This window comes from Dactylosporangium sp. NPDC051087 (assembly GCF_055586325.1).
In genome coordinates this window covers 274592-315302 of the sequence record NZ_JBVJIJ010000014.1, presented here as the reverse complement: position 1 = coordinate 315302, position 40711 = coordinate 274592, and the positions used below count along the sequence as shown (strand labels likewise).

Annotated in this window: 41 protein-coding genes; 21 read left to right on the top strand and 20 right to left on the bottom strand. The window is 73.5% G+C overall.

The window, feature by feature from the left end:
- Positions 1-506: 506 nt before the first annotated feature.
- Complete coding sequence (locus ACZ6TV_RS27365) at positions 507-1214, bottom strand: SDR family oxidoreductase (RefSeq protein WP_465300123.1); 708 nt, start codon at positions 1212-1214, stop codon at positions 507-509.
- A 95-nt stretch (positions 1215-1309) separates the two neighbouring features.
- Here ACZ6TV_RS27365 and ACZ6TV_RS27360 point away from each other — a divergent pair, with 95 nt between their 5' ends.
- Complete coding sequence (locus ACZ6TV_RS27360) at positions 1310-2089, top strand: helix-turn-helix transcriptional regulator (protein ID WP_465300122.1); 780 nt, start codon at positions 1310-1312, stop codon at positions 2087-2089.
- On the opposite strand, the gene ACZ6TV_RS27355 is transcribed toward ACZ6TV_RS27360, so the two are convergent.
- The 4 genes from ACZ6TV_RS27355 to ACZ6TV_RS27340 all read right to left on the bottom strand — a co-directional run bounded on the left by ACZ6TV_RS27355 (position 2082) and on the right by ACZ6TV_RS27340 (position 5174).
- On the bottom strand, positions 2082-2642 hold the full coding sequence (locus ACZ6TV_RS27355) for a dihydrofolate reductase family protein (RefSeq protein ID WP_465300121.1): 561 nt from the start codon (positions 2640-2642) through the stop codon (positions 2082-2084). The genes ACZ6TV_RS27360 and ACZ6TV_RS27355 overlap by 8 nt on opposite strands.
- Positions 2643-2719: 77 nt before the next feature.
- Positions 2720-3421 carry an ABC transporter ATP-binding protein gene (locus tag ACZ6TV_RS27350; RefSeq protein ID WP_465300120.1) on the bottom strand — a complete coding sequence of 234 codons (702 nt, stop codon included), beginning with the start codon at positions 3419-3421 and terminating at the stop codon, positions 2720-2722.
- A complete protein-coding gene (locus ACZ6TV_RS27345; RefSeq protein ID WP_465300119.1) occupies positions 3394-4212 on the bottom strand; it encodes an ABC transporter permease in 819 nt (272 codons plus the stop codon). The genes ACZ6TV_RS27350 and ACZ6TV_RS27345 overlap by 28 nt, the downstream gene beginning before the upstream one ends.
- Positions 4209-5174 carry an aliphatic sulfonate ABC transporter substrate-binding protein gene (locus ACZ6TV_RS27340; RefSeq protein WP_465300118.1) on the bottom strand — a complete coding sequence of 322 codons (966 nt, stop codon included), beginning with the start codon at positions 5172-5174 and terminating at the stop codon, positions 4209-4211. Before ACZ6TV_RS27340 ends, ACZ6TV_RS27345 begins: the two co-directional genes overlap by 4 nt.
- Before the next feature lie 119 nt (positions 5175-5293).
- Here ACZ6TV_RS27340 and ACZ6TV_RS27335 point away from each other — a divergent pair, with 119 nt between their 5' ends.
- The 3 genes from ACZ6TV_RS27335 to ACZ6TV_RS27325 all read left to right on the top strand — a co-directional run bounded on the left by ACZ6TV_RS27335 (position 5294) and on the right by ACZ6TV_RS27325 (position 7217).
- Positions 5294-6094 (top strand): hypothetical protein, encoded by an 801-nt coding sequence (locus tag ACZ6TV_RS27335; RefSeq protein WP_465300117.1) that lies wholly within the window; start codon positions 5294-5296, stop codon positions 6092-6094.
- 2 nt (positions 6095-6096) lie between these two features.
- Positions 6097-6846, top strand: coding sequence for a DUF5995 family protein (locus ACZ6TV_RS27330; RefSeq protein WP_465300116.1), 750 nt, complete (start codon positions 6097-6099; stop codon positions 6844-6846).
- 80 nt (positions 6847-6926) lie between these two features.
- Positions 6927-7217, top strand: a complete 291-nt coding sequence (locus ACZ6TV_RS27325; protein ID WP_465300115.1) for a peptidoglycan-binding domain-containing protein — start codon at positions 6927-6929, stop codon at positions 7215-7217.
- A gap of 6 nt (positions 7218-7223) precedes the next feature.
- Here ACZ6TV_RS27325 and corA read toward each other — a convergent pair whose 3' ends face one another.
- Complete coding sequence (gene corA / locus ACZ6TV_RS27320; protein WP_465300114.1) at positions 7224-8240, bottom strand: magnesium/cobalt transporter CorA; 1017 nt, start codon at positions 8238-8240, stop codon at positions 7224-7226.
- A 226-nt stretch (positions 8241-8466) separates the two neighbouring features.
- On the opposite strand from corA, the gene ACZ6TV_RS27315 reads away from it, so the two are divergent.
- On the top strand, positions 8467-8895 hold the full coding sequence (locus tag ACZ6TV_RS27315; RefSeq protein WP_465300113.1) for an STAS domain-containing protein: 429 nt from the start codon (positions 8467-8469) through the stop codon (positions 8893-8895).
- Between the two features lie 33 nt (positions 8896-8928).
- Here ACZ6TV_RS27315 and ACZ6TV_RS27310 read toward each other — a convergent pair whose 3' ends face one another.
- The 5 genes from ACZ6TV_RS27310 to ACZ6TV_RS27290 all read right to left on the bottom strand — a co-directional run bounded on the left by ACZ6TV_RS27310 (position 8929) and on the right by ACZ6TV_RS27290 (position 12142).
- A complete protein-coding gene (locus ACZ6TV_RS27310) occupies positions 8929-9336 on the bottom strand; it encodes a VOC family protein (protein ID WP_465300112.1) in 408 nt (135 codons plus the stop codon).
- Positions 9337-9414: 78 nt separating this feature from the next.
- Positions 9415-10227, bottom strand: a complete 813-nt coding sequence (locus ACZ6TV_RS27305; protein WP_465300111.1) for a helix-turn-helix domain-containing protein — start codon at positions 10225-10227, stop codon at positions 9415-9417.
- Between the two features lie 16 nt (positions 10228-10243).
- Positions 10244-10567 (bottom strand): plasmid stabilization protein, encoded by a 324-nt coding sequence (locus ACZ6TV_RS27300; RefSeq protein WP_465300110.1) that lies wholly within the window; start codon positions 10565-10567, stop codon positions 10244-10246.
- A gap of 11 nt (positions 10568-10578) precedes the next feature.
- Entirely contained in the window at positions 10579-11517 is a 939-nt protein-coding gene (locus ACZ6TV_RS27295; RefSeq protein WP_465300109.1) for a TIGR03557 family F420-dependent LLM class oxidoreductase, read from the bottom strand.
- 4 nt (positions 11518-11521) lie between these two features.
- Positions 11522-12142 carry an alpha/beta hydrolase gene (locus ACZ6TV_RS27290; protein ID WP_465300108.1) on the bottom strand — a complete coding sequence of 207 codons (621 nt, stop codon included), beginning with the start codon at positions 12140-12142 and terminating at the stop codon, positions 11522-11524.
- Between the two features lie 73 nt (positions 12143-12215).
- Between ACZ6TV_RS27290 and ACZ6TV_RS27285 the strand changes: the two genes are divergently transcribed.
- From ACZ6TV_RS27285 to ACZ6TV_RS27265, 5 genes are read left to right on the top strand one after another with little or no spacing between them, the layout of a single operon-like run.
- Positions 12216-13454, top strand: a complete 1239-nt coding sequence (locus ACZ6TV_RS27285) for an NAD(P)/FAD-dependent oxidoreductase (protein ID WP_465300107.1) — start codon at positions 12216-12218, stop codon at positions 13452-13454.
- Positions 13451-14104, top strand: coding sequence for a DUF1365 domain-containing protein (locus tag ACZ6TV_RS27280; RefSeq protein ID WP_465300106.1), 654 nt, complete (start codon positions 13451-13453; stop codon positions 14102-14104). The genes ACZ6TV_RS27285 and ACZ6TV_RS27280 overlap by 4 nt, the downstream gene beginning before the upstream one ends.
- Positions 14101-15375, top strand: coding sequence for a class I SAM-dependent methyltransferase (locus tag ACZ6TV_RS27275; RefSeq protein WP_465300105.1), 1275 nt, complete (start codon positions 14101-14103; stop codon positions 15373-15375). The genes ACZ6TV_RS27280 and ACZ6TV_RS27275 overlap by 4 nt, the downstream gene beginning before the upstream one ends.
- Positions 15372-16646: a class I SAM-dependent methyltransferase gene (locus tag ACZ6TV_RS27270; protein WP_465300104.1), complete on the top strand. Its 1275-nt coding sequence runs from the start codon at positions 15372-15374 to the stop codon at positions 16644-16646. The genes ACZ6TV_RS27275 and ACZ6TV_RS27270 overlap by 4 nt, the downstream gene beginning before the upstream one ends.
- The gene (locus ACZ6TV_RS27265) at positions 16643-17458 is read left to right on the top strand and encodes a DUF1295 domain-containing protein (RefSeq protein ID WP_465300103.1); all 816 of its coding nucleotides are present in this window, start codon (positions 16643-16645) and stop codon (positions 17456-17458) included. The genes ACZ6TV_RS27270 and ACZ6TV_RS27265 overlap by 4 nt, the downstream gene beginning before the upstream one ends.
- Here the strand turns inward: ACZ6TV_RS27265 and ACZ6TV_RS27260 are convergent.
- Positions 17403-18503, bottom strand: a complete 1101-nt coding sequence (locus ACZ6TV_RS27260) for a glycosyltransferase (protein WP_465300102.1) — start codon at positions 18501-18503, stop codon at positions 17403-17405. The two genes, ACZ6TV_RS27265 and ACZ6TV_RS27260, sit on opposite strands and share 56 nt — an antisense overlap.
- Before the next feature lie 79 nt (positions 18504-18582).
- Between ACZ6TV_RS27260 and ACZ6TV_RS27255 the strand changes: the two genes are divergently transcribed.
- Together ACZ6TV_RS27255 and ACZ6TV_RS27250 are read left to right on the top strand one after the other, a co-directional pair.
- Entirely contained in the window at positions 18583-20499 is a 1917-nt protein-coding gene (locus ACZ6TV_RS27255; RefSeq protein WP_465300101.1) for an ABC transporter ATP-binding protein, read from the top strand.
- Positions 20500-20510: 11 nt separating this feature from the next.
- Positions 20511-21731 carry a multidrug effflux MFS transporter gene (locus ACZ6TV_RS27250; protein ID WP_465300100.1) on the top strand — a complete coding sequence of 407 codons (1221 nt, stop codon included), beginning with the start codon at positions 20511-20513 and terminating at the stop codon, positions 21729-21731.
- A gap of 97 nt (positions 21732-21828) precedes the next feature.
- Here ACZ6TV_RS27250 and ACZ6TV_RS27245 read toward each other — a convergent pair whose 3' ends face one another.
- Positions 21829-22182, bottom strand: coding sequence for a histone-like nucleoid-structuring protein Lsr2 (locus ACZ6TV_RS27245; protein WP_465300133.1), 354 nt, complete (start codon positions 22180-22182; stop codon positions 21829-21831).
- Positions 22183-22274: 92 nt separating this feature from the next.
- Here ACZ6TV_RS27245 and ACZ6TV_RS27240 point away from each other — a divergent pair, with 92 nt between their 5' ends.
- Positions 22275-22976 (top strand): DinB family protein, encoded by a 702-nt coding sequence (locus tag ACZ6TV_RS27240; protein WP_465300099.1) that lies wholly within the window; start codon positions 22275-22277, stop codon positions 22974-22976.
- 39 nt (positions 22977-23015) lie between these two features.
- Entirely contained in the window at positions 23016-24314 is a 1299-nt protein-coding gene (locus tag ACZ6TV_RS27235; RefSeq protein WP_465300098.1) for a phenylacetate--CoA ligase family protein, read from the top strand.
- Between the two features lie 193 nt (positions 24315-24507).
- Here the strand turns inward: ACZ6TV_RS27235 and ACZ6TV_RS27230 are convergent, their stop codons facing one another.
- The 6 genes from ACZ6TV_RS27230 to ACZ6TV_RS27205 are packed head-to-tail and all read right to left on the bottom strand — an operon-like array spanning position 24508 to position 30565.
- Positions 24508-25521, bottom strand: coding sequence for a GNAT family N-acetyltransferase (locus ACZ6TV_RS27230; protein ID WP_465300097.1), 1014 nt, complete (start codon positions 25519-25521; stop codon positions 24508-24510).
- Positions 25522-25529: 8 nt separating this feature from the next.
- Positions 25530-26795, bottom strand: a complete 1266-nt coding sequence (locus ACZ6TV_RS27225) for a hypothetical protein (protein ID WP_465300096.1) — start codon at positions 26793-26795, stop codon at positions 25530-25532.
- Positions 26792-27436 carry a hypothetical protein gene (locus ACZ6TV_RS27220; RefSeq protein WP_465300095.1) on the bottom strand — a complete coding sequence of 215 codons (645 nt, stop codon included), beginning with the start codon at positions 27434-27436 and terminating at the stop codon, positions 26792-26794. Before ACZ6TV_RS27220 ends, ACZ6TV_RS27225 begins: the two co-directional genes overlap by 4 nt.
- A complete protein-coding gene (locus ACZ6TV_RS27215) occupies positions 27433-28617 on the bottom strand; it encodes an ATP-grasp domain-containing protein (protein ID WP_465300094.1) in 1185 nt (394 codons plus the stop codon). Before ACZ6TV_RS27215 ends, ACZ6TV_RS27220 begins: the two co-directional genes overlap by 4 nt.
- Positions 28614-29588, bottom strand: coding sequence for a glycosyltransferase family 2 protein (locus ACZ6TV_RS27210; RefSeq protein WP_465300093.1), 975 nt, complete (start codon positions 29586-29588; stop codon positions 28614-28616). Before ACZ6TV_RS27210 ends, ACZ6TV_RS27215 begins: the two co-directional genes overlap by 4 nt.
- A gap of 14 nt (positions 29589-29602) precedes the next feature.
- Positions 29603-30565 (bottom strand): NAD-dependent epimerase/dehydratase family protein, encoded by a 963-nt coding sequence (locus ACZ6TV_RS27205; protein ID WP_465300092.1) that lies wholly within the window; start codon positions 30563-30565, stop codon positions 29603-29605.
- A gap of 490 nt (positions 30566-31055) precedes the next feature.
- On the opposite strand from ACZ6TV_RS27205, the gene ACZ6TV_RS27200 reads away from it, so the two are divergent.
- Positions 31056-31604: a hypothetical protein gene (locus ACZ6TV_RS27200; protein WP_465300091.1), complete on the top strand. Its 549-nt coding sequence runs from the start codon at positions 31056-31058 to the stop codon at positions 31602-31604.
- On the opposite strand, the gene ACZ6TV_RS27195 is transcribed toward ACZ6TV_RS27200, so the two are convergent.
- A complete protein-coding gene (locus ACZ6TV_RS27195) occupies positions 31592-32404 on the bottom strand; it encodes an SDR family NAD(P)-dependent oxidoreductase (protein ID WP_465300090.1) in 813 nt (270 codons plus the stop codon). The two genes, ACZ6TV_RS27200 and ACZ6TV_RS27195, sit on opposite strands and share 13 nt — an antisense overlap.
- Before the next feature lie 78 nt (positions 32405-32482).
- Between ACZ6TV_RS27195 and ACZ6TV_RS27190 the strand changes: the two genes are divergently transcribed.
- From ACZ6TV_RS27190 to ACZ6TV_RS27165, 6 genes are all read left to right on the top strand, one after another.
- Positions 32483-32866 carry a winged helix-turn-helix transcriptional regulator gene (locus tag ACZ6TV_RS27190; RefSeq protein WP_465300089.1) on the top strand — a complete coding sequence of 128 codons (384 nt, stop codon included), beginning with the start codon at positions 32483-32485 and terminating at the stop codon, positions 32864-32866.
- A 41-nt stretch (positions 32867-32907) separates the two neighbouring features.
- A complete protein-coding gene (locus tag ACZ6TV_RS27185) occupies positions 32908-33492 on the top strand; it encodes a TetR/AcrR family transcriptional regulator (protein ID WP_465300088.1) in 585 nt (194 codons plus the stop codon).
- On the top strand, positions 33489-34718 hold the full coding sequence (locus ACZ6TV_RS27180; protein ID WP_465300087.1) for a glycosyltransferase: 1230 nt from the start codon (positions 33489-33491) through the stop codon (positions 34716-34718). Before ACZ6TV_RS27185 ends, ACZ6TV_RS27180 begins: the two co-directional genes overlap by 4 nt.
- 178 nt (positions 34719-34896) lie before the next feature.
- The gene (locus tag ACZ6TV_RS27175) at positions 34897-36201 is read left to right on the top strand and encodes an RICIN domain-containing protein (protein ID WP_465300086.1); all 1305 of its coding nucleotides are present in this window, start codon (positions 34897-34899) and stop codon (positions 36199-36201) included.
- Positions 36202-36352: 151 nt separating this feature from the next.
- A complete protein-coding gene (locus ACZ6TV_RS27170; RefSeq protein ID WP_465300132.1) occupies positions 36353-38542 on the top strand; it encodes a rhamnogalacturonan lyase family protein in 2190 nt (729 codons plus the stop codon).
- Between the two features lie 35 nt (positions 38543-38577).
- Positions 38578-40668 carry a discoidin domain-containing protein gene (locus ACZ6TV_RS27165; protein ID WP_465300085.1) on the top strand — a complete coding sequence of 697 codons (2091 nt, stop codon included), beginning with the start codon at positions 38578-38580 and terminating at the stop codon, positions 40666-40668.
- Positions 40669-40711: the final 43 nt, after the last annotated feature.

Sequence of the window (40711 nt, the reverse complement as noted above, 5' to 3'; positions counted from 1 at the left end):
CCGTACCGCATACCCCCAGCACACCGCCGCCACAGGCCAGAGCGATCACCCACAAAGAAGGAGCAACCCAAACCCTGACCCCGAATGGTCTCTAGCTGCGACCGTCCAGGCACCACACTGGCCATGACGGCCCGAGCGCCACAGTCACCGCGACAGACCGAACGCCACACCGGCTACGACCGTCGGGGCACCACACTGGCCATGACGGCCCGAGCGCCACAGCCATTGCGACAGACCGAACGCCGCACTAGCTGCGACCGTCCGGGCACCACACTCGCCATGACGGCCCGAGCGCCACAGCCACCGCGACAGACCGAACGCCGCACCGGCCGCGACAGGCCGGGTGTTGCACTGGCTGCGACGAATTGACCCTCACCGCCGCGACGGCATGCCGAGGTCGCCGTGGTGGACGCAAGGGCCCGGCCGTCACAGCAGCAGCGGCCGCGGCCGCGGCCGGAGCACCGCCGCGAACGCCCGAGGAGGCCGGGCCGGGGGGTCGGTGGACGTCACACGAGACGGTGACCGCCGTCGGCGTGCAGGACCGTGCCGGTGATGTACGGGTTGTCGAGCAGGGCGAGGAATGCCAGGGCGATGTCGTCCGGAGTGCCCACCCGGCCGGCCGGGAGTCTGGCGGCCATCGTGGCGAAGCGGTCGTGCTTCGTGGTGCCGGCGAGGGTGTCCCAGATCGGGGTGTCGACCCAGCCGGGCGAGACGACGTTGACCCGGATCGGGGCCAGTTCCAGGGCGAGGGTCCGGGCCAGGGCCTCCAGGGCGCCGTTGGCGGTGGCGATCATCGAGGCGCCCGGTCCGGGGCGGTACGCGGCGATGCCCGACGTGAAGGTCAGCGAGCCGCCGGGGCACAGCAGCGGGCCCAGGTGTTTGGCGACCAGCCACGGGCCGAGGACCTTCGTGGCGAGGACCGTCCGGGCCGCGTCGAGCGTGAAGGACGGCAGCGGCGCGTACGCACCGGCGGCGTCCGCGGCCGTCACCACCACGTGGTCGAAGGTGGCCGACGTGAGGGCGGCGACCTCGGACTCGACGCTGACGTCGAGCTGGACCGTGCGGGCCTGCGGGAGGGTGGCGGCCGCCGCGGCGAGGCGGGCGGAGGAGCGGCCGGCGATCGTCACCGCGCGGCCCGTGGACAGGAGGCGGGCGACGAGCGCCAGGCCCATGCCCGAACTGCCGCCGATCACCAGTACGTGCTGCTGTGTCATGGCCGTCAGCATGCCGCGGCGAAGGCGGGAGTGGGAGCACCGGACGAGGCCAGGCCCTCGCAGGGCCCCTCCCGGGCGGACGGGGAAGCGGCAGAATGGGGAGTGTGAGCCTCGGGGAGTTCCTGCGCAGCCGGCGGGCCCGGGTCGGTCCGGTCGAGGCCGGCCTGCCGGCGGGGACCGGGCGCCGGCAGACGCCCGGCCTGCGGCGTGAGGAGCTGGCCGCGCTCGCCGGGGTCAGCGTCGACTACTACACGAGGCTGGAGCGCGGCAAGGACACCAATCCGGGCCGGTCGGTCCTCGACTCCCTCGCCACGGTACTGATGCTCGACGACGACGAGCGGGCGCACCTGCACCAGCTGGCGCACCCCGCGGCGCGGCGGCCGGAGGCGCGGGAGCGGGTCAGACCCGGCCTGGTGCGATTGCTGGAGATGGTGCGGCCGACGCCGGCGTACGTGCTGACGCAGACCAGTGACCTGCTCGCCGCCAACGAGGAGGGCCGCTCGCTTCTGGACGGCCTGACCGTGCCGGGGAATCTGGTCGTGTACGTGTTCACGCACCCCCGGGCACGGGACGTGTTCGTGTCGTGGCGGCGGATGGCGGAGGACTGCGTCGCGCACCTGCGGACGGTCGCCGACGGGCCGGCCCGGGCGGCGCTGGTCGGCGAGCTGTGTGAGCGCAGCGACGAGTTCGCGGACCTGTGGGCGCACTACGACGTCCGGGCGAAGAGCGGCGCCAGGAGGGCGTTCCGCCACGAGCGGGCGGGGTGCCTGGAGCTGACCTCGGAGATCCTGACCGCCGTCGACGGGCAACGGTTCGTCACGTTCCAGGCCGCCCCGGGCAGCCCCGACCAGGCCGCGCTGAGCAGGCTCACCTAGTGGCGGCGTACCGCAGCATGACCACCCCGTCGGCGAACGGGCGCGACTCGAGGAACCGCAGGCGCAGTGACGTGCCGGGGCGGAAGAGCGGATGGCCTTCGCCGAGCACCGCCGGGTGCACGTAGAGGCGGTACTCGTCCACCAGGCCGTGCGCCTGGAACGTCGCCAGCAGGTCCGGGCCGCCGACGAACAGGTCGCCGGAGGCCGCTGACCTGAGGGCCTCCACCTCGGCGGGCACGACCTCGCGGACGATCGTGCTGTTCCACTCCGCCGAGGGCAGCGTGCGGGAGTAGACGACCTTCGGCACGTCGCGCCAGATGCGGGCGTAGTCCGCGACGACCTTCGGCGCCGCCGGGTCCTCGTCGGCGTGCGGCCAGAAGCCGGCCATCAGCTCGTAGGACACGCGGCCGTTGAGCAGCCCGCCGGAGGCGGCGATCTCCTCGTTGAAGTGGGTGTGCAGTTCGTCGGAGATGTTCTGCCATTCGAGGGTCCGCGAGCTGGTCTCGAAGTAGCCGTCCAGCGACACCGACATCATGAAGATGATCTTGGTCACGAGGGAATGTCCTTCCAGCGGTAGGAACTTTCCCGTACTGACGAAGCGCGGGCGCCGAACTCATCGCACCCGAGAGGTCAGGCGAAAAGCAGTGCGAGCAGTTCCCGGCGGGAGGCGCCGAAGCCGGGCGCGTCCACCGCCCGCGGCCGCGGCAGCGTCACCGGCCGGTCCTCGGCGATCCGCCCGCCGTCCAGGACCAGCACCCTGTCGGCGAGCAGCAGCGCCTCGTCGACGTCGTGGGTGACGAACAGTGCCGCGAAGCCGTGCGTGGCGCGCAGCCGGCCGAAGAGGTCCTGCATCCGCAGCCGGGTCAGCGCGTCCAGCGCGCCGAAGGGCTCGTCGAGCAGGAGGAGGTCCGGCTCCCGTACCAGCGCCCGGGCGAACGCGACGCGCTGCGCCTGGCCGCCGGACAGCTCCGCGGGCCAGGCGTCCCGGCGGTCGGCGAGCCCGACCTCGGCCAGGGCCGCGTCGACGCGCTCGCCGACGGAGGCGCCGCGCACGCCGAGCGCGACGTTGGCCGCGACGCGTTTCCACGGCAGCAGCCGGTGCTCCTGGAACACGACCGCCGTCGTGCCGGTGGTCTCGACGTCGCCGGTCGCGTCGCCGTCGAGCCCGGCGAGGATCCGCAGCAGCGTGCTCTTGCCGGAGCCGCTGCCGCCGAGCAGCGCCACGACCTCGCCGGGCGCGATGGTGAGGTCGACGCCGTCGAGGACGACGGCGGCGCCGAACGACCGCCGGACCCCGACCGCGTTCACCGGGCCCGCAGTCCGTGCCGCCATGCCAGGAGCCTCCTCTCGCCGAGTCGCAGCAGCAGGTCGGAGACGAGGCCGAGCAGCGCGTACGTGACGAGGCCGAGCACGACGACGTCGGTCTGGCTGAACTCGCGGGCCTCCATCATCATGAACCCGAGGCCGCCCTGCCCGTTGACCTGCTCGCCGACGACGAGGCTGAGCCAGCCGGCGGCGAAGGCGAGCCGCACGCCGAGGAACAGCGACGGCAGCGACCCGGGCACGACGACGTGCCGGACGCGCTCCAGTGCGGTGAGGCCGCAGGTGCGGGCCGCCTCCACGAGGCGCTCGTCGATGTTGCGGATGCCGGCGTACGTGTTGAGGTAGATCGGGAAGAACGCGCCGAGCGCCACGAGGGTCACCTTCAGGGACTCGCCGATGCCGACCCAGATGATGAGCAGCGGCACCAGGCCCAGGTGCGGCAGCATCCGGGCCATCTGCACCGTCGGGTCGACCAGGTCGTCGCCGAGCCGGGCCAGCCCGGCGAGCGTGCCCAGCGCGAGGCCCAGCAGCCCGCCGATGAGCAGCCCGAGGACGGCCCGCTGGACGGAGTCGAGCAGGTATTCGCCGAGGGTGCCCTCGGCGGCGAGCCGCCAGCCGGTCGCCAGGACCGTGCTCGGCGCGGGCAGCTTGTCGGGGTCGAGCAGGCCGCCCCGGACGCCGCCCTCCCACGCGGCGAGCAGGGCGAGCGGCGTCACCGCCCGGAGCCGGCGCCGGGCGGCGGACCGGCGGCGGGCGGCGACGCCCACCACCGCGGCCCGCCGGTCCAGGAGCGTCGTCATCGCAGGATGTCCGAGAACTGGTCGTCGATGCGGCCCTTGATGTCGACCTTGCCGGGGATCAGCTGCAGCTCGGTGAACCCGTCGGCGATCTGCTGCAGCTCGTCGCCGATCGCGCCGTCGATCGCGGCCAGCGGCTGGGCGCTGCGGTCCAGGGCGCGGCGGGCGACGTCTTCTCCGATGTTCAGCTCCGGTGCGAGGATCTTGACGCGCTCGTCGGGGTTGCCGATGCCCCAGTCGGTGACCTCGCGGTACGTCTTGAGGAACTCGCGGATCTTGCCGGGCTTCGACTTCAGTGCCTGCGGCGACACGAGGATGTACTCGCGGTTGTTGGCCAGGCCGGTCGCGTCGACGAGCACCTTCACGCCGGGGGTCTCGGCGAGCGAGAAGTAGGGGTCCCAGATGATCCACGCGTCGACCTGGTCGTTGTCGAAGGCGGGCCGGGCGTCGGCGGGCTTGAGGTACTGCACGTCGATGTCCTTGATGGTCATGCCGTTCGCCTCCAGCAGGCGCACGAGCAGCCAGTTGACGTTCGAGCCCTTGTTGAGCGCGACCTTCTTGCCCTTGAGGTCCTTGAAGGAGTTGTACCCCTTGGCCGCCTTGACGAGGACGGCCTCGCCCTTCGGCACCGGCTTGGAGGTGCCGATGATCCTGAAGTCGATCTTTCCGGCGGCGGCGAAGATCGGCGGGGCCTCACCCACCTGGCCGATGTCGATGGCGCCGGCCTTGATGCCCTCGGTGAGCGCCGGACCGCTCTCGAACAGCGACCAGGTGGTGCCGGCGGCCTCGGCCTTGCGCGCCTTGACCAGGCTGAGCCCGCCGAAGCGCTGGTATCCGACCTTCAGCGGCTCCTCGGCCGCGCCGGGCGTCGCGGCGGCCGGCTCCTTGTCGGCGGCACACCCCGCGGCCAGGGTGGTGCCCAGCAGAACCATGACACCGGTCAGGACGACCGAGAGCCGACGCATCGATGACGCTCCTCATTGACGGACTTGGTGCCGCGCACTATACCCACTTCTCCTACTGGTTGACTAGGGAAGGGTGGTCGGGGTTGTCGCCGTCATCCGTGGTGCCGCACACTGCGACCGTGACCGCACTCACCGCACCGCCACCCACCCGCCGCCGGCCCTGGCGCGCCGGTGACGGCTACCTGGCGGTGACGTCGGCCCTGGCGCTGGGCTGGTTCGCGGTGGTATGGCGGTGGCACGACGGCTGGGACACGCACCCGGCAGGCACCGACGCACCCTTCCTGGCGCCGCTGCTGCTCACCCTGCCGCCGCTGCTGCTCATGCTGGTGGCGCAGGCCGTCAATCTGCTGCAGCTCCGGCGGCGGCGGCCGGTCGCGTTCGACCTCCGCGACGGCGCCTTCGTCGCACCGCCGGCCGACCGGCTGAGCGCGTCGACCGCGGTGACGGTGCTCGCCGCGTGCACCGTGTCCACCGGGCTGTTCCTGTGGCCGGCGTCCATCCCCGGCGCGTACGTCGTCGCCGGGCGTGTCTCCGCGGCGATGCTGCTGGTCCTGTTCCTGCTGCGGGTCGCCATCCACGGCCGGGGCAGCGGCCGGATCCTGCTGCGTCCCGAAGGCCTGCGGATCACGTACCAGTTCGGCAGCCGCGACGTGCCGTGGGAGGCGGTGTCGGCCGGCCCGTCACGCACCGCCTCGGTCGTCGAACCGCTCATGCGCATCGGCCGGCCGGAGCTGCTGCGCACCACCGGCCCGCTCCGCCGCCGGCCGGTGAAGGTGCGCCTGCCGGCGGGCGAGGCCTGGATCTGGCGCGAGTTCCTCATCGACGCGGTCAACTACTACCTGGCCGTGCCCGCCGCACGGGTGAGCATCGGCACCGCCGACGGATACACGCATCTGCGCCGGGTCCTGCGGGCGGACTGAGCATGGACGACGCCGTCGCCGCGGTCATCCGGCGGATGGAGGACGGACTGGATCGGCTCGCGCCGCATGACGCCCGCCGGCACTTCCACGGCACCTACCTGCGCACCACGCACGCCGTCGCGGAGGAGATCGACCGGGGCGGGTTCCTGGACGCCGCGTGGCTGAACCGGTGGGACGTCGCGTTCGCCGACCTGTACCTGGACGCGTTCGACGCCGCCCTCGCCGGCGAGGGCGAGGCGGTGCCGCGGCCGTGGCGGATCGCGTTCGACACCGCGCGGGACCGGCCGGGGCTGCCGCCGCTGCGGCACGTCCTGCTCGGCATGAACGCGCACATCAACTACGACCTGCCGCAGTCGCTGATCGCGGTGATCGGCGAGGCGGAGTTCGACGACCCCGCCGTGCGCGCCGCCCGGGAACGCGACCACACCCACATCGACACGGTCCTCATGGCGCGGGTCGGCGCGGAGGAGGCCGAAGGGCGCGCCCTGGCCAGGCCGGGCCTGCTGGACCGGGTCCTCGCGCCGGCGAACCGGGCCGCGACCCGGCGGCTGCTCACCGAGGCGAGGGCGAAGGTGTGGCGCAACACGGCGGTGCTCGACGCCGCGCGCAGGCAGGGGCCTCAGCAGTACACCGGCCGCGTCCGCCAGCTGGAGGACGCCTCCGCGGCGAAGCTCGCCACGCTCACCGCGCCGGGACAGGTCCTGCTGCGCCTCGCCCGGACCGGCTTCGGCGTGCTCATCCCCGGAGCGTAGAGACGCGTCAGGGGGAACTCAGGGTCGGCCGACAGGAAAGCCCTGACGCGGCGGGCGGCCGGGCGCACCACACTTGAGCCATGACCGTTCGCCGTACTCTGCAGGCCGTCGGCGCCGCGCTCGCCGGCGCCGTCAGCGCACCCGACACCGCCGCCCCGCCCGCCGACCCGCGCGACGTCCGCGCGCTGCTGGCGGAGATCGGCCTGCTGCGGCCGCGCTCCCCGCTGTCGGACGTGCCGCTCACGCTGTGCCGCTTCCAGTCCCGCGCCGGGCTCGTCATCGACGGCGTCGCCGGGCCGAAGACCGTGCAGGCGCTCACGCGGGCCGCCCGCGAGGCCCGCCACATCCGCAGCCTCGGCATCGCCGCCTGAAACCGGCTACAGCCAGCCGTTGCGCCGCAGCGCCCGGTGCAGCAGCAGGCCGCTGCCCAGCATCAGCGCCAGAGCGTAGAAGTAGCCGTACCGCCAGTGCAGCTCCGGCATGAAGACGAAGTTCATGCCGTAGACGCCCGCGATGGCGGTCTGCAGCGCGGCGAGCGCCGCCCACGACGCGATCTTGCGCATGTCGTCGTTCTGGTCGATGGTGACCTGCGCCAGCCTGGCCTGCAGGATCGAGTTGAGGATGTCGTCGTGGTTGACGACCTGCTCCACGACCCTGGTCTCGTGGTCGTTGACGTCGCGGAAGTACCGCCGGATCTCCTTGGCGAGGGCGAACGTCTGCTTGTCCAGCAGCGTCAGCAGGGGCCGCTGCAACGGCACCGCCGCGGTGCGGAACTCCATCAGCTCCCGCTTCAGCTGGTAGACGTGCTCGATGCTGATGCCGCTGTCCCGGCGGAACACGGCCTTCTCCAGTTCCTGCACGTCGGTGTCGAACGCGGTGACGATGGCCAGGTACTGGTCGACGATGCGGTCCAGGATGGCGTGCAGCACCGCCCACGGCCCGGCCGCGAGCTGCGCCGGGTTGGCCTCCAGGTCCTGCCGGGCGGCGCGCAGCTCACTGGCCTCGCCGTGACGGACCGTGACCACGAAGTGGCCACCGAGGAACACCCTGACGGAGCCGGTGTCGATCACCTCGCTGGTCTCGGTCAGCTCCGCGTGCGGCAGGTACCGGGCGGTCCGCACCACGAAGAACGTCACGTCCTCGTACCGCTCGACCTTCGGCCGCTGCGGCGACGGGTTCAGCGCGTCCTCGACGGCCAGCGGATGCAGCCCGAACACCTTCTCGACGTCGGCGAACCGCTCCGGATCCGGTTCGTGCAGCCCGATCCAGACGAACGCGTCCGGTCGCTCCCGGGCCCGTTCGTACAGCGCGCCGAGCGGCAGGTCGTCCGGTTGGCGGACCCCGCCGACGTACAACGCGCAGTCGACAACCGCGGGCCGAGAGTCCAATTGCACCGCAAATGCACCTTTCGTCGGGCGGAGACGTATCGCGGGGGCTCCTGGTTGCGTACCCACCCGGGTTCCTCTCGGAACACCCGCGAGAACACCCGCGCGACCAGTCACCGCCCGCTTGTCGGATCACCCGCAGCGACGACCGGCTGTCCAGCCACCGGCCGGTCGGGTGGTCCCTCCACCTGGACAGAGGTTCACGGACCGTCACGGCGGACCGTATCGTCGCAGCATGGCAGCTCTCACCTTCGCAGTGGACCGACTCGCTGCCGCGACGGTGCTGACGTGTCACGGCGCGCTGGTCGCGGCCAGCGCGATGCAGCTGGAGACCGCGCTCTCCCAGCTGCTGCTGCGCCCCGAGCCCAGGATCGTCATCGACCTCGCGAGGGTCACCGCCATCGACTGCACCGGCGTCATGATGCTGCGCGTCACCGCGGGTATCGCCCTTGAACAGGGCGGATCCCTGGTCCTGGCGCTGCCCACCGCCGCGGTCGTCCACACGCTGCGTGAAGGCGGGACGCTGTCGACGATCCCGACCTACCGGTCCCTGGAGAGCGCGCTCTCCGGCGACCCGCACGGCCTGGTCACCGACGCGGAGGTCGCCGCGCAGTCCACGACCACCCCGTGGCCGATGAACGCCGACCGCCGCCGCAGCGCATAAGGCCGCGACGGCGGGGACGGACGACGGCGACGGTCAGCGGGGCTCGCCGCGGTACGTGCCGAACGACCACAGGTTGCCCTCGGGGTCGCGGACGATGAAGTCGCGGGAGCCGTAGTCCTGGTCGGTGAGCTCCATGTGCACCTTGGCGCCGGCGGCGACGGCCCGCGCGTAGAGCCCGTCGGGGTCGTCGGTCACCACGTAGGCGCCGAACGTGCCGGGCCGCAGCGGAAACGTGTCGCCGTCGGAGTCGCGGGCGCTGCCGAGCATGATGCCGCCGCCGAGCGGCCAGGCGAGCTGGGCGTGCTCGACCCGGTCGCCCTCGCCGTGCACGACGACCTCCCGGAAGCCGAACGCCTCGACGAGGAAGCTGATCAGGGCGCGGGCGTCGGCGGCCCGCAGCGTCGGCCAGACCTGCGGCTCGGGCGGAGTTGAAGAAGTCATACGGCCAGTCTGCCGAGGCACCCGGCACCGGTCTTGGACGTTTCGGAACCGTACGGAGGAACCCACGGACGAGGACGCTCAGCCGGCGACGTCGCTGAAGGGCGGCAGCTGCTCCGCGGCGAGCCACCGCGCCGGCGGCAGCCCCGCGAGCGCGGTGAACTCGCGGGTCAGGTGCGCCTGGTCGTAGTAGCCGCAGCCGGCCGCGAGCGCGGCGAGGGAGTCGGCGCCCTCCTGCAGCCGGTGCCGGGCGACGTCGAACCGCGCGACCCGCGCCACCGCCTTGGGTGCCAGGCCGATCTCGACGTTGAAGCGGCGGCTGAGGTACCGGCTGCTCCACCCGACCTCCCGCGCCACCTCCGCGGCCGTGACGGTGCCGCCGCGCAGCAGCCGCCACGCGTGCACCACCTCCGGCGCGGGCAGCACGGGATCGCGGAGCCGGGCGGCGAACATCTCGTCGACGATCCGGAAGCGCTCCGCCCACGTGCCGGCCGCGCGGACCCGGTCGCGCAGCACGTCGACGAACGGCCCGAGCACGGCGGAGGCGGTGACGTCGACGTTGGCCAGCTCCCCGGCGGGCAGCCCGAGCAGCGTCCGGGCGCCGAGCGGTGACAGCGCGATCTGGATGCCCGACTGCCGCCCGTCGTGCACGAGCGTCGCCGGCGCCGTGTGCAGCCCGCCGAGCAGCGTGTCGTACGTGCCCGGCGGGATCGCCGGATCGGGGTGCGCGGCGACCCGCAGCGGGTCGTCGAGGGTCACGATCAGCGTCAGGAACGGCGACGGCAGGCCCCGGTGCACGCCGGGCACGACGCCGGTCTCGCGGTAGCCGCTGTACCAGCCGGCGAACGGCCGGACCCGCGGCCCCGCGAGGCGGCGCACGTACTCCGAGAGCATCAGGCCACCGTAGGCCTCAGCCGACCGCCTTCTCCAGCTGCGCCTTCGTCATCTTCGAGCGGCCCTTGATGTTCTTGCGCTTCGCCTCCTCGTAGAGCTGGTCGCGGGTGCGGCCGCCGGGGCCGGTGTGCGAGCGCAGCCCGCCGCGCCGGGCGGAGGAGATGTCCTCGGTCGAGGTGCGGCTCGCGGTCCGCGCCTCGCCCGCGCGGGCCCGCTCCTTGTTGACGACGCGGGCGGCGATCTCCTCCGCGACGTCCTCCGAGCGGCCCTGCGCCTTCTGCTGCCGTTTGATGTGTCCGTACTGCCGTTCCCGCTTCGCGTTCCACGCCTGCTGCGGCATGCCGGCCCTCCTTACAGGAATTCGCGCTTGTACAGGTCGATGAGCTCGGCGTAGTGGGGGCCGACGTTCGCGACGTACACCTCGTCGAAGCCGGCGTCCTCGTACTGCTTCAGCTGGGCCGCCTGCTTGGCCGGGTCGGGGCCGCACGCGATCGCGTCGCGGGTCATGTCGGGCGTGACCAGCTCGGCGGCCTGCTCGAAGTGCTTCGGTGAGGGCAGCACCTGCGACAGCTCGCCGGGGACGCTCGCGTTGGCCCACAGCTCGTGCGCGATCCGCACGCCGGCGTCCTCGGACTCCGCGTAGCAGGCCTTGAAGCCGCCCTGCGCCGGCTTGTCCCCGCCGCCGCCCTTGCGGAAGGCCTCGACGTGCTCGGCGACGGGCGCCACGGACATGAACCCGTCCGCGATCCGGCCGGCGAGCTCCAGCGCCTTCGGCCCGAACGCCGACATGTACACCTTCGGCGGGGTCTCCGGCCGCGTGTACACCTGCGCCTGCTCCACCGTGTAGTGGGCGCCGCGGTGGTTGACGAAGCCGCCGTCCCACAGCTCCCGCATCACGTGCACGGCCTCCTCGAGCATCTCCAGGCGCTCGGCCGCGCCCGGCCAGGCGTCGCCGTGGATGTGCTCGTTGAGCGCCTCGCCGGTGCCGACGCCGAGGACGAACCGCCCGTCGTGCATGACCGCGCTCGTCGCCGCCGCCTGCGCGACGACCGTCGGGTGGATCCGCATGATCGGGCAGGTCACCGCGGTCGTGACCGGGATGCTGACCACCTGGCTCAGGGCGCCGATCACCGACCACACGTGCGGGCTCTGGCCCTGCGCCTCGTTCCACGGATGGTAGTGGTCCGAGATCCACAACCCGGTGAAGCCGGCGTCCTGGGCGAGCTTCGCCTGCTCGACCAGCTGCGCCGGGGTGTATTCCTCGCTGGACAGGAAGTAGCCGATTCGCATGCCGTCACCCATACCCACCCGGGCCGGATCGACGCGCCCCGGCGACGAAGTCGGCGACGATCCGGTCCCACTCCCCCGGCCTGCGCAGCATCGCGTGACCGTCGCCCGCGACGAGCGTGAACTCGGCACCGGTGCTCGCGGCGTACCGGGCGGACATCGCCGGGTCCGTGATCCGGTCCTCGGCGCCGTGCGCGAGCACGACCGACCCGGGCGCCCCGAACGGATCCCGCGGCTCGATCGGCTCGTTCGGCTCGATCCACGGCGCGAGCGCGCACACCCCCGAGACCCGCGACGCGAGCCGCAGCGCGGTGCGGCCGCCCATCGAGTGACCGACGAGCACGACGGGGCTGCCGGGCTGCCGCCGGGCGGCCTCCCGCAGCGCCCAGCCCGCGTCGGCGACCGGATGCCGGTCCGGTTCGTTCCAGCCGCGGTACCGGTACCGCAGCCGCCAGACCGCGACGTCGGGGAACCGTCTCCGGACGGACCACCCGAACGGCAGCATGCGCAGGTAGGCGAGCCCCCGCGGGGACCGGGCGAGGCTGCGGGCACGGCCGCCGGGCAGCAGCACCACGACCGCCGCCGCGTCGCGCTCGGGACCCGTCGTGACCAGGCGAGGTTCGCTCACCCAGGGCATTCGGCGCGGGACCGGCACCGGATGGGTGACCAATCCGGCCCGCGGCGGGCGCCGAATGACGGCTGTGAGAACAGTAGCTGTCATCGGCGCCGGGGTGTCCGGCCTCACCGCCGCGTACGTGCTGCGGCAGGGCTGGGACGTCACCCTCTTCGAGGCCGAGCCGCGGCTCGGCGGGCACGCGCACACCCACGACGTCGACGACGGCGGCAGGACCGTCGCGGTCGACTCGGGGTTCATCGTGCACAACGAGCGGACCTACCCGCACCTGCTGCGCCTGTTCCGGGAGCTCGGGGTGCCGACGCAGGCCACCGGGATGAGCATGTCGGTGCGCTGCGAGGGCTGCGGCCTGGAGTACGCCGGCGCGAAGGGCCCGCGCGGCCTGCTCGCCCGGCGGCCGACGGCCGCGTTCCTGCACACCCTCGGCCAGGTGCCGCGCTTCCATCGCCGCGCCAGGCGGCTGCTGGAGACCGGTGGCGACCCGTCGCTCGGGGAGTTCCTGGCCGCCGGGGGTCACAGCCGGCACTTCGTCCAGCACTTCGTGGTGCCGCTGGTGTCCGCGGTCTGGTCGTGCGGCCCCGAACTGGTCGCCGAGTACCCGGCGAGGTACCTGTTCACGTTCCTCGCCAACCACGGGATGCTGTCGGTGTCCGGGTCGCCGACGTGGCGGACCGTCGTCGGCGGGTCCCGGACCTACGTCGACCTGCTCGCCAAGGAGCTGACCGCGGTCCGCCAGGGCGTGCCGGTCAGGTCCGTGACCAGGCACGCGGACGGGGTAACGGTCCGCGACGACGCCGGCGGGACGCACACCTTCGACGCCGTCGTCGTGGCCACCCACGCCGACCGGGCGCTCGCGCTGCTCACCGACCCGAGCCCGGCGGAGCGGGAGGTGCTCGGCGCGTTCCGCTACTCCCGTAACGAGACCGTCCTGCACACCGACGCCTCCCGCCTGCCCCGCCGGGAGGCCGCCCGGGCCGCCTGGAACTACCTGCTGCCGGGCTGCTCCCCCGGCGCCGGGCCGGCCCGCGTCACCTATGACATGAACCGGCTGCAACGCCTGGACGCGCGCCGCCGCTACCTGGTGACCCTGGGCGGCGACGGCGGCATCCCGGACGACGCGGTGATCGCGCGGATGACCTACGAGCATCCGATCTTCACCCGGGAGTCCGTCGCCGCCCAGGGCCGGCTCGCCGAGCTGCGGGACGGCCGGACCGCGTTCGCCGGGGCGTACCACGGCTGGGGCTTCCACGAGGACGGCTGCCGGTCCGGCGTCGCGGCGGCACGGTCGCTCGGGGTCGCGTGGTGACCGCCGCGACGGTGTACGAGTGCGTGGTCCGGCACCAGCGGACCGCGCCGCTGCGGCACGGGTTCGCGTACCGGACCTCCCTGTGGCTGGTCGACCTCGATCACCTGCCGGCCGGCTTCGAGGCGCGCGACCACGCCGGCGACCCGGCGAGGTCGATCCGCGCCAACCTGGACGACTTCCTCGCCGGCCACGGGATCGGCCCGGCCGGCACCGTGCGGATGCTCGCCAACCCGCGCGTGCTCGGCCACGTGTTCAACCCGCTCACCGTGTACTGGTGCCGCGACGCCGCCGGGCGGCTGGCCGCGATCGTGGCGGAGGTGCACAACACGTACGGCGGCCGGCACCGGTACCTGATCGACCCGGCGGAGCAGACGGCCCGCAAGGCCTTCTACGTGTCGCCGTTCTTCAGGGTCGCCGGCCGGTACCGGATGCGCCTGCCGGAACCGGGCGCCCGGCTGGCGCTGAGCATCGCGCTCGAACAGGACGGCGGCCGGCCGTTCGTGGCGACGCTCGCCGGACGGGCCCGGCCGGCGGGCCGCCGCTCGGCGCTCGTCACCAGGCTCGTCAGCCTCCGCATCCGGATCCAGGGGATCCGCCTGTACCTGCGGGGCCTGCCCATCATCCATCGCCCGCAGGAGGACGTAGCGTGACCTCGACCATTCCGCGGACCGCCGGGTCCTTCGCCGACGCCGACCGTGAGCGCTGGCCGGACGTCGCGGCGGTGCCGTCCGCGCGGCTGCGCGGTGCCGTCGCCACGGCGCTGCTGCGGCGCGTCGCCGCGCGGGTCGCCGTGCGGATCGTGTTCCCCGACGGGCGCGTCTTCGGCGACGCGGGGCCGGCGCTGCTGGTCCGCCGCCCGGAGGCGTTCCTGGCCCGGCTCGGCGCCGGCGGGCTGATCGGCTTCGGCGAGGCCTATCAGGCCGGCGACTGGGACGCCGACGACCTCGTCGGGCTGCTCACCGTCCTCGCGGCGGACCTGCCGGCCCTGGTGCCGCCGCGGCTGCAGTGGCTGCGCCGCTTCCACGGCGCGCGGCCCCCGGGCGACGACGAGAACACCCGCGACGGCGCCCGGCGCAACATCGGCCGGCACTACGACCTGTCCAACGAGCTGTTCGCGCTCTTCCTCGACCCGTCGATGACCTACTCGGCGGCGCTGTTCCCCGACCCGGCGACGGCGACGTCCGCCGGGCTCGAGGCGGCGCAGCACCGCAAGATCGACCGGCTGCTGGACCGCACCGGCGTCGCCACCGGCACCCGGCTGCTGGAGATCGGCACCGGCTGGGGCGAGCTCGCCATCCGCGCGGCGCGGCGGGGCGCCTACGTGGTCACCGTGACTCTGTCACGGCAGCAGCGGGACCTCGCGGTGCGCCGGGCGGCCGAGGCGGGCGTCGGGCACCGGATCGAGGTGCGCCTCTGCGACTACCGCGACCTGCCGGCGTCCGGCGAGCGCTTCGACGCGATCGTCAGCGTCGAGATGATCGAGGCGATCGGGCCGCGGCTCTGGGCCGACTACGTCGCCACCCTCGACGAGCTGCTGTCCCCGGGCGGCCGGGTGGGGCTCCAGGCGATCACCATGCCGCACGACCGGATGCTCGCGTCCCGCGACACGTACACCTGGATCCAGAAGTACGTCTTCCCCGGCGGGCTGCTGCCGTCCCGGACCGCGATCGAGGGCGCCCTGGCCGGCCACACCCGGCTGGGCGTGCTGGACCGGCTCTCGTTCGGGCCGCACTACGCGGCGACGCTGCGGCTGTGGCGGGAGCGCTTCGCCGCCCGATCCGCCGACGTCGCCGCGCTCGGCTTCGAGGCCACGTTCCAGCGGACGTGGCAGCTCTACCTCGCCTACTGCGAGGCCGGCTTCGCCGCCGGCTACCTCGACGTCTGCCAGCTCGTCCTCGGCCGAACGGAGCCCACCGCATGACTCTCACGATCGCCAGGAACGGCGTCGCCCAGCAGCTGGAAGCCGCCGTCGCCGGGGTCACCGCCGGGCGGCTGCCGATCCGGCTGCGGGCCTGGGACGGCAGCGAGGCCGGCCCCGACGCCGGCCCGACCCTCGTCCTGCGCGACCGGCGGGCGCTGCGGCGGCTGCTGTGGCACCCGGACGAGCTCGGGCTCGCGCAGGCGTACATCGCCGGCGAGCTCGACGTCGAGGGTGACCTCGCCGAGGGGCTGCGCCAGGTGTGGCGGCACGCCCGCGCGCACCGGCTGACCGGCGGCGCGGCGAAGGTGGGCCGGCTGCGGGCGGTGCGGACCGCGCTGCGGCTCGGCGTCCTCGGCCCCCGGCCGAAGGCACCCGACGCGCAGGCGAAGCTGGCCGGCACGATCCACAGCCGGGAGCGCGACCGGGCCGCGATCAGCTACCACTACGATCTGTCCAACGCGTTCTACCAGCTCATCCTCGACGAGCACATGGCGTACTCCTGCGCGTACTGGACCTCGGCCGGACCCGGCTACGGCCTCGCCGACGCGCAGCACGACAAGCTGGAGCTGATCTGCCGCAAGCTCGGCCTGCGACCGGGCATGCGGATGCTCGACGTCGGCTGCGGCTGGGGGTCGCTGAGCCTGCACGCCGCCCGGCACCACGGCGTCGAGGTCGTCGGCGTCACCCTGTCCGAGCAGCAACGCGCCTTCGTGACCGCCCGCGCCGCCGAGCGCGGGATCACCGGCGTGCAGATCCGGCTGCAGGACTACCGGGACGTCGCCGACGGGCCGTTCGACGCGATCGCCACCGTCGAGATGGGCGAGCACGTCGGCGCCGCCCAGTACCCGGTGTTCGCCGCGAAGCTGCACGGGCTGCTCGCCCCGCGCGGCCGGCTCCTGGTGCAGCAGATGTCCCGGCGCGGGCACGCGCCCGGCGGCGGGCCGTTCATCGAGTCCTACGTGGCGCCCGACATGCACATGCGCCCCGTCGGTGAGACGGTCGCGCTGCTGGAGGACGCCGGCCTGGAGGTGCGCGACGTGCACGCGATGCGGGAGCATTACGTGCGCACAGTCCACGCCTGGCTGGCCACCCTGGAGCGGCGCTGGGACGACGTCGTCGGTCTCGTCGGCGAGCCCGTCGCCCGGGTGTGGCGGCTGTATCTCGTCGGCGGCGCGCTCACGTTCGAGGAGGGCAGGATGGGCGTCGACCAGATCCTCGCGGTGCGCCGCACCCCGGAGGGCGACAGCGGCCTGGGCGCGGTCCCCCGGTGAGCCCGCTGCTGGTGAGCCTGCTCGGCACCCTCGCCGCCGCGCTGGCCGTGGTCCTGGTGGCGTTCGCGGTCGGCGCCGTGACCGGCCGGCACCGGGTCGTCGACGTCGCCTGGGGGCTCGGCTTCGCCGCCGTCGCGGTCACCGGCCACGTGCTGTCCGGCGGGCACGGCGACCCGGCGACCCGCTGGCTCGTCACCGCCCTCACCGTCGTCTGGGGCGTGCGGCTCGCCGCGCACATCGGGATCCGCTCGATCGGCGCGCCCGAGGACCCGCGCTACGAGCAGCTGCTGGCCAACGCGAAGGGCAGCCGCAACCTGTACGCGCTGCGCATGGTCTACCTGCTGCAGGGGGTCACGCTGTGGTTCGTGTCGCTGCCGGTGCAGGTCGCGCAGCTGCACGACGGGCCGCTGTCGTGGTGGGCGGCGATCGGGGTCGCGGTGTGGCTGGTGGGCTTCGTGTTCGAGGCCGTCGGCGACGCCCAGCTGGCCCGCTTCCGCCGGGACCCGGCCAACAAGGGCAAGGTCCTGTCCAGCGGGCTGTGGCGGTACACCCGCCATCCCAACTACTTCGGTGACGCCTGCGTCTGGTGGGGCCTGTTCGCGCTGGCCTGCCTGCAGTGGCAGGGCTGGCTGACGGTGCTGTCGCCCGTGCTGATGACGTGGTTCCTCGCGGCCAAGACCGGCAAGCCGATGCTGGAGGAGCAGCTGCGGCGCACCAGACCCGGCTACGCCGACTACGTGGCGCGCACCAGCGGCTTCATCCCCCGCCCGCCGCGGTCGGCATCGAGTGCAGCCGGTCGAGGAGGCGCTTGAGCTCCGCGAGGTGCTCCGGCGGGTACACCCGGCCGGCCGGGTCGACGACCCGCTGCACCGGCTGGAGCAGCCGCCACGCCTCCGCCACGTCGCCGAGCTGGGCGAGGGCCTGCGCGTCGAGCCAGTCGCAGTAGTCGCGGGCCACCCCGGCGCCGCGCAGCTGCGCGGTCAGCACCAGGACCGCCTCGTCCATGCCCGCGCCGAGCAGCAGCCGGGCGAGGGCGTCGGTGCCGAGGATCCACTGCCGGGTGCCGGGCGCGATCTCCCGCAGCGTCTCGAACGCGTCGACGGCGTCCTGGGTGCGGCCCGCGCCGACCAGGCTGCGCCCGAGGTCCAGCAGCGTGTCCGCGGCCTGCGACGGGTCGCCGGAGCCGTCGGCGATCGCGTCGAGCATCGACTGGGCCAGCTCGACGTTGCGCTCGGCCTTGCTGCGCCGCTCGTCGGGGTCGGCGTAGCCCTGGTGCTCCAGCCGGATCGCCTCGCGCGGCGCCGACGGCCACTCCACGATCCCGATGCCCTGCACGGTGCCCGTACCGTGCCCGGTGCCGACGCTCGTGCCGTGCCCGCGGTCGACGAACACGTCCGGTGCGGCGCCGCCCTTGATCCGCACCAGGTGCTCGTGCACCCGGCCCTTCCAGCGCAGCTGCGCCGGGCGGAACAGCCGGGCCGTGCGGAACGTGTAGGGCAGCTCGTCGTGGGCGTTGTCGATGTCGACCAGCAGCGCGTCGGCGGTCGTCGCGGCGAGCACCTCGCGCAGCTTGCCGGCGCTGGCCACGGCCCGGTCGTCGGCGTCGATGCTGAGCACCCAGTCGGCGGGCGCCCACGGCGCGCCGCGGGCCGCCGCGGCCTCGGCCAGCGCCTTGTTGCGGGCGGCGGCGAAGTCGCCGGTCCACGTGCCGTGGCTGACGACGGCGCCGAGGTCGCGGGCCATCGCCGGGGTGTCGTCCTTGGAGCCGGTGTCGTGGACGTGGATCGTGTCGACGACCCCGCGCAGCGACGTCAGGCACCGGGACAGCATGGTGGCCGAGTCACGCACGATCAGCACCGCGGCAAGGTTCACCTCCGCCCGATCGGCGGCCGTTCGGCGGACCTGAGCGTTTACCTTCGCGCGGCACCATAGACACATGACGATCGATGGCGACGATCCGGCGGACGACCTCGCGGTCCCCTACTGGCTGACGGCGACCGCGGAGGCCGCCTCGGCGTCGTTCGGCAAAATGGTGCGGCGGCTGCCGGGGCTGCTGCTGCAGGCGTGGCGGCTCGCCTGGCGCACCGACCGGCGCACGACCACCGCCGTCGTCGCGGGCAACCTCGCCGCCGGGGTCGCCTCCGGCGTCGGGCTGGTCAACGTCGTCGGCGTCCTGGACGGGCTGCTCCGCGAGGGCCCGACCCCCGACCGGATCCGGGCGGCGGTGCCGTCGCTGCTGGTCATGATCGCCGCCGGCGCCGCCCGGACGCTGCTCTCCTCCGCCGCCACCGCCGCGCAGGGCCGACTGTCGCCGCAGGTGAGCCAGGCCGCCGAGCTGCGCCTGCTGGAGCTGACGACGCGGGTCGACCTGGCGACCTTCGACGACGCCGGCTGGCGGGACCGGATGCAGCGGGCCCGCGACCGCGGCATCGACGCCGCCCAGCGGGTCGTCGACCACGCCATCGAGCTCGGCACCAACGTCATCTCCCTGGCTGCGGCCGCCGGGGTCCTCGCCGTCCTCCACCCGCTGCTGCTGCCGCTGCTGGTCCTGGCCGTCGTGCCGAACTTCTGGGCGTCGGTGCGCTCGGCCCGGCTCGGGTACCGCCACCAGCTGCGCCTCATCGCCGTCTGGCGGCGCAAGTGGATGCTGTCGGACCTGCTCGCCGAGCGGGACCAGGCCGGCGAGCTGCGGGCGTTCACGCTGCAGCGGTACCTCCTCGCGGAGGTGCGCCGGCTGCTGGACGCCTCCACCCGGGAGCAGGTGAAGGTGTCCTCGGCGCAGGTGCGGACCAACCTCGTCGGGCACGCCCTCGGCTCCCTCGCGACCGGCGCCGCGTACGCCGCGCTCATCGGGCTGCTGCTCACCGGGCGGATGGACATCGCGGTCGGCGGCGCCGCGGCCTACGCGATCAGCACCGGCATCAACGCGCTCACCCAGGTCGCGTTCTCCGTCAACCACCTCTACGAGCAGGGCCTCTACTTCGGCGACTACGAGTCCTTCTGCGCGCTCGCCACCGCCCGCTCCGAGCCGCTGCACCAGCCGCCGGCGCCGGCCGGCTTCGAGGTGCTCACCCTCGACGACGTCACCTTCACCTACCCGGGCGCGGAGCGCCCCGCGGTCAGCGGCGTCACCCTGAGCATCCGCCGCGGCCAGACGATCGCGCTCGTCGGCGAGAACGGGTCCGGCAAGTCGACCCTCGCGAAGCTGCTCGCCGCGCTGTACCGGCCGGACCGCGGCGTCATCGCGTGGGACGGCGTCGACCTGGCCGGCGTCGACCCCGACAGCGTCCGCGAGCACGTCGCGGTCGTCATGCAGGACCCGACGAACTGGCCCCTGTCCGCGGCGGAGAACATCACCACCGGGCGGCACGACCGGGTGACCACGCAGGCGGAGATCGAGGCGGCGGCCGGGCGGGGCGACGCCCACGGGTTCATCCTCGAGCTGCCCCGGCAGTACCGCACGCTGCTGTCCCGGCACTTCCACGACGGCGCCGAGCTGTCCGGCGGGCAATGGCAACGGCTCGCGATCGCCCGCGCGTTCTTCCGCGACGCGCCGCTGCTGATCTGCGACGAGCCGACCGCCAACCTCGACGCCCGCGCCGAGCACGCCGTCTACGGCCGGCTGCGGGAGCTCGCCGCCGGCCGGACCGTGGTGCTCATCACACACCGCATGGCGAGCGTCCGCGAGGTCGACCGCATCTACGTCCTCGACCACGGCGTGCTGGTCGAGGAGGGCAACCACGAGGAGCTCTCCGCCGCCGGCGGGCTCTACGCGCAGCTGTACGCCCTCCAGGCGACGGCATACCAGGACGGGAATGTTCTGGATGATCCAATCCTTGACCACAAGATGTGACCGCAAATCCCGTGCGACTGGTGCTCGTCCTCGGATCGCTCATCGCCATCGGCCCGCTGACCATCGACATGTATCTGCCGGCGCTGCCGAGCATCACCGACGACCTGCACACCTCCTCGACAGCCGTGCAGCTCACCCTCACCGGCACCCTCGCCGGGCTCGCGCTCGGGCAGCTGGCGATCGGGCCCTGGTCCGACGCGGTCGGCCGGCGCCTGCCGCTGCTCGCCGGGCTCGTCGTGCACGTCCTCGCCTCCGTCGCCTGCGTGTTCGCGCCCGACGTGACCGTCCTCGGCGGGCTGCGGGTCCTGCAGGGCCTCGGCGTCGCCGCGTCGTCGGTGGTCGCCATGGCGATCGTGCGGGACCTGTTCAGCGGGGCCGCGTTCGCCAGCCTGTTCTCCCGGCTTATGCTGGTCATGGGCGCCGCCCCGATCCTCGCACCCACGCTGGGCAGCGCGGTGCTGCGCTGGACCGAGTGGCGCGGCGTCTTCGTCGTCCTCGCCGCCTTCGGGGTGCTGCTCACCACCCTCGCCGCGCTCGCGCTGCCCGAGACGCTGCCGCCGGCCCGGCGCCGCTCCGGCGGTGTCGTCGCCACCCTCGGCGTCTACGGCTCGCTCCTGCGCGACCGGATCTTCGTCGGCCTGGTCCTCGTGGCGGGCTTCGCCATGGCCGCGCTGTTCGCCTACGTCGGCGGCTCCTCGTTCGTGCTCCAGGAGGTGTACGGGCTGAGCGAGGCCCAGTTCGGGCTGGCCTTCGGCGCCGGTGCGGTTGGACTGATCGGCGGCACGCAGTACAACGTGCGGCTCCTGCGCCGGTACTCGCCGCAGCGCATCCTCACGTCGGCCCTGATCGGCGGCACGGTCGCCGGCGCGGTCCTGCTCACCCTCGCCGCCACCCACGTCGGGGGGCTGCCCGCCCTGCTCGCGGCGCTCTGGGCGGTGCTGACCGCGGCCGGTCTGGCCCTGCCCAACGCCCCGGCCCTGGCCATGTCCCGGCACGGCGAGGCGGCCGGCACCGCGGCGGCGCTGCTCGGTGCGGTCCAGTTCGGCGTCGGCGCGGTCGCGGCCCCGCTGGTCGGCGTCCTGGGCACGGGCGCGACGGCGATGGCGGTGGTGATCGCCGGCGGCATGCTCGTCGCGACGGCGACCCTGCTCGTGATCGTGCGCCCCGGCTCGCTCCCGCCGGTCCCGGACGACGCCGTCGAAGCGGCCGCCCTGGCCGGCGCGGCCCACTGACCCCGGGCGGCGGTCACCCTGCCGGGTGAGCGACGCAGAAGCGGATCCGGTCGGCGACCGGATCCGCTTTTTCGTGCGTCCTGCCCGGCGGCGCTGGTCAGCGGCCGGCGGCGGCGTGATACTGGTCGACGATCTCCTGCTTGATCCGGCCACGGTCGGAGACCTGGTAGCCGGCGCCCTGCGCCCATTCGCGGATCGCGCGGTTCTGGTCGCGGTCGCCGCGGGCGGCGCCCCGGCCCCGACCGGACCCGGACCGGGCCGCGGCGACAGTGCCGCGTCCGACCTTCGTGCCGGCGGAAACATAGGGCTTCAAAGCGGCACGCAGTTTCTCGGCGTTCTTCTTCGACAGGTCGATCGCATACTGCACGCCGTCGAGACCGAACTGCACGCTCTCGTCGGCCGGCTTGCCGTCCAAGTCGTCGATCAGTTCTTGAATGACGCGCTTGGCCATGACGGCGCCCTCCTCGGCAACGGAACGGGTGACGGTGGCGACCGAACGGCCGACCATCGCAGGAATAGTATCGCCCATTCTGCGGATTTGAAGTGCACTCGGTTTCAAATAGGCACCGTCACCGATCGTGGCGGTTCAATTACGACGACACCCCTGATGCCGCACATGATCCGAGCATCGGCGAGACTCTACCCATGGCGAACACTTCCACACCCGATTGGGGCGACCTGCTCGTCGGTCAGTTGGCGTTCTACTGGGACGCGCATCTGCGGCCCAGGCTGGACGGGCTCACCGACGAGGAGTATTTCTGGGAACCGGTGCCGGGCTGCTGGTCGGTCCGCCCCGACGAGGACGGGAATTACCGCGTCGAGCTCGGCGCGGATGCCGACCCACCGCCCGTGACGACGATCGCTTGGCGCATGATGCACATCGCGGTCGGTTGTTTCGTGATCCGGAGCAGCACGTTCTTCCGCGAAGGAAGCGCCGACGGCGCCGACATGTTCGACCCGCGGCACGTCCCCGCGGATCTGCCGCACACCGCGCGGGAAGGCGTCGCGTTCCTGGAGGACAGTTACCGAGAGTGGCACGGTCACGTTTCCGCACTCGACCTGGCCGGGCTCAGCGCGCCATTGGGACCGAAGGGCGCCTATTTCTCCGCGGACCCGATGGCGGCGCTGATCGCGCACGTCAACCGCGAGACGATGCATCACGGCGGCGAGATCGGCGTGCTGCGGGACCTGTTCCGCGCCACCGGGGCGAAGGAGCGCACGGACCGCCTCACGGTGGCGCGTTGATGACATCGATCATCGCCACGGTCTGGAAGACTTCCTGGCATGTCGACGATCGGTGGCCTTCTTTCCGTCCGGTCCGTGCTGCGGGCACAGTATCTTGATCGCGAGACCCTCGACCGGCTGACCCTGGCCGGGCTGCGGGACGCGCTCGGCCACGCCCGCGCCCGCGTGCCCGCCTACGCCACCGGGTCGTTCGACATCGGCACGCCGCGCGACCTCGAGGACTTCGCGCGGCTGCCGATGCTGCGCAAGACCGACGTGCTCGCCGCCGGCGAGGAGCGGTTCCGCGACCCGGCGTACACCCGCGACGCCGTCACCGTCTACACGACCAGCGGCACCAGCGGGCAGATCCTCGAGGCGTGGCACGACCCGGCCAACTACGCCCACGACCGCGCCTGCAACATCCGCCGCTTCGCCGCCGCCGGCGGCCGCTACCGTCCCTGGTCGCGGCTCGTGCACTTCAAGCCGTTCCCGCTCGACACGGCCTGGTACCAGCGGCTCGGCGTGTTCCGCCGGTCGGTCGTGCTGAGCGCGCTGCCGGTCCGCGACCGGGTGGAGCAGCTGCTGCGGGAGCGGCCGCACGCGATGATCGGCTATCCGGTGATGCTCCGCGACCTGCTGCGCGGCATGCGCCCCGACGAGCTCACCGCGCTGCGGCGCACGCTGCGCGTGGTGTTCACCGAGTCCGAGCTGCTGACCCCGGAGGTGCGCCGGCAGCTCACCGAGGGCTTCGGGGTGCCGGTCTTCAACGAGTACTCCGCCTATGAGCTCATGCACATCGCGTACGACTGCGGCGAAGGCGGGCTGCACGTCGCCGAGGACCGCGTCCACGTCGAGATCGTCGACGCCGACGGCCGGGCCGTCCCCGACGGCACCGAGGGGCACGTCGTCGTCACCGGCTGGCGGGAGCGGGCGATGCCGCTGCTGCGGTACTGGCTGGGCGACCGCGCGACCCGCCACACCGCCCCGTGCCCGTGCGGCCGGACGTTCGCCCGCCTGGAGCTGACCAAGGGCCGCGCCGACGACTACGTCGTGCTCCCCGACGGCGAGCGGATCTACGCCGGGACGTTCATCGGCATGGCGATCAGCACCCCGGGCGTCGCGGAGTGCATGGTCCGCCAGGACCCGGCCGGCAACATCACCGTCTGGCTGGTCCCCGACGACACCCACGGCACCGGCGGCGGCTCAGGTGGCGGCTTCGACGATCTGGCCCGCGCGGCCCGGGCGTGGCTGCACGACAGCGCCGGCCGCCCGTTCGACCTCGACGTGTGCCGCGCGGAGTCCCTCGAGCTCACCAAGGGCGGCAAGGGCCGCTTCGTCGTCTCCGAGTTCCGGCCCTGACCCCGGCCCCGACGCCCGACCCGCGGCTCGGCCATCAGGCCCGGCACGGGGTCCGGCCTTGAGGCCAGACACGAGGTCCGGCGTTGAGGACCGGCACGGGCCCGGCGCCGAGGACCGGCACTGGGTCCCGGCCTTGAGGACCGGCACGGGTCCCGGCCTTGAGGCCAGACACGAGGTCCGGGTTTGCGGTCCGCTACAGCGTCAGGGCGGCGCGCTGCGGGACGAGCCTGGCGCCGAGGTCGGCCTTCAGGTCAGGCATGCCTTTGCCCAGGACGATGCCGCTCGCGCCGCGCTCCGAGACGCGCTGCACGAGCCGGCGGAGCAGGTCGAAGTACAGGTGCCGGCGCCCGCCCTCGTCGACCGGCAGCGCGCCCCACGACAGCCACAGCGGCCAGGCCGGGTCGTCCAGGACGGTGCCGGCGGCGAGGAGCCGGCCGGTGAGGTCGCGGTAGACGACGGCGTGCACGTCGTCGCGGCCGGCGAGGGCCGACTGCCAGACCGCCGATCTGGGGCCGCTGTGCCGTTCGACGCCGCCGGCCGCGTGCTTGGCGGAGTTGAGCCGGGCCAGGTGCGCCAGCTCGTCGGGTGCGGCCACGTCGCCGACCGCGCCGGCGCGCACCACCAGGTCGGGGTCCTCGCCGACGATCCGCAGGATCCGCCGCATGTCCGCCCGGCGCTTCTTGCGCAGGCCGGCCAGCCAGGCGTCGGCGGACTCAGGAGCGTCCAGCACCGCGAGTGCCTCGGTGTCCCTGAAGTACCGCGGGCGCGGCAGCCACGCTTCGTCCGCGCCGACCTGCCGCCACAGGATCCCGCGGACGCCCGGCCCTAACGCCCGCCGGGCCGCGCGCCGGAACGCCGACATCAGCGCCGTCCGTCCGTCCACCGTGGACGGTGCCAGCCACCATCCGGGCACCGCGCTGCTCTGCGGCGCCTGCACGTGCAGGTAACCGGCCCGTGGCCAGCCCGAGGCGGGCCGGCGGCGCAGCGGGACCACGGAGGCGGCGAACAGGCCGACCGGACCGTCCACATCGGACAGCACGGCGAGCAGCAGCGGGTCGGCGCCGGAGCGGACGCCGGCCCGCATCACCGGCCAGGCCCAGTTGGCCCGCAGCCCGGCGCGGGCGCGCAGGGCGTCCCAGCCCGGCGGCTCGGGGTCGGCCGCCGGGTCGTGCAACCGGACCGTCAGCCCTTCCCGCTGCAGCGCCACGTCCACCATCATCGTCGCCCGGGCCGCGCCGCGCCGTCCCGCCCGGGGCGGCGCCACCGTCCGCCGAGGCCGATGTCGAGACTCAGCGCGCTCGCACCGGCCGACAGGAGCAGTGCCGCCATCGCACCCGACGAGCTCGCTCGCGGCACCAGTACCGCAGCGGCCGCGGCGACGACGACGAGCCCGATCGACGCGGCCATGGCCGTGAGCCGGGGCGACCGTCCGTCGGTGTTCTCCACCAGGTAGCCCGCGTATGCCACGAGCGCGAACAGCGGCGTCTCCAGGCAGGTCAGCACGACGAGCAGCGGCGTGCCGGGCTCCAGGAGCAGCACCAGCGGCAGCCCGGGCAGGCACAGCAGCACCGCGAAGCGCAGGATCCGGCGCGCCTTGGCCCGTCCGGCCCGCCCGGCCGTCCCCCGCAACCGCAGCGACGTCGCGGGCTGCCGCAGGCGCAGCAGGTAGGTCAGCGCGCCGGCGCAGAACCCGGACACCGTCACGGCCACGTAGAACGGCCCGCTCTCGCCCCCGTGCCCGGCGATCCGCAGGATCAGGTAGCACACGGCGAGGCAGAGACCGGCGAGCAGCTCGGGCAGCCCGAGCAGCAGGCTCGTGCGCAGCACCAGCACCGCGACCCGCCGCCCCCGCCGCCCGGTCAGCCCCGGCGACCGGGCGACGGACCACCCCCGGGGCAGGCGCCACAGCAGGACCGCGGACGCGGTGAGGCCGGTGGCGGCGAGCAGGAGCAGCTGCACCAGCGGCGGCCAGCCGAACACGAAGGTGGCCGAGGACAGCATCAGCAGGACGCCGGTCAGCGTGGCGAACGTGACCGCGTCGGTGCGGGGGTGCCCGCGGACGCGGTGCAGGCCCACGGAGAGCTGGAGCATGCCGAGCGCCGCGGACCACAGCAGCGCGGCGGCGATCAACCGGCTGCCGCCCATGACGGTGGTGACGGCGAACGCCGCCGCGGCCACCGCGACCGGCAGCGCGGCGACCCGCAGCACGACCCGGGCGACCGCGCCGCCGAGGCGCCGGGTGCGGGGCACCAGCTTCAGGGCGGCCTTCTCGCCGCTGGAGGCGACGAACACCGTCCACGCCGACACGCCGACGGCGCCGGCGTAGTCGGCGAAGTGGGCCGCGCCCCACGGGACGGCGAGCAGCAGCGGCGCGAGCTGGTTCGTCCCCCGGAACGCGCCGCGGCCGGCGAGCAGCACCAGTGTCATCCGGCCGCCCGGCGCGACGGTGCGGGGCTCAGCCTCCGGCGCGAGCAGCGTCATGGCCGACCGGCGTGGACCGACCGTGCCGGGGCGTCGGCGCCCCGGGAGGTGGGACGGGAGCGGCGGGACGGCCAGCACAGCACGGCGACCGCGGCGGCGAGGTGCACGGCGATGAACACGAACGCCTCGGTGCGGGAGGCGACGTGCCCGAGCCGCACCGTCATGTGGTCGGCCCAGTCCCACCGCTGCGGCACCGGCTGCCCGCGCCACAGCCAGAACGACAGGTCCTCCAGCCCGGACAGCATGACGAGGATGCTCGCGTAGCTGATCCGCCGCACGGTCGCCGCGGGCGAGCCGCCCAGCCGCTGGTGCAGCGCGAACGCGAGGATCAGCAGTGGCGCGAGGATCCGCACGAGGGAGTAGAACCCGTCGAAGTCGTCGGCGATGACCCGGTCGAACATGCGCGGCACGAAGCCGCAGAACACGGCCGTGAACGTGAGGACCCCGACGACCTCCGGCAGCCGCCAGCGGCGCAGCCACTCCGGGTCCAGCGCGGCGATGGTCTCCGCGGCGAGGACGAACGGCACCAGGTACGCCAGGAACAGCCACAGCGAGTCGAGCTGCTTGCCGCTCGGGGCCAGCGCGACCAGCAGCACCCCGGAGACGAGCGTGGCGAGGACGAGACCGAAGAACCGCTTCACGGCCGCACCTCGAAGCGCACGGTCGAGCGCAGCCGCTCCGCGACGGCACGCAGCCGCTGCGGGGTGTCGGCGGTCAGCAGGGCGTAGCCGAGCTTGCTGGTGAGGTCGATGGTGGAGGTGACGGCGCGGCCGGGCTCGGCCAGCAGCGCGATCCTGAGCACCTCCGGCCAGGACGACGCCTCCTCGACACCGTGGATCGCCGCGAGGGTACCGGTGGACCCCGCGTTCAGCAGCTGCACCATCACCGGGTGCGGCGCCGTCGCGGGCGGGACCGGCGGTAACGGCGCGCCGACCGCGACGCTGATGGACGCCTCGATCGGGTCGACGCCGTAGCAGTGCCGGGCGAGCTCGCCGAGCGGGTCGCCGCCGGTGCGGGCGCCCATCTCGACGATCCTCGGCCGGCCGTCGGCGTCGACGACCAGGTCGAGGTTGAGCGGCCCGCGGCGGTAGCCGAGCCGGGCGCAGATCGCGTCGACGGCGGCGACGATCGCGTCGTAGGTGCCGTCGGGGACGGCGGCGGGCAGCACGTGCGCGGTGGTCGTCGCCTGCGGCGGCGGCGTGAGGTGCCGCTCGGTGAGGGCCATGAAGACGACCCGCCCGCCGTCGACGACGCACTCGCAGCCGCAGTGCTGGCCCTGTACCTCTTCTTCGATGACGATGCCGGCGCCGTAGGAGAACCGCAGCGCCTCCTCGATCGCCGCGTCCACTCCTGCCTCGTCGGAGCACCGGGTCACGCCGCGGCTGCTCTGCGCGTCGGCGGGCTTCACCACGAGCGGGAAGGTCAGGCCTGCGGCGCGCCAGTCCGGGCCGTCGACCCAGCGGTAGCCGGGCAGGCCGAGCTCGTCGCAGACGGCGCGGAAGCGCCGCTTGTCCACCGACGCAGCGACGGCCTCCTCGGTCAGCCCGCACGGCAGCCCGAACCGCTCGGTGAGCGCCAGCTGCGTCGGCAGCGCGATGTCGCTGCTGGGGGCGAGGATCCCGGCGACGTCGGTGCGGTCGCGCAGGATCGCGCTCAGGGCGGCGACGTCGCGGGTGCTCACCGGCAGCAGCTCGTCGGCGAGGGGGACGGCCGGGGCGGTGTCACGCAGGTCGACGGCGATCGTGCGGTACCCCAGCGCCCGTGCGGTGCGGTAGGTCGCCATCGCACCGTCGGCGGCGCCGAGGATCAGCAGGCTCTTCATGCGGCGTCCTTACGCTGTACGGGGATGAGCGGCGCCGGCGCGGCGCCCGGGAACAGTGCGTCGGCCGGGTCGACCGGGATCGACGCCTCGCGGATGTAGAACATGGCGGGGCGGGGCTGCGCGTCGGCGACGAGCACCGTGTAGCGCAGCATGACCGCGGCCCCGGCGAGCGCGACGCACTGCGCGAGCAGCCCGCCGCCGACGGCGGCCGCGACCCCGAGCAGGCCGGCGAGCGCGGCGACCGCCAGGGCGGCGCTCACGAGCGCGGCGAGCAGGAGCACGATCGCGACCAGGTGCACGGCGCGGCGGGAGAACGCGACGTAGAGCTCCAGCGCGTGCCCGATGAGCCGGCCGAGCCGGAACTTCGACGTGCCGCGGGTGCGGGCCCGGTGCTCCACGGGCACGGTGGCGATCCTCGACGTGAGCAGCGGCACGGTCGCCAGGAAGTACGGCGTGCCGAGGCGCAGGTCGACGACCCGCCGGGCGAGCTCGGTGCGCAGCACCCGGAACGTGGTCGCGCCGGGCGGGATGCGGATGCGCAGCCGCCGGCCGAGCCAGTGGTAGCAGGCCGCACCCCACCGGCGGTGCCACGGGTCGTGCCGGGAGCGGCGCACCCCGAACACGGCGTCGAAGCCCTCCCGCGCGCGTTCGACCAGGTGGTGTACCTCGCCCGGCGGGAACTGCAGGTCGGCGTCGAGGTGCACGAGCCAGGGCTTGCGCGCGTACTTGTAGCCGGCCGAGAACGCCGCCTCGAAGCCGAAGTTGCGGCTGAACGACAGGTACTGCACGCGGGCATCGGCGGCGGCGAGGCGCTGGATCTCCTCCAGGGTGCCGTCGCCGCTGCCGTCGTCGACGAAGAGGATCTCCAGGTCGTAGCCGCCGAGCGCGGCCACGATCTCGGCGTGGGTCTGCGCGACGCTGTCCGCCTCGTCGTAGCAGGGCACGACGGCGGTGAGGCCGAACGGTTGCATGGGACGGCTGGGTCTCAGCGGCCGGCGAGCGCGAGCGGCTCGGGCGCGGTCCAGTGCTCGCCCTGGCTGGCGATGAACCAGTCGACGGTGCGCTCCAGCCCGGCCTCCAGGGACACCAGCGAGCCGGGGTCGATCCCGACGGCGCGCAGGGTCTCGGCGTCGGCGCTGACGACGGCGCCGGGCTGCTCGCCGGGGCGCATCGGCAGGTCGACGATCTCCACCCGCGGGTAGCCCTTGGCCTCGCACTGATCGATGACGATCTCGGCGACGTGCCGGATCGTGGTCGACGCGGCCGGGCCGCACTCCACCACGTGCGGAAGGACGGTGCCGGCCTCGGCGGCCTCGAACGCGGAGACGAGCGCCCTGGCGACGTCGCCGACCCACACCATGTCGGAGACCTGGTGGCCGCCGCCGTAGAGCTCGACGGGCATCCCGCACAGCGCGCGGCAGACCACCGCGGGGGTGATCTTGCGGACCTTGCCGGGGCCGAAGGGCGCGGCGGCGAGCTGGCGCGGGCCGTAGGCGTTGACGGCGCGCACGATGTTGACCCGGCTGCCACGATCGGCGTTGAACATGGAGACGAAGCGTTCGACGGCGGTCTTGGAGATGGAGTAGCTGTTGTTCATCCAGTGGTTGCCGACCCCGATGTAGACGCCCGGCAGCTGGTACTGCGTGACCGCCTCGAGGAAGTTGAGCCCGCCGACGAGGTTCGTCTCGGCGGCCGGGCGCGGGTTGAGGATCGTCTCCTGGGTGCCCAGCACCGCGGCGAGGTGGATGATGCCGTCGCAGTGGGCGGCGAGCTCGACCATGGCGGTCGCGTCGCGGATGTCGCCGAGCATGACCTCACGCTCTGGCGCCTTCCCGCGCCGAGCGTGCGCGTGGTGATCAAAAACCAGCGCCTCGTGCCCTCGCGCCTCGATCTCCTCGCAGACGTAGCGCCCGATGAACCCGTTTCCTCCGGTCACACCGATCTTCATTGGCCGGTCCTATTCACTCGACGGGCGGATCTTCGCCCATGGCAGGTGTCGGCATTCCCGCCACAGGGTGCCTGCGCCGGTAGAGCCGTTGAGCAGCACAAACACGTGGACGGCATTGATCAGTTTTATGGATGATCGCATCCTCGCACGCGGTGGAAATCTACCTTCCAGGCGCCAATGATCACAGTCCGAGCCGAAAGAATTATTGACTGTGTCGTATGTGAGGCATCGTTTTGCCACCGTTGTCCGCGATGCGACGGAATTTACGCCAGGCGATGCGATATGGCCCTGTCCGTTGGACACCGTTGGACAGCCGCCGGCGGCTCCGGCCACCCGATCGGACGTCGCCCGCACCGCCCGCCACCTGCCAGGCTGCTGTGAAGCCTGGCAAAACCCTGGCAAACCCTCACCGGCGTCGGGTGGGTGGTCGACGTTGACCCCGCCGGGCCGATCGGCGGTCCGGCAGTACGGCACCACGGATGGAGCACACGTGACCTCGATCAGCGGCATCTCCGGCATCTCCGGCTCGTTCGCCACCCAGCAGGCCGGCCTGCGCCCCCCGCCGCCGAAGCGCGACGGGGACCCGATGTCGGCGGTCTCCAAGACTCTCGGCCTGTCCGCCGACGAGCTCAGGAGCAAGCTGGACGGTGGCCAGAGCCTCACCGAGGTGGCCGAGGAGCAGGGCGTCTCGCACGAGGACCTGATCGCCGCGATCAAGGCCGGCAAGCCGGCGTCCGCCGCCACCTCGGTCTCGGCCTCGGTCGAGAAGCCCGAGGACGACGACGCCGTCGCCGAGCAGATCGCGACGCAGAAGGGCCGGCCGTCGGGCCCGCCGCCCGGCGGTCCCCGCGGCGGCGCGGCCGGACTGTCCGACGAGTCGAAGCTGCAACAGCTCAGCTCCCTGCTGGAGACCGACAGCGACTCCCTGCGCGGCAGCAGCGCCACCGACGTCGTGAAGCGCCTGCAGGACAAGGGCATCGACCTGTCCCGGCTGCGCTCGGTCCTCAACAGCGGCGACCTGGTGGACTACGCGGCCTGATCGCCTTCGCCGAGCAGCCGGCCGGTGAGCTCCATCAGCCGCGCGGCGGCGCCCGGATCGAGGGTCGGGAAGTCCGGTGGGAGGCGCCTGCCGCGGTCGACGGCGGTCAGCGCCTCCACCGGCGGCTCGTCGAGGAACCCGTGGATCGGCGCGACGGCCCCGGCCACCGGCCGCGCCGACAGCGAGGCGACCGCGAGCAGCCCGCGCACCACCGGCGGCAGCCCGCGACGGTCGCCGCTCCTGGTGAACCCGGGGTGGTACAGCACGTACCGGGCGCGGCTGCCGGACCGCCGCGCGAAGCCGGCGCCGAGGAGGTCGTTCGCCCGGCCGGCCTGCAGCTGCGCCCGCACCATCGAATATCCCGACGACAGCTGCGGGTCCTGCCAGCGGACGGCCCCCTTGGTGACGCCGACACCTGCCACGTTGACGATCACCGGGGCGGCCGCCCGCTCCAACGCCGGCCGGAGGCCGAAGCTCAGCAGGTACCGGCTGAGGTAATACAGCGCGAAGGTGCGCTCGAGCCCGTCGGCGGTCACCTGCCGGCGGGGCGAGAGCGCGTTGGCGAACAGCGCGAGGCCGTCGACGACCGGGTGCCGGGCCAGCACAGTCTCGACGACCCGCCGGTTCTCCGCGACACTGCTCAGGTCGGCGGGCAGGAACGTGATCCCCCGGCCGGCCAGGGCCTCGCCCCGTTCGCGGTCGCGTCCCACGACGACGACCCGGTCACCGCGCCCGGCGCGCCCGAGGGCGAACGCGCGCCCCATCCCGTTCGTGCCGCCGCTGACCACGACCACGCCCATGCCGTCCCCCGTTACCGTTGACCTTCCGACGTGCTCATCCTCTGGCGGCGGCCGGGAGCGGCGAAAGAAGGCATTCTGATGTCCACTGCGCACACCGGTGTGCCCGCCTCGCTGCGGGATCACGTGCTGCCGGTGCCGGTGCCGGCCGGTGAGTACGAGCAGTGCCCGGTCACCGGGGTGCTGCGACTGTTGAGCGACAAGTGGACGCTGCTGCTGCTGTCGTTGCTCGGGCGGCGGCCGTACCGCTTCAACGAGCTGCACCGCGCGGTGGAAGGCATCAGCCAGCGGATGCTCACCCGGACGCTGCGCACCCTGGAGGCCGAGGGCCTCGTGGAGCGGGAGGTGTTCCCGACGCTGCCGCCGAGCGTCGAGTACCGGCTGACCCCGCTCGGCGTGAGCCTCCTGGAGCCGCTGTCGGCCCTGGCGGCCTGGGCGGTCGCGAACCCACGCCGGGTCGGGTAGCCGACGCCCGCTGCCGCAGAATTCACGGTAACGTCCTTACCGTGAATACGTCAGCCCGCCCGTACCGGCAGCGCGCCCGCGCCGATTCCGCCTCCGGCAACACCGGGCGGATCCTGACCGCGGCCCTCGAACTGTTCGTGGAGCGGCCGTTCGAGCAGGTGACGCTCGCCGCGGTCGCCGAGCGGGCCGGGGTCGGCCTGCAGACCGTGATCCGGCGGGTCGGCACCAAGGACGGCCTGGTCGAAGCGGTCGGCGCCTGGGTCGCCCCGCAGGTCGCGGCCGACCTCGGAGCACCGCCGGGGCCGGACCCGGACCTGGTCGCCGCCGCGTTCCGGCGGCACTACAGCCGGTGGGCGACGCTGCTGGAACGCAACCTCGCCCAGGAGGACAGCTCGCCGGCGCTGAAGGCCAACGCCGAAGGCGGCCGGGCCGCGCACCGGGCCTGGCTCGCCGCCGCGTTCCCGGGCCTCGATCCCCTCACGTCCGGCCGGCTCGCCGGCGTCACCGGCGTCGAGCTGTGGCTGGTCCTCACCAAGCACGAAGGCCTCAGCGTCGACGCCGCCGAGGCGACCGTCGCGCTGCTCATCCGATCCGTCATCCCATCCGATCAAGGACACTCGTCATGAACCGATACCTGGTCTACACCCCGCCCGCCGCCGGGCACGTCTTCCCGCTCGTGCCGGGGCTGCTACGCCTCCGGGAACGCGGCCACACCGTCCACGTGCGGACCGCGCCGGACCTCGTCGAGCGGCTGCGCGCCGAGGGCCTGGACGCCGAGCCCGTCGACGAGCGGATCACCGCGTCGGTCCGCCGGCCCGGCGGTCCGGGCGGCGTCGACGGCATGGCCGACCTGTTCGCCCGCGGCGCCTGGGAGGTCGAGGACCTGCGCCGGGCGGTCGCCGAGGTCGAGCCGACCGCGCTGCTGGTCGACACCAACACCTACGGCGCCGCGACCGCCGCGCAGGCCACCGGGCTGCCCTGGGCGGTCACCGTGCCGTCGATCCTCGCCATGAAGGGCAAGGGGATCCCGCCGTACGGCATCGGCCTCGCACCGAAGCGCGGGCCGCTCGGCGCGGTCCGGGACGCGGTCCTGTGGAAGGTCGTCGAGCGGGTGTTCGGCCGGGACATGCTGCCGGGCCTCAACGCGCTGCGCGCCGCCGCGGGACTCCCCGCGCTGCGCAGCCCGCTGGAGTACTACCGGCTCCCCGACCGGCTCATCGTGCTCACCGGCGAACCCCTGGAGTACCCGCGCACCGACCTGCCCGCGCACGTGCGCATGGTGGGCGGGCAGGTGTGGGACCCGCCCGCCCAGGCCCCGGACTGGCTGCTGGAGCCGGGCGACCCGTGGGTCCTGGTGACCTGCTCCACCCACTACCTGGGCGACGAGGACCTCGCCGTCAAGGCCGTCGAGGCGTTGCGGGACAAGCCGGTCCGCGTGCTGGTGACGCTCGCCGACGCGTACACCTCCCGAACACTGCCGGCCGCGGCCAACGTACGGGTCGAGCGGTTCGTCCCGCACGGCCCCGTACTGCGGCGCGCCGCCGCGGTGGTGTGCCCGGCCGGCATGGGGATCGTCACGAAGGCCGTCGCCGCGGGTGTACCGGTCGTCGCCGTCCCGTGGGGGCGCGACCAGCCGGAGGTGGCGCGGCGGGTGCGGCAGGCCGGCACCGGTGTGGTCCTGCCCGCGAAGCGGCTCACCGCCGACCGGCTCGCCGCGGCCGTCGACACGGCGTTGGGGCTGCGCGACCGGGCCCGCGCGGTGGCGGCCGGCGTCGACCCCGTCCGGGCCGCGGAGCGGTTCGCCGACGCCGCCGAGGAGGTCGCCGCGCGGCACCCGCAGGCGGCGGCCTAGCTCCGCGCGATCCGCGTCATCACGGAGCTGCCACACCCTGGCGCCACCTGCGACGACGACTTAATTGGAGACTTACTTTAACTATTAGGACTGTTTACCTTGTGGTGGCGTCATCGATGGCTGATGATGCGAGTGGAGCGGATCCGCCCGTCCCCTCCCGCCTACCGAAGGACCACCCGTGCTCGAGAAACTCCCCTCGAGCGCGCGACGCCTCGTGCTCGCCGCGCTCGCCCTGGTGACCGTGCTGGGGGTGAGCCTGGTCATCAGGCCCACCCTGGCCGCCGCCGCCCCGTTCAAGGTGCTCGCCTTCTACAACGGCACCTGGGACGCGGCGCACATCGACTTCGACAAGGAGGCCCGGGACTGGTTCCCGGCGCAGGCCGCCCAGAACGGCTTCACCTGGGAGTCGACCACCGACTGGAGCCGGCTCAACACCGGCAGCCTCGCCCAGTACAAGGTCATCATGTTCCTCGACGATGCGCCGCCGGCCGGGCAGCGGGCCGCGTTCCAGCAGTACATGCAGAACGGCGGGGCGTGGATGGGCTTCCACGTCAGCGCGTTCACCACCGACCCGAACTCGTGGAGCTGGTACTACAACACGTTCCTCGGCTCGGGCGCGTTCCGCACCAACACGTGGGGCCCGACCCGCGTGACGCTCAAGGTCGAGGACCGCGCGCACCCGTCCACCCTGCGGCTGCCGGCGACGTTCCGGTCGGCGGTCAGCGAGTGGTACTCGTGGAGCAACGACCTGCGGCAGAACCCGAACATCGACATCCTCGCCTCGGTCGACCCGAGCAGCTTCCCGGTCGGCACCGACCCCAACCAGTCGTGGTACAGCGGCTACTACCCGATCCTGTGGACGAACCGTAACTACAAGATGCTGTACGCCAACTTCGGCCACAACGGCATGAACTACTCGACCAACACCCGGACGTCCTCGACGTTCGAGTCCGCCGACCAGAACCGGTGGCTGATCGACGGCATCCTGTGGCTGGCGGGCGCCTCGACCACGCCGCCGTCGCCCACGCCGTCCACCTCGACCAGCACCGGGCCGATCTCGCCGACCGCGTGGTACAGCGTCGTCAACAAGAACTCGGCCAAGTGCCTCGACGCGCGCGCGGCCGGCACCACCAACGGCACGGCGATCCAGCAGTACACGTGCAACGCCTCCACCGCGCAGCAGTACCAGTTCCAGCCGACCAGCGGTGGCTTCGTGCGCATCAACAACCGCGGCAACAGCGCGCAGGCACTCGACGTCACCAACGTGTCGAGCGCCGACAACGCGCCGATCCAGACCTGGACGTACGGCGGCGGCACCAACCAGCAGTGGCAGCCGGTGTCCGAGGGCGGCGGGTACTACCACTTCGTCAGCCGGCTGTCGGGCAAGTGCCTGGACGTCCCGGCCGCGTCGACCGCCAACAGCGTGCAGCTGGTGCAGTACACGTGCAACGGCACGGCGGCGCAGTCCTTCCGGCTTTCCTGAAAGTTTCGGCTCCCGCGCCCGACGGTGAGCATTGACGCTCGATGATGCATTGCCCGACCCGGGGACCGGGACTACGGTCTCGCCGTCCCGGGTCGGGCAGTTGCCCGGCCGCTTTCGCGTCTTGTACAGCGAGGAGCGGATCGTGCGGTTCATCCATCTTCGGCGGCGGGTCGTCGCCACCGCCGCGGTCGGTGCGGCGGTCGTCGCCGTCGCCGCGGTCGGCGTGACGGTCGCGTCGGCGGCGGCGTCCGGCTGCCGCGTCACGTACACCGTGACCAACACCTGGCAGGGCGGCTTCGGCGCGAACGTCGACATCACCAACCTCGGCGACCCCGTCAACGGCTGGACCCTCGCGTGGACGTTCCCCGCCGGGCAGGCGGTCACGCAGGCGTGGAACGCGACCGTCACCACCAGCGGCGGCCAGACCCGCGCGGCGGACGCCGGCTACAACGCGGCGATCGCCACCGGCGCGACCGTGTCGTTCGGGTTCAACGGATCCTTCACCAGCACCAACCCCGTGCCCACGTCCTTCGCGCTCAACGGCGTGACGTGCACCGGTGCCGCCTCGTCACCGTCGGCATCGCCGTCGCCGTCGACCTCCACGAGCCCTCCGCCCGCCGGCTCGGGCAAGCAGATGGAGGATCTGGACCGCGGCCTGATCTCCGTGCGCTCCGGCAGCGGCAATCTCGTCTCGTGGCGGCTGCTCGGCACCGAGCCGCTCGCGACCGGCTTCAACCTGTACCGCGGCGGCACCCGCATCTCGACGGTCATCGCCGGCACGAACTATCTCGACGCCGGCGCCGCGGCCGACGCGACCTACACCGTGCGGGCCGTCGTCGGCGGCGTCGAGCAGGCCGCCTCGGGTGCGTCGCTGCGCTTCGCGAACGGCTACCTCGACGTGCCGATCTCCTCGCCCGGCTCCGGCTACACCGCCAACGACGCCTCCGTCGGCGACCTGGACGGCGACGGCGACTACGAGATCGTCCTGAAATGGGACCCCGCCGACGCGAAGGACAACTCGCAGTCCGGGGTCACCGGCGTGGTGTACGTGGACGCCTACCGGCTCGACGGGACGCGGCTGTGGCGGATCAACCTCGGACGCAACATCCGGGCCGGCGCGCATTACACGCAGTTCCAGGTGTACGACTACGACGGCGACGGACGGGCCGAGGTGGCGATGAAGACCGCCGACGCCACGACCGACGGCACCGGGCGGGTCATCGGCAACGCGTCCGCCGACTACCGCAACAGCTCCGGTTACGTGCTCAGCGGCCCGGAGTACCTCACCATGTTCAACGGCCTCACCGGCGCCGCGATGTCCACAGTGGACTACGTCCCGCCGCGCGGCACCGTGTCGTCCTGGGGGGACAGCTACGGCAACCGCGTCGACCGGTTCCTGGCCGGCACCGCCTACCTCGACGGCCAGCGGCCCAGCCTGGTCATGGCCCGCGGCTACTACACCCGGTCGGTCATCGTCGCGTGGGACTTCCGCAACGGCGCGCTGACCCGGCGGTGGACGTTCGACAGCAACAGCTCCGGCAACAGCGCCTACGCCGGGCAGGGCAACCACCAGCTCTCCGTCGCCGACGTCGACCTCGACGGCCGCGACGAGGTGGTGTACGGGTCGATGGCCGTCGACGACAACGGCGCCCGGCTGTGGAACACGGGCAACGGCCACGGTGACGCGATGCACGTCGGCGACCTCGACCCCTCGCGCCCCGGCCTGGAGGAGTTCAAGGTCGACGAGGACGGCAGCAAGCCCTCGTCGTGGATGGCCGACGCGCGCACCGGGCAGATCCTGTGGTCCACCCCGGCCAACGGCGACAACGGCCGCGGCGTCTCCGGCGACATCTGGGCCGGCAGCGCCGGCGCCGAGTCGTGGTCGTCGGCCGCCGACGGCGTCCGCAACCCCCGCGGCACGGTCGTCTCGACACGCAAGCCCAGCTCGACGAACTTCCTCGCGTGGTGGGACGGCGACACGACGCGGGAGCTGCTCGACGGCACGCACGTGGACAAATACGGCACGTCGGGCGACACCCGGCTGCTGACCGCGTCCGGGGTGCACTCGAACAACGGCACGAAGTCGACCCCGTCGCTGTCCGGCGACATCCTCGGCGACTGGCGCGAGGAGATCATCTGGCCGACGTCGGACAACACCGCGCTGCGGATCTACAGCACGCCCGACCCGACGTCGACGCGGCTGTTCACGCTGATGCACGACCCGCAGTACCGGTGCGCGATCGCCTGGCAGAACACCGCGTACAACCAGCCGCCGCACCCGTCGTACTTCATCGGCAGCGGCATGTCGACGCCGCCGCCCCCGGTGATCTACGTGCGGTAGCGGTTTCGTCATACCCGGGCGGTAGGTTGTTGGGCATGACGTCGGCGAGCATGGGGTTCATCCGCAGGGTGGACCGGTGCGTGCTCGCCGGCGACGTGCCCGGCTTCCCGGTGATCCCCGACGGATGGCTGGCGGTGCTGGTCGCCCCCGACGCGTCGGTGACGGCCGCGGACCTGGCGCCGTTCGTGCCTGACGGGGTCGAGGTCGTGGTGCTGGCGGCCGGGCCGCTCGGGGCCGACCTCGCCGCGCACCTCGGGCGGCCTGTCGTCGCTCCTGACGGGCCGGTCGTCCAGACGCCGGGCGGCACCCTGGTCACCACCGAGGGCGGCTGGTGGCGGCGCGGACCGTCCCCCTCGTTGCTCGGCCCGCGCTGGCCCGCCCCCGACTGGCAGGACCTCGTGCCGCCGTCGCTGCCGTGGCCGGCGGCCGTCATCGCCCAGCCGGTGCCCGCCGGGTGGCTGTTGTCCCCCGGGCCGATCGGCGCCGCGGCCGCCTATGACGGGGTCGAGTTCGCCGTCGCCGTCGACCCGTCCCGCCCCCGGCTGCTGGTCGACCCCGGGCTGACCGGCGAGCAGCTCGCCGCCGCGATGGCCGCCCTGCCGACCAAGGTGCGGCGGGTCGCCGACCTGGTGCCGCTCGGCGCCGGGCAGGGCGCCGGCCGGGCCGTCGCCACCGAGGCCGCCGCCCGGCTCGGCGAGCCCGTCCACCTGGTCAACGGGGTGCCGCTGCACACCCCTGCCGGCCCGATCACGGTGTTCGCCCTCGATGCGCACCGGCGCCCCGTGTGGGCCGAGCCGGCGTGGCTGCTGCGCCTCACCCCCGACGGCGCCGAGGAGATCGTCGCGTCGTCCCCGCCGCACGCGTCGCTGCGGCCGCTCTCCTCCGCCACCTATGCGATGGACATGGGCTGGCAGGTGCGGCTGAGCGGCAGCGGCATCCACGCGTTCCCCGGCCCGCCCCCGCCACCGGCGAAGGGCCGCGCGTCCCTGCCCGAGCCCGGCGACGACGCCCGCTCGACGCCGGCGGCACCCCTCCTTCCTCCGGTCGCCGCCCCCGCCGACGCCCCCGCAGACGTCAGGGGCCCGGCATTCGGGCCCGGCGACCGCCAGGGGGTCTATCGGGTCGCCGTCGGCAGCACCGACGAGGCGATCGACGACCTGGTGTGGCCGCCGCTGTCGGCGATGTTCACCGCCCTGCTGACCGACATCCCCGCCGCCGTCGACCTGGTCGTGCACGGCAAGTCGTCCGCGTGGGGCGAGGCCGCCGAGCGGGAGCTCGCCGAGCGGCACCCCGGCAGCGGCACGACCAGCGGCCAGGCACGCGAGTTCCAGCGCTCCGACCTGCTGCCCATGCCACCCCTGCCCGCGCCGGCCGACCCGCCCGCCACCGCCCGCCGCACCCGCAACGGGATCGCCCTGCTGGCCGCCGCGGCCGTCGTCGTGCTGCTGCTCACCGTCGCCGGCGCGGTCGCCTTCTGGCCACGCGGCGGCGACACAGACCTCGCCGGCTCCTCACCGCAGACCGCGGCGGCGCCCGCCGGCGTCCCCGGCACCCCACCGGCGTCCGCGTCGCCGAGCGCCGGCACCACCCCGAAGCCGTCGGCCTCCTCGTCCGCCCGCCCGAGCAGCCCGGCCGCCGCGTCGCAGGCACCCACCACCCCCGGCTCCCCCACGACGGCACCGAGCCTGACCCCGGTCCCGTTCAACACCACGACCGACCTCGCACAGGGCCGCCCGACCTCGGAGAGCACCCACACCGCGTCGTATGGCTCCGGACTGGCCACCGACGGCGACCCCATGACCTATTGGGAGAGCCGCAACAACGCCCTGCCCCAGTGGGTCCAGGTCGACCTCGGCGCCGCCGTCCCCGTCCGCCGCATCGTCCTGCGCCTGCCCCCGTCGTCCGCCTGGCCCGCCCGCACCCAGACCGTGACGGTCCTCGGCAGCCTCGACGGCTCCACCTTCTCCACGATCGCGGGCGCCTCGTGCCGCTTCGACACCGCCAACGGCCAACGCGCCACTTTGGGCGTCGCCACCGGCCAGCACCGCTACGTCCGCATCCTCATCTCGTCCAACTCGGTCCAGCCCGCCGGCCAGGTCTCGTCCCTCGAGGTCTACCAGGGCTGACCCGCCCCGGCCTCGCTGCGGCCCCGGCGCGGCCCGTCCACGC

Bases quoted from the DNA above. Each gene is read 5' to 3' on its own strand.
- ACZ6TV_RS27350 (WP_465300120.1), bottom strand. From the start codon at position 3,421: ATGGCGGCACGGACTGCGGGCCCGGTGAACGCGGTCGGGGTCCGGCGG.
- ACZ6TV_RS27345 (WP_465300119.1), bottom strand. From the start codon at position 4,212: ATGACGACGCTCCTGGACCGGCGGGCCGCGGTGGTGGGCGTCGCCGCC.
- ACZ6TV_RS27190 (WP_465300089.1), top strand. From the start codon at position 32,483: ATGTCCACTGCGCACACCGGTGTGCCCGCCTCGCTGCGGGATCACGTG.
- ACZ6TV_RS27340 (WP_465300118.1), bottom strand. From the start codon at position 5,174: ATGCGTCGGCTCTCGGTCGTCCTGACCGGTGTCATGGTTCTGCTGGGC.
- ACZ6TV_RS27330 (WP_465300116.1), top strand. From the start codon at position 6,097: ATGGACGACGCCGTCGCCGCGGTCATCCGGCGGATGGAGGACGGACTG.
- ACZ6TV_RS27165 (WP_465300085.1), top strand. From the start codon at position 38,578: ATGACGTCGGCGAGCATGGGGTTCATCCGCAGGGTGGACCGGTGCGTG.
- ACZ6TV_RS27195 (WP_465300090.1), bottom strand. From the start codon at position 32,404: ATGGGCGTGGTCGTGGTCAGCGGCGGCACGAACGGGATGGGGCGCGCG.
- ACZ6TV_RS27315 (WP_465300113.1), top strand. From the start codon at position 8,467: ATGGCAGCTCTCACCTTCGCAGTGGACCGACTCGCTGCCGCGACGGTG.
- ACZ6TV_RS27365 (WP_465300123.1), bottom strand. From the start codon at position 1,214: ATGACACAGCAGCACGTACTGGTGATCGGCGGCAGTTCGGGCATGGGC.
- ACZ6TV_RS27360 (WP_465300122.1), top strand. From the start codon at position 1,310: ATGGGGAGTGTGAGCCTCGGGGAGTTCCTGCGCAGCCGGCGGGCCCGG.
- ACZ6TV_RS27325 (WP_465300115.1), top strand. From the start codon at position 6,927: ATGACCGTTCGCCGTACTCTGCAGGCCGTCGGCGCCGCGCTCGCCGGC.
- ACZ6TV_RS27205 (WP_465300092.1), bottom strand. From the start codon at position 30,565: ATGAAGATCGGTGTGACCGGAGGAAACGGGTTCATCGGGCGCTACGTC.
- ACZ6TV_RS27225 (WP_465300096.1), bottom strand. From the start codon at position 26,795: ATGACGCTGCTCGCGCCGGAGGCTGAGCCCCGCACCGTCGCGCCGGGC.
- ACZ6TV_RS27215 (WP_465300094.1), bottom strand. From the start codon at position 28,617: ATGAAGAGCCTGCTGATCCTCGGCGCCGCCGACGGTGCGATGGCGACC.
- ACZ6TV_RS27255 (WP_465300101.1), top strand. From the start codon at position 18,583: ATGACGATCGATGGCGACGATCCGGCGGACGACCTCGCGGTCCCCTAC.
- ACZ6TV_RS27300 (WP_465300110.1), bottom strand. From the start codon at position 10,567: ATGCCGCAGCAGGCGTGGAACGCGAAGCGGGAACGGCAGTACGGACAC.
- ACZ6TV_RS27180 (WP_465300087.1), top strand. From the start codon at position 33,489: ATGAACCGATACCTGGTCTACACCCCGCCCGCCGCCGGGCACGTCTTC.
- ACZ6TV_RS27235 (WP_465300098.1), top strand. From the start codon at position 23,016: ATGTCGACGATCGGTGGCCTTCTTTCCGTCCGGTCCGTGCTGCGGGCA.
- ACZ6TV_RS27210 (WP_465300093.1), bottom strand. From the start codon at position 29,588: ATGCAACCGTTCGGCCTCACCGCCGTCGTGCCCTGCTACGACGAGGCG.
- ACZ6TV_RS27295 (WP_465300109.1), bottom strand. From the start codon at position 11,517: ATGCGAATCGGCTACTTCCTGTCCAGCGAGGAATACACCCCGGCGCAG.
- ACZ6TV_RS27270 (WP_465300104.1), top strand. From the start codon at position 15,372: ATGACTCTCACGATCGCCAGGAACGGCGTCGCCCAGCAGCTGGAAGCC.
- ACZ6TV_RS27305 (WP_465300111.1), bottom strand. From the start codon at position 10,227: ATGCTCTCGGAGTACGTGCGCCGCCTCGCGGGGCCGCGGGTCCGGCCG.
- ACZ6TV_RS27245 (WP_465300133.1), bottom strand. From the start codon at position 22,182: ATGGCCAAGCGCGTCATTCAAGAACTGATCGACGACTTGGACGGCAAG.
- ACZ6TV_RS27310 (WP_465300112.1), bottom strand. From the start codon at position 9,336: ATGACTTCTTCAACTCCGCCCGAGCCGCAGGTCTGGCCGACGCTGCGG.